45 protein-coding genes, 1 rRNA gene and 1 riboswitch (1 of these 47 running past the window's edge) are annotated in these 57,671 nt (G+C 70.1%); of the genes, 37 read left to right on the forward strand and 9 right to left on the reverse strand.

All coding sequences use genetic code 11. The features are described 5' to 3' along the window. The 11 genes from rrf to ACFYRX_RS25155 all read left to right on the forward strand — a co-directional run. A 5S ribosomal RNA gene (gene rrf / locus ACFYRX_RS25105) occupies window positions 1-95 on the forward strand; the annotation flags it as partial. A 109-nt stretch (window positions 96-204) separates the two neighbouring features. After that, a complete protein-coding gene (locus tag ACFYRX_RS25110; protein WP_389103718.1) occupies window positions 205-813 on the forward strand; it encodes a CDP-alcohol phosphatidyltransferase family protein in 609 nt (202 codons plus the stop codon). 115 nt (window positions 814-928) lie between these two features. Next, entirely contained in the window at window positions 929-3,424 is a 2,496-nt protein-coding gene (locus ACFYRX_RS25115) for a sugar phosphate nucleotidyltransferase (RefSeq protein ID WP_389103719.1), read from the forward strand. Window positions 3,425-3,584: 160 nt separating this feature from the next. Beyond that, the gene (locus ACFYRX_RS25120) at window positions 3,585-4,421 is read left to right on the forward strand and encodes a DUF881 domain-containing protein (RefSeq protein ID WP_389103722.1); all 837 of its coding nucleotides are present in this window, start codon (window positions 3,585-3,587) and stop codon (window positions 4,419-4,421) included. Continuing rightward, window positions 4,418-4,750, forward strand: a complete 333-nt coding sequence (locus tag ACFYRX_RS25125) for a small basic family protein (RefSeq protein ID WP_003988855.1) — start codon at window positions 4,418-4,420, stop codon at window positions 4,748-4,750. Before ACFYRX_RS25120 ends, ACFYRX_RS25125 begins: the two co-directional genes overlap by 4 nt. A 5-nt stretch (window positions 4,751-4,755) precedes the next feature. Then, window positions 4,756-5,586, forward strand: coding sequence for a DUF881 domain-containing protein (locus ACFYRX_RS25130; RefSeq protein WP_389103724.1), 831 nt, complete (start codon window positions 4,756-4,758; stop codon window positions 5,584-5,586). Window positions 5,587-5,647: 61 nt separating this feature from the next. Next, window positions 5,648-6,553 carry an FHA domain-containing protein gene (locus tag ACFYRX_RS25135; protein WP_389103726.1) on the forward strand — a complete coding sequence of 302 codons (906 nt, stop codon included), beginning with the start codon at window positions 5,648-5,650 and terminating at the stop codon, window positions 6,551-6,553. Window positions 6,554-6,571: 18 nt separating this feature from the next. Beyond that, on the forward strand, window positions 6,572-7,309 hold the full coding sequence (locus ACFYRX_RS25140; RefSeq protein ID WP_389103729.1) for a MerR family transcriptional regulator: 738 nt from the start codon (window positions 6,572-6,574) through the stop codon (window positions 7,307-7,309). Between the two features lie 77 nt (window positions 7,310-7,386). Further along, window positions 7,387-7,860, forward strand: coding sequence for a bifunctional nuclease family protein (locus ACFYRX_RS25145; protein WP_004002801.1), 474 nt, complete (start codon window positions 7,387-7,389; stop codon window positions 7,858-7,860). A gap of 263 nt (window positions 7,861-8,123) precedes the next feature. Continuing rightward, window positions 8,124-8,807: a MerR family transcriptional regulator gene (locus tag ACFYRX_RS25150; protein ID WP_389103732.1), complete on the forward strand. Its 684-nt coding sequence runs from the start codon at window positions 8,124-8,126 to the stop codon at window positions 8,805-8,807. A gap of 57 nt (window positions 8,808-8,864) precedes the next feature. Then, window positions 8,865-10,223, forward strand: a complete 1,359-nt coding sequence (locus tag ACFYRX_RS25155) for a DNA polymerase IV (RefSeq protein WP_389103735.1) — start codon at window positions 8,865-8,867, stop codon at window positions 10,221-10,223. Between the two features lie 37 nt (window positions 10,224-10,260). Here the strand turns inward: ACFYRX_RS25155 and ACFYRX_RS25160 are convergent, their stop codons facing one another. After that, window positions 10,261-10,638 carry a PRC-barrel domain-containing protein gene (locus tag ACFYRX_RS25160; protein WP_389103738.1) on the reverse strand — a complete coding sequence of 126 codons (378 nt, stop codon included), beginning with the start codon at window positions 10,636-10,638 and terminating at the stop codon, window positions 10,261-10,263. 123 nt (window positions 10,639-10,761) lie between these two features. Further along, window positions 10,762-10,857: riboswitch (glycine riboswitch) on the forward strand. Window positions 10,858-11,032: 175 nt separating this feature from the next. Between ACFYRX_RS25160 and gcvP the strand changes: the two genes are divergently transcribed. After that, window positions 11,033-13,918 carry an aminomethyl-transferring glycine dehydrogenase gene (gene gcvP, locus ACFYRX_RS25165; protein ID WP_389103741.1) on the forward strand — a complete coding sequence of 962 codons (2,886 nt, stop codon included), beginning with the start codon at window positions 11,033-11,035 and terminating at the stop codon, window positions 13,916-13,918. Window positions 13,919-13,975: 57 nt separating this feature from the next. On the opposite strand, the gene ACFYRX_RS25170 is transcribed toward gcvP, so the two are convergent. Then, on the reverse strand, window positions 13,976-14,395 hold the full coding sequence (locus ACFYRX_RS25170) for a molybdopterin-binding protein (RefSeq protein ID WP_389103743.1): 420 nt from the start codon (window positions 14,393-14,395) through the stop codon (window positions 13,976-13,978). A 697-nt stretch (window positions 14,396-15,092) separates the two neighbouring features. Here ACFYRX_RS25170 and ACFYRX_RS25175 point away from each other — a divergent pair. The 20 genes from ACFYRX_RS25175 (at window position 15,093) to ACFYRX_RS25270 (ending at window position 43,533) form a co-directional block, all read left to right on the forward strand. Then, the gene (locus ACFYRX_RS25175) at window positions 15,093-15,980 is read left to right on the forward strand and encodes a LysR family transcriptional regulator (protein ID WP_389103746.1); all 888 of its coding nucleotides are present in this window, start codon (window positions 15,093-15,095) and stop codon (window positions 15,978-15,980) included. Window positions 15,981-16,466: 486 nt separating this feature from the next. Further along, entirely contained in the window at window positions 16,467-17,396 is a 930-nt protein-coding gene (locus ACFYRX_RS25180) for a zinc-binding dehydrogenase (protein WP_389103748.1), read from the forward strand. Then, window positions 17,393-18,352 (forward strand): AfsA-related hotdog domain-containing protein, encoded by a 960-nt coding sequence (locus tag ACFYRX_RS25185; protein WP_389103751.1) that lies wholly within the window; start codon window positions 17,393-17,395, stop codon window positions 18,350-18,352. The genes ACFYRX_RS25180 and ACFYRX_RS25185 overlap by 4 nt, the downstream gene beginning before the upstream one ends. Before the next feature lie 189 nt (window positions 18,353-18,541). After that, window positions 18,542-19,201: an HAD family hydrolase gene (locus ACFYRX_RS25190; RefSeq protein ID WP_389103754.1), complete on the forward strand. Its 660-nt coding sequence runs from the start codon at window positions 18,542-18,544 to the stop codon at window positions 19,199-19,201. A gap of 53 nt (window positions 19,202-19,254) precedes the next feature. Continuing rightward, window positions 19,255-20,295 (forward strand): ketoacyl-ACP synthase III family protein, encoded by a 1,041-nt coding sequence (locus tag ACFYRX_RS25195; protein WP_389103756.1) that lies wholly within the window; start codon window positions 19,255-19,257, stop codon window positions 20,293-20,295. Between the two features lie 73 nt (window positions 20,296-20,368). After that, window positions 20,369-21,979 carry an FAD-dependent monooxygenase gene (locus tag ACFYRX_RS25200; protein WP_389103759.1) on the forward strand — a complete coding sequence of 537 codons (1,611 nt, stop codon included), beginning with the start codon at window positions 20,369-20,371 and terminating at the stop codon, window positions 21,977-21,979. 44 nt (window positions 21,980-22,023) lie between these two features. Then, entirely contained in the window at window positions 22,024-23,577 is a 1,554-nt protein-coding gene (locus ACFYRX_RS25205; RefSeq protein WP_389104627.1) for an MFS transporter, read from the forward strand. A gap of 115 nt (window positions 23,578-23,692) precedes the next feature. Then, window positions 23,693-24,463 carry a thioesterase II family protein gene (locus tag ACFYRX_RS25210; protein WP_389103762.1) on the forward strand — a complete coding sequence of 257 codons (771 nt, stop codon included), beginning with the start codon at window positions 23,693-23,695 and terminating at the stop codon, window positions 24,461-24,463. Between the two features lie 53 nt (window positions 24,464-24,516). Further along, window positions 24,517-25,455 (forward strand): LLM class flavin-dependent oxidoreductase, encoded by a 939-nt coding sequence (locus ACFYRX_RS25215; protein ID WP_389103765.1) that lies wholly within the window; start codon window positions 24,517-24,519, stop codon window positions 25,453-25,455. Window positions 25,456-25,556: 101 nt separating this feature from the next. Next, a complete protein-coding gene (locus ACFYRX_RS25220; RefSeq protein WP_389103767.1) occupies window positions 25,557-28,769 on the forward strand; it encodes a type I polyketide synthase in 3,213 nt (1,070 codons plus the stop codon). A gap of 11 nt (window positions 28,770-28,780) precedes the next feature. Beyond that, complete coding sequence (locus ACFYRX_RS25225; protein WP_389103770.1) at window positions 28,781-31,945, forward strand: type I polyketide synthase; 3,165 nt, start codon at window positions 28,781-28,783, stop codon at window positions 31,943-31,945. Beyond that, window positions 31,942-32,982 (forward strand): 3-oxoacyl-ACP synthase III family protein, encoded by a 1,041-nt coding sequence (locus ACFYRX_RS25230; protein WP_389103773.1) that lies wholly within the window; start codon window positions 31,942-31,944, stop codon window positions 32,980-32,982. The genes ACFYRX_RS25225 and ACFYRX_RS25230 overlap by 4 nt, the downstream gene beginning before the upstream one ends. A 16-nt stretch (window positions 32,983-32,998) precedes the next feature. Then, the gene (gene ccrA, locus ACFYRX_RS25235) at window positions 32,999-34,378 is read left to right on the forward strand and encodes a crotonyl-CoA carboxylase/reductase (RefSeq protein ID WP_389103776.1); all 1,380 of its coding nucleotides are present in this window, start codon (window positions 32,999-33,001) and stop codon (window positions 34,376-34,378) included. A gap of 17 nt (window positions 34,379-34,395) precedes the next feature. Next, on the forward strand, window positions 34,396-36,459 hold the full coding sequence (locus ACFYRX_RS25240; protein WP_389104630.1) for a protein meaA: 2,064 nt from the start codon (window positions 34,396-34,398) through the stop codon (window positions 36,457-36,459). Window positions 36,460-36,474: 15 nt separating this feature from the next. Continuing rightward, complete coding sequence (locus tag ACFYRX_RS25245) at window positions 36,475-38,229, forward strand: 3-hydroxyacyl-CoA dehydrogenase family protein (protein ID WP_389103779.1); 1,755 nt, start codon at window positions 36,475-36,477, stop codon at window positions 38,227-38,229. Then, a complete protein-coding gene (locus ACFYRX_RS25250) occupies window positions 38,216-38,878 on the forward strand; it encodes an HAD-IA family hydrolase (protein ID WP_389103782.1) in 663 nt (220 codons plus the stop codon). The genes ACFYRX_RS25245 and ACFYRX_RS25250 overlap by 14 nt, the downstream gene beginning before the upstream one ends. Before the next feature lie 430 nt (window positions 38,879-39,308). Beyond that, complete coding sequence (locus ACFYRX_RS25255) at window positions 39,309-40,604, forward strand: extracellular solute-binding protein (protein WP_389103785.1); 1,296 nt, start codon at window positions 39,309-39,311, stop codon at window positions 40,602-40,604. A gap of 6 nt (window positions 40,605-40,610) precedes the next feature. Next, window positions 40,611-41,609, forward strand: coding sequence for a carbohydrate ABC transporter permease (locus ACFYRX_RS25260; RefSeq protein ID WP_389103788.1), 999 nt, complete (start codon window positions 40,611-40,613; stop codon window positions 41,607-41,609). A 68-nt stretch (window positions 41,610-41,677) separates the two neighbouring features. Further along, on the forward strand, window positions 41,678-42,442 hold the full coding sequence (locus ACFYRX_RS25265) for a carbohydrate ABC transporter permease (protein WP_389104632.1): 765 nt from the start codon (window positions 41,678-41,680) through the stop codon (window positions 42,440-42,442). 53 nt (window positions 42,443-42,495) lie between these two features. Further along, window positions 42,496-43,533, forward strand: a complete 1,038-nt coding sequence (locus ACFYRX_RS25270; RefSeq protein WP_389103790.1) for an endo-1,4-beta-xylanase — start codon at window positions 42,496-42,498, stop codon at window positions 43,531-43,533. Between the two features lie 6 nt (window positions 43,534-43,539). Here ACFYRX_RS25270 and ACFYRX_RS25275 read toward each other — a convergent pair whose 3' ends face one another. The 3 genes from ACFYRX_RS25275 to ACFYRX_RS25285 form a co-directional block, all read right to left on the reverse strand. Beyond that, window positions 43,540-44,577 (reverse strand): LacI family DNA-binding transcriptional regulator, encoded by a 1,038-nt coding sequence (locus ACFYRX_RS25275; RefSeq protein WP_389103793.1) that lies wholly within the window; start codon window positions 44,575-44,577, stop codon window positions 43,540-43,542. A 180-nt stretch (window positions 44,578-44,757) separates the two neighbouring features. After that, window positions 44,758-44,955 (reverse strand): DUF5999 family protein, encoded by a 198-nt coding sequence (locus ACFYRX_RS25280; RefSeq protein WP_389103796.1) that lies wholly within the window; start codon window positions 44,953-44,955, stop codon window positions 44,758-44,760. Window positions 44,956-45,333: 378 nt separating this feature from the next. Beyond that, entirely contained in the window at window positions 45,334-45,903 is a 570-nt protein-coding gene (locus ACFYRX_RS25285; protein ID WP_389103799.1) for a hypothetical protein, read from the reverse strand. Window positions 45,904-46,427: 524 nt separating this feature from the next. Here ACFYRX_RS25285 and ACFYRX_RS25290 point away from each other — a divergent pair. After that, the gene (locus ACFYRX_RS25290; RefSeq protein ID WP_389103802.1) at window positions 46,428-47,945 is read left to right on the forward strand and encodes a glutamate--cysteine ligase; all 1,518 of its coding nucleotides are present in this window, start codon (window positions 46,428-46,430) and stop codon (window positions 47,943-47,945) included. A gap of 97 nt (window positions 47,946-48,042) precedes the next feature. On the opposite strand, the gene ACFYRX_RS25295 is transcribed toward ACFYRX_RS25290, so the two are convergent. Then, window positions 48,043-49,821 (reverse strand): substrate-binding and VWA domain-containing protein, encoded by a 1,779-nt coding sequence (locus ACFYRX_RS25295; RefSeq protein ID WP_389103804.1) that lies wholly within the window; start codon window positions 49,819-49,821, stop codon window positions 48,043-48,045. 228 nt (window positions 49,822-50,049) lie between these two features. Between ACFYRX_RS25295 and ACFYRX_RS25300 the strand changes: the two genes are divergently transcribed. Next, the gene (locus tag ACFYRX_RS25300; protein WP_389103807.1) at window positions 50,050-50,850 is read left to right on the forward strand and encodes a CPBP family intramembrane glutamic endopeptidase; all 801 of its coding nucleotides are present in this window, start codon (window positions 50,050-50,052) and stop codon (window positions 50,848-50,850) included. Between the two features lie 7 nt (window positions 50,851-50,857). On the opposite strand, the gene ACFYRX_RS25305 is transcribed toward ACFYRX_RS25300, so the two are convergent. Next, complete coding sequence (locus ACFYRX_RS25305; protein WP_389103810.1) at window positions 50,858-51,673, reverse strand: PhzF family phenazine biosynthesis protein; 816 nt, start codon at window positions 51,671-51,673, stop codon at window positions 50,858-50,860. Window positions 51,674-52,419: 746 nt separating this feature from the next. Here ACFYRX_RS25305 and ACFYRX_RS25310 point away from each other — a divergent pair. Then, window positions 52,420-53,313 carry an alpha/beta hydrolase gene (locus ACFYRX_RS25310; RefSeq protein ID WP_389103813.1) on the forward strand — a complete coding sequence of 298 codons (894 nt, stop codon included), beginning with the start codon at window positions 52,420-52,422 and terminating at the stop codon, window positions 53,311-53,313. A 341-nt stretch (window positions 53,314-53,654) separates the two neighbouring features. On the opposite strand, the gene ACFYRX_RS25315 is transcribed toward ACFYRX_RS25310, so the two are convergent. Beyond that, on the reverse strand, window positions 53,655-54,602 hold the full coding sequence (locus ACFYRX_RS25315) for a zinc-binding alcohol dehydrogenase family protein (RefSeq protein WP_389103816.1): 948 nt from the start codon (window positions 54,600-54,602) through the stop codon (window positions 53,655-53,657). A 58-nt stretch (window positions 54,603-54,660) separates the two neighbouring features. Between ACFYRX_RS25315 and ACFYRX_RS25320 the strand changes: the two genes are divergently transcribed. Then, window positions 54,661-54,906: a MarR family winged helix-turn-helix transcriptional regulator gene (locus ACFYRX_RS25320; protein ID WP_389103818.1), complete on the forward strand. Its 246-nt coding sequence runs from the start codon at window positions 54,661-54,663 to the stop codon at window positions 54,904-54,906. Window positions 54,907-55,127: 221 nt separating this feature from the next. Here the strand turns inward: ACFYRX_RS25320 and ACFYRX_RS25325 are convergent, their stop codons facing one another. Continuing rightward, window positions 55,128-56,024: an aminoglycoside phosphotransferase family protein gene (locus ACFYRX_RS25325; protein ID WP_389103821.1), complete on the reverse strand. Its 897-nt coding sequence runs from the start codon at window positions 56,022-56,024 to the stop codon at window positions 55,128-55,130. A 762-nt stretch (window positions 56,025-56,786) separates the two neighbouring features. Between ACFYRX_RS25325 and ACFYRX_RS25330 the strand changes: the two genes are divergently transcribed. Continuing rightward, window positions 56,787-57,671, forward strand: partial view of a LacI family DNA-binding transcriptional regulator gene (locus ACFYRX_RS25330; protein WP_389103824.1) — the 5' portion only. 153 nt of this gene lie beyond the right edge of the window; 885 of the gene's 1,038 nt are visible here — the first part of the coding sequence; it begins with the start codon at window positions 56,787-56,789; its stop codon lies beyond the right edge, outside the window.

Below are 57,671 nucleotides of genomic sequence, written 5' to 3' on the forward strand. Positions count from 1 at the left end.
AAACGCCCGGTTACATTCCGAACCCGGAAGCTAAGCCTTACAGCGCCGATGGTACTGCAGGGGGGACCCTGTGGGAGAGTAGGACACCGCCGAACTCCTTTTAGAGCTCTGGCTCTTGGGCACACAGCCCAAGAGCCAGAGCTTTTTTGCGTTGAGGTAGGGTCAGGGGGAATCGTCGGCACATTCCCCACAGGAGGCTCCCGGGTGGAGGTCCAGGAGACCCGGGTCCAGACGGACCGGGTCCTCACCATCCCCAACATCCTCAGCATGGCGCGGCTCGTTGGCGTTCCGCTCTTCCTGTGGCTGATTCTCAGGCCTGAGTTCGGTGGCCCCAAGAGTGACGAGTGGGCGTTGCTGGTGCTGGCCCTGAGCGGCATCAGTGACTACCTGGACGGCAAGCTCGCCCGGCGCTGGAACCAGATCAGCAGCTTGGGCCGGCTGCTGGACCCGGCGGCCGACCGTCTCTACATTCTCTCGACTTTGGTCGGTCTCACCTGGCGCGAGATTCTGCCGATCTGGTTGACGGCTGCACTGCTTCTGCGTGAGCTGGTTCTCCTGGTGATGGTGGGCATCCTCAGGCGTCACGGTTATCCTCCGCCGCAGGTGAACTTCCTTGGCAAGGCTGCCACGTTCAACCTGATGTACGCCTTCCCGCTGCTCCTGCTCAGTGACGGAACTGGATGGCTCTCGTCACTCGCTGCTATTTTCGGATGGGCGTTCGCAGGATGGGGTACAACGCTCTACTGGTGGGCAGGAGTCCTCTACGTGGTACAAGTCCGCCGCCTGATCCGTGCGGACGCCATGGCTGATTGAACTCGTCCATTGGCACGGCCTTTACGGCTCGATGGCCCCCGACGGAAAAGTGCGGGAGAATCTGGACGGGTGAAGTCGGCCAGACCGTCATCTCTTGGAGGAGGACGCTTCCGACATGAAGGCCGTCGTGATGGCCGGAGGCGAAGGCACACGCCTTCGTCCAATGACCTCAAGCATGCCCAAGCCGCTCCTGCCGGTGGTGAACCGGCCGATCATGGAGCACGTTCTTCGGCTGCTCAAAAGGCATGGGCTCAACGAGACCGTCGTCACCGTCCAGTTCCTGGCCTCGCTGGTCAAGAACTACTTCGGTGACGGTGAAGAGCTCGGGATGGAGCTCTCCTATGCCAATGAGGAGAAGCCACTCGGTACCGCCGGAAGCGTCAAGAACGCCGAAGAGGCGTTGAAGGACGATGCTTTCGTCGTCATTTCCGGTGATGCCCTGACCGACTTCGATCTCACCGAGCTCATCAACTTCCACAAGGAAAAGGGCGCACTGGTCACGGTCTGTCTGACGCGTGTACCCAATCCGCTCGAGTTCGGTATCACCATCGTCGACGAAGAGGGGAAGGTCGAGCGCTTCCTGGAGAAGCCGACCTGGGGGCAGGTTTTCTCGGACACCGTGAACACGGGTATCTATGTGATGGAGCCCGAGGTCTTCGACTATGTCGAGCCCGATGTTCCCGTGGACTGGTCCGGAGATGTCTTCCCGCAGTTGATGAAGGAAGGCAAGCCGATCTATGGCTATATCGCCGAAGGGTACTGGGAGGACGTCGGCACCCACGAGAGCTACGTGAAGGCCCAGGCCGACGTTCTCGAAGGCAAGGTCGACGTCGAGATCGACGGCTTTGAGCTCTCTCCCGGCGTATGGGTGGCCGAGGGTGCCGAGGTGCATCCCGATGCCGTTCTCCGAGGCCCGCTGTATATCGGGGACTACGCGAAGGTCGAGGCCGGCGCCGAAATCCGTGAGCACACCGTCGTCGGTTCCAACGTCGTAGTGAAGAGCGGGGCCTTTCTGCACAAGGCTGTCGTGCACGACAACGTGTACGTCGGACAGCAGAGCAATCTTCGAGGCTGTGTCGTCGGGAAGAACACCGACATCATGCGCGCGGCTCGTATCGAGGACGGCGCGGTCATCGGCGACGAGTGCCTTGTCGGCGAGGAATCGATCATCCAGGGGAATGTACGGGTCTACCCGTTCAAGACCATCGAGGCCGGTGCCTTCGTCAACACCTCGGTCATCTGGGAGTCCAGGGGCCAGGCGCATCTCTTCGGTGCCCGCGGGGTGTCCGGCATCCTGAACGTCGAGATCACGCCCGAACTCGCGGTCCGGCTGGCCGGCGCCTACGCGACGACCCTCAAGAAGGGCTCGACCGTCACCACTGCCCGCGACCACTCCCGAGGCGCACGGGCACTGAAGCGGGCGGTGATCTCCGCTCTGCAGGCCAGCGCCATCGACGTACGCGACCTGGAGAACGTACCGCTGCCCGTCGCGCGGCAGCAGACCGCGCGCGGCAGTGCCGGCGGGATCATGATCCGGACCACGCCGGGGGTGCCGGACTCCGTGGACATCATGTTCTTCGACGGGCGGGGCGCGGATCTGTCCCAGGGCAGCCAGCGGAAGCTGGACCGGGTCTTCGCGCGGCAGGAGTACCGGCGGGCGTTCCCCGGGGAGATCGGTGACCTGCACTTCCCGGCGAGTGTCTTCGACTCGTACACCGGATCACTGCTGCGGAACGTCGACATCACCGGGATTTCGGAGTCCGGACTCAAGGTAGTCGTGGACGCTTCCAACGGCAGCGCGGGGCTGGTGCTGCCGAGCCTGCTCGGGAAGCTCGGTGTGGACTCGCTCACCATCAACCCGGGGCTCGACGAGTCCAGGCCCACCGAGACGGCGGACGCCCGTCGGTCGGGGCTGGTGCGGCTCGGGGAGATCGTGGCGTCCGCGCGGGCCGCGTTCGGTGTGCGGTTCGACCCTGTGGGTGAGCGGCTGTCCCTGGTCGACGAGAAGGGGCGGATCATCGAGGACGACCGGGCGCTGCTCGTCATGCTCGACCTGGTCGCTGCGGAGCGGCGCAGCGGTCGTGTGGCGTTGCCGGTGACCACCACACGGATCGCCGAGCAGGTGGCGGCATACCACGGCACACAGGTGGAGTGGACGACCACCTCGCCCGACGACCTCACCCGCGTCGGCCGTGACGACTCGACGATCTTCGGTGGTGACGGCAAGGGCGCCTTCATCATTCCGGAGTTCAGCAGTGTCTTCGACGGAGCGGCGGCCTTCGTACGGCTGATCGGCCTGGTGGCGCGGACGCAGCTCACGCTCAGTCAGATTGACGCTCGGATTCCGCGAGCGCATGTCATCAAGCGTGATCTGGCGACCCCGTGGGCCGTCAAGGGGCTGGTGATGCGGCGGGTCGTGGAGGCGGCGGGCGATCGCTTTGTCGACACGACCGACGGTGTCCGGGTCGTGGAGACCGACGGGCGGTGGGTGATGGTTCTGCCGGACCCGGCCGAGGCGGTCACGCATCTGTGGGCCGAAGGGCCCGACGACGCGTCCGCGCAGGCTCTGCTCGACGAGTGGTCGGCGGTCGTGGACAGCGCCGGCCGCTGACCCACGCGTGCGTGCCGGGCATGTGCCCCCAAGGGGGCCTGTCCGGCGCGCCGATGGGGCCATTCGGAGGTAGGGGCCGCGACGTGCGACGATGTTCGGCATGCCGCAGCAGCCCCCCGTTCGGAGCACCCCTACGCGACCCTCGCGCCCGGATGCCTCCATGTCGCTGCTCACCAACGTCATGGACCACAGTCTCGACGACGGATACGCCGAGGCGGCGGACCGGAAAAAGGCCGCCGGTGACGGTGGGCTGCCCAGGACGTTGCGGGCCAAGCTCGGTCTTGGTGTGGGTCTGGTGCTCGCGGCTCTGGTGGTCACCGTGGGGGCGGCGCAGGCGCGGGTGGCGGCTCCGGTCGTGGCCAAGGAGCGCGAGGAGCTCATCGACCGGATCGACCGTGAGACCGAGACGGCGGACGGACTCGAGGAGAGCGTCGACAAGCTGCGCGACGACGTGAGCACGCGACAGCGCGAGGCGCTCAAGAAGAGCGGCGACAGCGGCGGGGCCGACCTCGTGGACATCCTGTCGGGTGCTGCGGAAGTGCATGGCCCCGGCGTCAAACTGGTCGTGAACGACGCCAAGGAAGCCAGCACCGGCGGCGACGGGAACCCGCGCGAGACCTCGGGGTTCTCCGATACCGGGCGGGTGCGCGACCGGGACATGCAGCGGGTCGTCAACGGCCTGTGGGCATCGGGGGCCGAGGCCGTCTCCGTCAACGGACAGCGGCTGACCGCCCTGTCGGCGATCAGAGCCGCGGGTGACGCGATACTGGTCGACAACAAGCCGCTGGTTCCTCCGTATACGGTGCTCGCGGTGGGCGACGGGCAGCGGCTGAGCACCAGGTTCCAGAACAGTGCCGATGGGCTGTATCTGCACGCCCTTCAGGAGAGCTACGGCATCCGGACCGCCATTTCCGTGGAGGACGATCTCCGGCTGCCGGCCGCACCGAGTGTGACCGTACGTACAGCAGAGCCGAGAACTGAGAAGGGCACATCGTGATCGCCGTACTGGGCCTCGTCGTGGGAGTCGTGGCCGGACTGTTGGTCCGGCCTGAGGTTCCGGCCGTCGTCGAGCCTTATCTGCCGATCGCCGTGGTGGCGGCGCTCGACGCCGTCTTCGGGGGTCTGCGGGCCATGCTCGACGGCATCTTCGACGACAAGGTCTTCGTCGTGTCGTTCCTGTCCAACGTGGTCGTGGCCGCGCTGATCGTGTTCCTCGGCGACAAGTTGGGCGTGGGCGCGCAGTTGTCGACCGGTGTCGTGGTCGTGCTCGGGATCCGCATCTTCTCCAACGCCGCGGCGATCCGCCGGCACGTCTTCCGGGCGTGAGGCCGATGAGCGAGCAGGAAGAGACCCCCGGCAACAGGCTGCGCAAGGAACTGCCCGAGGAACGTCCGGTGACGCCGTCCGAGGTGACGGACGTCCCGGCGGTGGAGCCGCAGCTCACCGGGCGCCGGCGGCTGGTGCAGGGGCTGTGGCCGCCGCGTGTGACGCGGGCCCAACTCATCGTCGCCGTCCTGCTGTTCGGCCTCGGGTTCGGCCTCGCCGTCCAGGTGGCGTCGAACAGTGACAGCGACAGCGCGCTGCGCGGGGCGAGGCAGGAGGATCTCGTACGCATCCTCGATGAACTGGACGACCGTACTCAGCGTCTTGAAGACGAGAAGCAGGGTCTGGAGAAGCAGCGGGACGAGCTGGAGAACAGCTCCGACCAGGCCGAGGAGGCCCGCAAGCAGACGGTCGAGAAGGAGCGGCAACTCGGCATCCTCGCGGGCACGGTGGCCGCGCAGGGGCCGGGCATCACGATGACGATCGAGGACACCAAGGGGACGGTCGAGGCGGACATGCTGCTCGACGCGATCCAGGAGTTGCGGGCGGCCGGTGCGGAGGCGATCCAGGTGAACGGCGTACGGGTGGTCGCGGGCACCTATCTGTCGGACTCGGACAAGAGTGTGAACGTCGACGGGAACAAGATCGCCACGCCGTTTCGTTTCAAGGTCATCGGCAACCCGCAGGACCTCGAACCGGCTCTCAACATTCCCGGAGGCGTGGTGCAGACTCTCGAGAAGGAGCAGGCCACCGTGACCGTCGAGCGGGCGCAGAAGATCGTCGTGGACGCCTTGCGAGCGGCGAAGCGGCCTGACTACGCTCGGTCGTCCTCCCAGTGAACCGGTGGTGCATGCGCGGCGTCGGGTCAGGGCACGAGGTTGCGGGGGGTCGGCGCACCGAATGGGTGGTGCGTGGTGGAAACTGTCTGGTGGAAACGGACGTTGTGAGGGTGTCCGGGTCGACCGGTGTGTTCAATCAGGGTTCGTCCTGCCCCACGGGCGGGTCTGTTTCGGTCAAGGGGAATCGCCCGTGAAGTTGTTTGCGAAGTTGTTCGGCAAGAGCGCGCGAGAGGGTAGCGACAACGCGACCGCTCGTCATCGCGCACAGCCCGACTCGGAGGGGCAGCGTCCGCTGTTCCGGGACCAGGTCGATGGTCCGGGCGGTGACGTTCCCGGAGGTCAGGGCGTGCCGTCTGTTGACCCTGCTCAGTCCGGCGACATAGGTTTCGGGCAGCCGTCAACCTCAAGTACGGGTGGAGGGTTTTCCCCTATGTCGGCCCAGGTGTGTACGAGGTGCGGTAACCGCAACGCGGAGAACAGCCGCTTCTGCTCCAACTGCGGCGCCCCGCTGCGGGCCGGGGCGGTGCCCGAGCGTCCGTCGGAGACGACCTCCACCATCTCCATCTCCGGACTCGAGGCGTACGACGCCGAGGTCACGGGGCAGACGCAGATGCCGGCCCTGTCCCCGGAGGCACAGGCGGCCGTCGACGCACTGCCGCTGGGCTCGGCGCTCCTGGTGGTGCGCCGTGGGCCGAACTCGGGCAGCCGCTTCCTGCTGGACGGCGAGCTGACCACGGCCGGCCGGCACCCGCAGAGCGACATCTTCCTCGACGACGTCACCGTCTCGCGCCGGCACGTGGAGTTCCGCCGCGGTCAGGACGGTTCGTTCACGGTGTCCGACGTGGGCAGTCTCAACGGCACGTACGTCAACCGTGAGCGGATCGACTCGGTCGCTCTGAACAACGGCGACGAGGTGCAGATCGGCAAGTACCGGCTGGTGTTCTACGCGAGCCAGCGGGGCTACTGACCCTCCCAGGGAAGGTCCATGCTTCAAACACCGAGCGGCGGTGCGGGACACGGCACCGCCGCCACGGACAGTGGGCTGATGAGTATCGGCACGGTGCTGAACGCGCTGCGCGACGAGTTCCCCGAAGTCACGATCTCCAAGATCCGTTTCCTGGAGTCCGAGGGGCTCATCGAGCCGCGGCGGACCCCCTCCGGGTACCGCAAGTTCAGCGACCGGGATCTCGAGCGGCTCGGTCATGTCCTGAGGATGCAGCGGGACCACTATCTGCCGCTCAAGGTGATCCGTGAGCACCTGGACGCCATGGAGCGGGGCGAGGCCGTGGCGTTGCCCACGGTGGGCCGTCAGCGCGACGGAGAATCGGTTCTGGAAGTGTCCGAAGGCCCCGCCGCGGCGCGGATCGGCCGGGCCGAGCTGCTCGCCGCCGCGGAGATCGGCGAGTCGGAGCTGACGGAGTGGGAGTCGTACGGGCTGATCACCCCGCTGTCGGACGGGGCGTACGACGCCGAGGTGGTCACGGTTGCCGCGCTCGTCGTCGAGCTCGGGCGGTTCGGGATCGAGCCGCGGCATCTGCGCGCGATGAAGGCCGCCGCCGAACGCGAGGCCGGGCTCGTGGACCAGGTGGTGGCCCCGCTGAAGCGCCACCGCAACCCGCAGACCCGCGCGCACGCGGAAGCCCGTACGAAGGAACTGGCCGGTCTCACCGTGAAGCTGCACGCGGCACTCGTGCAGACCGCGCTCGGTGTACGACTGCCCTGAGGGCGGCTGGTGCAGGAACTGTCACCCGTTTCCTGCCCGACTACCCAAACGTCCCGGGCACGGCCTAGGGTTGCTGTGTGAACGAGCTCGATGTCGTAGGTGTCCGGGTCGAAATGCCCTCCAACCAACCGATCGTGCTCCTGCGTGAAGTGGGAGGCGACCGCTACCTCCCCATCTGGATCGGGCCCGGGGAGGCGACTGCGATCGCCTTCGCACAGCAGGGCATGGCCCCCGCACGACCGCTGACCCACGACCTGTTCAAGGACGTGCTGGAGGCGGTCGGCCAGGAGCTCACGGAAGTGCGCATCACGGACCTGCGTGAGGGCGTCTTCTACGCGGAGCTGGTCTTCGCCAGCGGGGTCGAGGTGAGCGCACGCCCGTCCGACGCCATAGCGCTGGCCCTGCGTACCGGGACGCCCATCTACGGCAGTGACGGGGTGCTCGACGACGCCGGCATCGCGATTCCGGACGAGCAGGAGGACGAAGTGGAGAAGTTCCGCGAGTTCCTCGACCAGATCTCCCCCGAGGACTTCGGTACCAGCAGTCAGTGAGGTGGACGCGGCCGATCCGGCGGATCAGTGGTCCGTGAGAGGTCGGTCGTGTCCGGTCGTCACCAAAATGCTGGCATTTGCCACCGGCGAGTGAGAGCGTCCTGCGGCCCGCTCGGAGCACATTCGGCTAGCCTTTCCCCGCGGTTGGGTGCGGTAAACCACTCCTAGGGTGATTATCACTCGGCGTGCCGAGTGTGGCGATCGTTGACGCACCCCTGGTGACTGCCTACCGTCGAGAAGGCAGGTCAAGGACGGAGGTCGGCGTGAGAAGCAGCGGCGACGGTACGGCTGGGGGTGCCCCCGGACGGAGTCTCGGGGCAAGCGGTCCGTACCCTCCCCCAAGCTCTCAACTGCGGTCGAGTTGGGGGGATCCCCATCACGGCAGCACGGCCGATCCTGCTCCGCAGCGGCCGGCGGCCGCGCCGAGCAGCGGAGGGGCGACGTCCATGGCGTCCGAGCAGATCGGCTATCGCGGCCCTACCGCGTGTGCGGCGGCGGGTATCACCTACCGGCAACTGGACTACTGGGCGCGCACCGGGCTCGTCGAGCCGAGCGTGCGGCCCGCCCACGGGTCGGGGACGCAGCGGCTCTACAGCTTCCGTGACGTCGTCGTCCTGAAGATCGTCAAGCGGTTCCTCGACACCGGTGTGTCGCTGCAGAACATCCGCACCACGGTCCAGCACCTGCGTGAGCGCGGCTTCCAGGACCTGGAGCGCATGACGCTCATGAGCGACGGCGCCACGGTCTACGAGTGCACCTCGCCGGACGAGGTCCACGCGCTGCTCCAGGGCGGCCAGGGGATCTTCGGGATCGCCGTGGGTGTGGTGTGGCGGGACGTCGAGAGCGCCCTGTCACAGCTGCACGGGGAGCGCATCGACACCGGGGAGACCCTTGTCGGGCACAACCCCGCGGACGAGCTGGCGCGGCGGCGCAACCGGGCGGTCTGAGGCGGCCCCGCACTCTCGGGCGGGGCATTGTCAGTGGCGTAGGGCAGCATCGGACATGTGAGAAAAGCGCCCACGATCCTGCATCTCGACATGGATGCCTTCTACGCCTCGGCGGAGCAGGCGTCCAAGCCGAGTCTGCGTGGGAAGGCCGTCGTCGTGGGCGGTCTGGGGCCGCGGGGTGTGGTGGCGACCGCGTCGTACGAGGCCCGGGTGTTCGGCGTGAACTCGGCGATGCCGATGGCCCAGGCCAGGCGCCTCGCGCCGAACGCCGCGTATCTTGTGCCGCGCTTCGACTTCTACCGGTCGATCAGCGAGCAGGTGATGGGGCTGCTGCGCGAGTTGTCGCCGCTGGTGGAGCCCCTGAGCCTCGACGAGGCGTTCGTGGACCTGGAGGCCGGGGGAACGGCCTGGGACGAGCGGTCGGCGCGGTTGGCCGGGGCGAAGCTGCGAGCCGACATACGGGCCGGCACGGGGCTGACGGGATCCGTGGGGCTCGCCGCGTCCAAGATGCTCGCGAAGATCGCCTCGGAGCAGGCCAAGCCGGACGGCCTGGTGGTGATCGAGCCGGGTACCGAGCGGGCGCTGCTGGGGCCGATGTCGGTCCGGACGCTCCCGGGGGTGGGGCCGGCGACGGGGGACCACCTGCGGCGGGCCGGGATCCAGACGGTCGACGAGATCGTGGAGGCGGGCGAGGACGAGCTCGTACGGCTGCTGGGGAAGGCGCACGGGCACGGGCTGTACGCGATGGCGCTGACCCGGGACGAGCGGGCCGTGGTCGCGGAGCGGGAGACGAAGTCGGTGTCGGTGGAGGACACGTACGACGTGGACATCCATGACCGGGTCCGGGTGGGGCTGGAAGTGCAGCGACTGGCCGACCGGTGTGTGCGGCGGCTGCGGGGGGCCGGGCTGTCGGGGCGGACCATCGTGTTGAAGGTACGGCGCTACGACTTCTCGACGTTGACGCGGTCCGAGACCCTGCGGGGGCCCACCGACGATCCCGCGGTGGTGCGTGAGGCCGCTCTGCGGCTGCTGGAGGGGGTGGACTCGACCGGAGGGGTGCGGTTGCTGGGGGTGGGGGTGAGTGGGCTGGCCGACTTCACGCAGGAGGATCTGTTCGCTCAGGCCATGGAGGAGCGAATGGATCACACCGTCGAGGAGACGGCTGAGGACACCGCTGTGCAGGAGCCGAAGGAGGTTGCCGAGCGGCGGTGGGTCGCCGGTCACGATGTGCGGCATGCCGAGTACGGGCACGGGTGGGTGCAGGGCAGTGGATTGGGGAGGGTGACCGTGCGGTTCGAGACGCCGCGTTCCGAGCCGGGGCGGGTGCGGACGTTCCGGGTCGAGGATCCCGCGCTGGAGGTGGCTGAGCCGTTGCCGTTGGTGGAGGTCCCGGGTCTCCGGCCGCGTCAGGCGTGACGGGATCGTCCTCGGGTCGGTCAGCCGGGAGCTTCTCTCAGGCGTCGGCCTCCTCGGTGCCTGCCAGCTTGCCGAAGTCCCGGTCCGGGAACGGGGGCGGTGGGGCGAGGTCGAGGCCGTAGTGGTGATAGAGCTGGAGTTCCTGGTCGGGGGAGAGGTGACGGCCCACGCCGAAGTCGGGGGCTTCCTTGATGAGGGTGCGGTCGAAGGGGACGTGGAGTGTGCCCTCGATCACTTCGCTGGGGCCCAGGGGAACGAAGGCGTCCCGGGAGAAGAGGCCGGTGCGTATGGCCGCCCATTCAGGCACGCCGGTCGCGTCGTCGAGGTAGACCTCGTCGATACTGCCGATCTTGGCACCGTTGCGGTCGAACGCCTTGCGGCCGATCAGGTTGCGCGGATCGATGTCGGTCTGCACGGGCCCTCCACTTGGTCGCAACTCATCCGAAGCGGTCCTAAGCACTACGAAAGAGCACATCGGGGTGTGCGGCCACTCGAAAGCTCGGGCGTTGACCTCGCTGGTAGTGTTGCAGGCGGCTGTCGACCCCGTGCGGGAGAGTCCTCCGGACACCATCGGAGGCGCCGAAGGAGCAAATCCTCCCCGGAATCTCTCAGGCTCACGTACCGCACGGACGAGGTCACTCTGGAAAGCAGGGCGGGGGCCGACGGCTTCCGCTCTCACCGACGGTGAAAGCCGGCTGCCCTCGGGCGGCTGGTGAAGCTCTCAGGTTGAGATGACAGAGGGGGAGGCCGTCGGGGTACCCGTGCCGGGGCGCCCCTCGTAGGTCGCGTCTGACCAGGAGGCCTCCGCAATGACCGCCCATCGCATTCCGCTCTCCGCGCTCGAGCAGGGAATCCCCTTCGAGCAGCGTCACATCGGCCCCGATCACGGGGCTCAGGCCAAGATGCTCGCCCAGGTCGGTTACGGCTCGCTGGACGAACTCACCGCTGCCGCGGTACCGGATGTGATCAAGAACGCCGATGCCCTGGAGCTGCCCGGAGCGCGCACCGAGGCCGAGGTACTGGCCGAGCTGCGGTCGCTGGCCGACCGGAACCAGGTGCTCGACTCCATGATCGGGCTCGGGTACTACGGCACCTTCACGCCGCCCGTCATCCTGCGCAACGTGATGGAGAACCCGGCCTGGTACACGGCCTACACGCCCTACCAGCCGGAGATCTCGCAGGGACGCCTCGAGGCCCTGCTCAACTTCCAGACCATGGTCGCCGACCTCACCGGGCTGCCGACCTCCGGTGCCTCGCTGCTCGACGAGGGGACCGCCGCGGCCGAGGCCCTGGCGCTGTCCCGCCGGATGGGGAAGAACAAGAAGGGGATCTTCCTCGTCGACGCCGACGTGCTGCCGCAGACCATCGCCGTGATCCAGACGCGCGCCGAGCCGACCGGAGTCGAGGTCGTCGTCGCCGACCTCAGTGACGGGATCCCGGCCGCGCTCGCCGAGCGGGAGATCAACGGGGTGCTCCTCCAGTACCCCGGAGCCTCCGGGGCCGTACGCGACATCAAGGCGGTCGTCGACCAGGCTCACGAGCTCGGCGCGCTCGTGACCGTCGCCGCCGATCTGCTCGCGCTGACGCTGCTCAGGTCGCCCGGCGAGCTCGGGGCGGACATCGCGGTCGGGACCACGCAGCGCTTCGGTGTGCCGATGGGGTTCGGCGGGCCGCACGCCGGATACATGGCCGTGCGGGAGAAGTTCGCGCGGAGCCTGCCCGGGCGGCTCGTGGGCGTGTCCGTGGACGCCGACGGGAACAAGGCCTACCGGCTCGCGCTGCAGACGCGTGAGCAGCACATCCGTAGGGAGAAGGCGACCAGCAACATCTGCACGGCCCAGGTGCTGCTCGCGGTGATGGCCGGGATGTACGCCGTCTACCACGGGCCCGAGGGGCTCAGGGGCATCGCACGGCGGACGCACCGGTACGCGAACATCCTCGCCGCGGGCCTCACGGCCGGCGGGGTCGAGGTCGTGCACGGTTCCTATTTCGACACGCTCACCGTGCGCGTGCCCGCGAAGGCCGCCGAGATCGTCTCCGAGGCGCGGCAGAACGGCGTCAACCTCCATCTTGTCGACGCCGACCATGTGTCCATCGCCTGCGACGAGACCACATTGCGGGCGCAACTCGCCGCGGTGTGGGGCGCGTTCGGGGTCGAGGCCGACATCGAGGCACTGGACGCGGCCACCGAGGAGGCACTGCCGGACGCGCTGCTGCGCTCCGACGACTTCCTTGCCCATCCCGTCTTCCACCAGTACCGCTCCGAGACCGCGATGCTGCGCTACCTGCGCAGGCTGGCCGACCGCGACTACGCGCTCGACCGGGGCATGATCCCGCTGGGCTCCTGCACCATGAAGCTCAACGCGACCACGGAGATGGAGCCGGTCACCTGGCCCGAGTTCGGGCAGCTGCACCCCTTCGCCCCCGCCGAGCAGGCCCAGGGCTATCTGACGCTGATCCGGGAGCTGGAGGAGCGGCTCGCCGAGGTCACCGGGTACGACAACGTGTCGCTGCAGCCGAACGCCGGGTCGCAGGGCGAGCTGGCCGGGCTGCTCGCCGTACGCGGGTATCACCGTGCGAACGGTGACGAGCAGCGGACCGTGTGTCTGATCCCGTCGTCCGCGCATGGGACCAATGCGGCGAGCGCCGTGATGGCGGGCATGAAGGTCGTCGTGGTGAAGACCGCCGGGGACGGCGAGATCGACGTCGAGGACCTGCGGGCGAAGATCGAGCAGCACCGCGACGAGCTGGCCGTGCTGATGATCACGTACCCGTCGACGCACGGTGTGTTCGAGGAGCACGTCGCCGAGATCTGCGCGCAGGTGCACGAGGCGGGCGGGCAGGTGTACGTGGACGGCGCCAACCTCAACGCGCTGGTGGGGCTGGCCAAGCCGGGGCACTTCGGCGGTGACGTCTCGCACCTGAACCTGCACAAGACCTTCTGCATCCCGCACGGCGGCGGCGGCCCGGGCGTCGGCCCTGTCGGTGTGCGGGCGCACCTGGCGCCGTATCTGCCGAACCACCCGCTGCAGCCCGCGGCGGGTCCGGAGACCGGCGTCGGGCCGATCTCGGCCGCGCCCTGGGGTTCCGCGGGGATACTGCCGATCTCGTGGGCGTACGTCCGGCTCATGGGCGGTGAGGGGCTCAAGCGGGCCACGCAGGTGGCGGTGCTCTCCGCCAACTACATCGCCAAGCGGCTCGAGCCGCACTACCCCGTGCTGTACACCGGCCCCGGCGGGCTGGTGGCGCACGAGTGCATCATCGACCTGCGGCCGCTGACCAAGGCGACCGGGGTGAGCGTCGACGATGTGGCCAAGCGGCTCATCGACTACGGCTTCCACGCGCCGACCATGTCGTTCCCGGTGGCCGGAACGCTGATGATCGAGCCGACCGAGTCCGAGGACCTGATCGAACTTGACCGGTTCTGCGAGGCGATGATCGCCATTCGTGGGGAGATCGAGAAGGTCGGGGCCGGGGAGTGGGCCGCCGACGACAACCCGCTGCGGAACGCTCCGCACACCGCCGGTGCGCTGGGCGGCGAGTGGGAGCACGCCTACACGCGTGAGGAGGCCGTGTTCCCGGCCGGGGTGTCGGTCGCGGACAAGTACTGGCCGCCGGTGCGGCGGATCGACCAGGCCTTCGGTGACCGGAACCTGGTGTGTTCCTGCCCGCCGCTGGACGCGTACGAGGACTGACCTCAGGTGATGAGGGCCCCGTTTCGGCGGGGCCCTTTTCGTCGTGCCGGGCCGGGCCTACTCCTTCGCCAGGGACACCTCGGTCGATTTGATGAGGGCGATGACGGGGGTGCCGGCGGCCAGGGCGAGTTCGGTCACGGCGTCCGCGGTGATCGCTGAGGTGAGTACGCCTCCTTCGACGGCGACCTTGACGGTGGCCATGGCGGCGCCGGTGGTCACGGCGGTGACCTTGCCGGGGAGCTGGTTGCGGATGGACACGCCCCGCACGGGCGCGGTCGCGAGGGAGACCTCCGTCGACTTCACCAGGGCGCGTACGGGCGAGCCCTGGGTGAGGCCGAGCTCCCCGACGGACTCGAGGGTGATCGCGGCGGTGAGGTCCTGGCCGCCGGTGAGGCGGACCTTGACCGTTGCCATGGCCTCGCCCGGAGTGATCGTGGTGACGGTGCCGGGGAGCTGATTGCGGATGCTCAGGGTCATGGGCATCAACTTAGGGCCGTATGCGGCCCATGTCTGGTATGTGCCAGTGTCAGTCAGCCGGCCGAGCACCCTCCCTCCAGTCGCCTGCGCTCCACCCTCTCGGCGGCCGACGCATCCACCCACGGCGCTCCTGTGGTGCGGCTCAGCTGGGTTCGGGCCGCCCGGCTGAGGCGGGATCAGCGTAAGCGGAGAGTGATGCTCGGGCCTGTGGGTGGAGGGTGGAGGCGTCAAACTTCCGTCAAGACTCGGACTGGGCACGTCGGCGGAGGGGGACGAGGCAGCTTGGGGGCCGTGCGAACCCGATCGAGGCGTCCGGGGCCGTACAGCGACGTGGACACGTAGCGTCATGTCGCGGCCGGGGTGCGGCCGGGGCGGGGCGGCCATGGGCCCGCCCAGGAGGCGTGGATGCGCTGCGGGAGGCAGGGAGCTCGGAGCCGCGGGAGGGACATCTCCGGGCCTGCGTCGCGCAGTCGGCGAAGGGGGGCATACCGGGAAGCGCGATGATTGCACAGGTAGCCGTCTACCGGAACCTTTCAGCACCATCCTGTTAAGGGCTCATAGAGCGGGCTTGACTCTTTCCTTGGAATGGACTCCCTAGGGTTGGCCGTGGATATGAAACATCGGCCCCGAGGGGGCGCATTCTGAACGACTTCGGTCGTCGGAGTAGGCAGCGGCGGGTGTGATCCGGGGGTAAGCGGTGGAACTGCGTCAGATCGAGTATTTCGTCGCTGTGGCGGAAGAGGGCCATTTCGGCCGTGCCGCGCAACGCCTCTTCATCGGGCAGCCGGCGATCAGTCAGCAGATCCGGCGGTTGGAGCGTGAGCTGAGCTGCCCGTTATTCGACCGTCAGCCACGACAGGTCCAGCTCACCGAGGCCGGGGACCGTTTTCTGCCGGAGGCCCGGTCGGTGCTGGCCGCGGTCGACCGGGCCCGTCGGGCCATCGAGGAGGACGAGAGCGAAGGCAAGGTCACCATTCGTCTCGGCACCTGCTCGGGGCTCGGGGACCATCTGTACCGGATGCTCAACAACTTGGCGGCGATCATGCCGAACGCGGTCGTGGATCTGGTCTCGACGCCGTCCGAGTCCCGTGTCTCCGCCGTCATGACGGGCCGGCTGGAAGCCGCGTTCACGCACGCCCCGCCGCCCACGGACGCCGAGGTCGACTGCCTGGACATGTGGCTCGACCCACTGGTGGTCGCCCTGCCCAGCTGGCATCCGCTGGCCGCGCAGCACGAGGTGTCCATCGCCGATCTGGCGGATGTTCCGCTGCGGCTGCTTCCCCGGCGGGGCAATCCCGTCCTGGTGGACTGTGTGTTCCAGGCCTGCGCGGAGGCTGGTTTCACACCGCGCTCGGAACCCCCGGGCACCACGTTGGACGAGACGCTCGCAGCCATCGGCACGCCCTCGACGGCAAGTTGGACCGTCCTGTATGCCTCGCATGCCCGGTTGCTGACCAACCGATACCTGGCCTTCCGGCCTTTCCGGGAGTCGAGCCTGGTGATCAACACCATGCTTCTCGTGCCCCGCGACACAGGGACACCTGGGCTGCGGGCTCTGGTGGAGGCTGGGCGGCAGTCCGGCTGAGGCGCGGGTCGGGTCCCTGACCTGTACAGAGTGTCTGCGCGAACGGGCTCTGTCGCAGCGTCGGTTCGGGGATTCGGAGGCGCCGGACTCGAGGATGCGGACTGCCGTCGCCCGGCAATCGGGAGGCGTGCCCCAGAGCGCGTGAACCGGGATGTCCCGGCGTGTGCACCGGCATGCGGTGGGTTCCGGGATGAGTGACGGCGATGCATCAAGGTGCGGCGCGGCTCACTGGCTCCCTCGGTCCGGATGGGCGGACGCGGAGCCTGCCCCCGTAGTCCGGTTCCGTTCTGTCCCGTCCCTTCAGGAAAAGTGCATCGGTCGTTCGGTGATCGGGCTTGGGTAACGCCATCACGATCCCTGATCGGCACCATCGCCGAATGCGCCTTGTAGGTACCGCGGGGCCCGGCGACGATCGAAGGGCAACGAGCGCTGGAGCAGCGGTCGTTCGCCGCTGGAGCAGTCATCGATGTGAGGGGAGTCCAGAGCATGCTTGCTCTCGTGCCGACCGCGGATCCGGACGAGCCGGTTGCCTTGGAGACCGTCGCCGAGCCGGCGCCCGCCGCCGACGAGGCGGTCGTGGCCGTCGAGGCGTTCAGCGTCAACCGCGGTGAGCTGATGCGGCTGTACCGTCCCAAGCCCGGCTGGCGCCCGGGGCGGGACGTGGCCGGCCGGGTGGTGCGGGCCGCTGTTGACGGCTCGGGGCCGCAGCCCGGAAGCCGTGTGGTCGCCTTCGCGGCCAACGCCGGCTGGGCCGAGCAGGTGGCGGTGCCGACCACCGGCCTTGCCGAGCTGCCGGACGCCGTCTCCGCCCCGCAGGCGGCCGCACTCCCGCTGGCCGGACTGAGCGCGCTTCGCCTGACACGCGCCGTCGGCGCCGTCGCCGGAAAGCGGGTCCTGCTCACCGGCGCGTCCGGCGGCGTGGGCCACTTCCTGGTGGAACTCCTCGCCGGGGCCGGGGCGGAGGTCACCGCGGTGACCGCGACCCCTGAGCGCGGCGCGCGGCTGCTGGAACTGGGGGCCGTGGCCGTCGTACACGATCCGCAGGACGCCGAAGGGAGCTTCGAACTCGCCCTGGAGTCCGTGGGCGGCCCGTCCACCCGGGCCGCACTCGGCAAGCTGGGACGACGAGGGCGGCTGATCTGGTTCGGTGGCGCGTCGCGCGAGCCGCTGACGCTGAACTTCTTCGACTTCTTCGCCGGGCCCGAGTCGGGCACGATCCAGCACTTCTCCAACGCCGACTCCGACACCTCCGACGGCGCCGACCTCACGACCCTCGTCCGCCTGGTCGCCGCGGGCCGGCTGCACCCCGAGATCGGGTACGTCGCCGACTGGAAGCGCACCGCGGAGGCCCTGGTCTCCCTCCGCGAGCGGAGGGTGCGGGGCAAGGCCGTACTCACCCTCGGGGACGTTCTGTGAACACCGTCCCCGCCCTGGCGGGCCGCGCAGTGAGCTACTCGCGCACCGTGCCCCGCGAGATCGCCCACCGTCGGGCGGTCAGCGAGGTCTTCGTGACCGACTCGGTGGCCTGCGGAACGGACGCGGCGGTGCTGGGCTTCCAGATACCGCGCGCGCACAGTCTCTGGGCCGATCGCCCGGCCGGGCCGCACGACGCCTTCGCGGTGGGAGAGGCGGCCCGCCAGGCGGCGTTCGTCTTCTTTCACGAGCACCTCGACCTGGCCGTGGGGCTGCCGTTCAGCATGCAGCGCTGGGAACTCGAGGTGCTGGAGCCCGAGTCGCTGCGGGACGACGAACGCGCCCCGCTGGAGGGCGAGATCCACTACCGGGTGACCGACCGGCAGGTCTCCGCAGTTCGCGGCAGCATGACCATCGAGGGCACCGTGCGGATCGACGGCCGGCCGGCGGTGCGGGTCGCCAGCGAGGTCGCCTGGGCCTCCCGCCGTGACTACCAGGCGCTGCGCGACTACCAGCGTGGCCGCAAGCCGCTGGAGACGACACCGCACGAAGCTCCGGTCCGGTTCGCACCGGAACTGGTCGGCCGCCGCGACCCGCGCAACGTCGTCATCGGTCCGCTCGGCGACGCCGACGGCCCAGGACACCACCGGCTGGTCGTCGACCTGTCCCACCCGGCCTTCTTCGACCACTCCTACGACCACGTGCCCGGTCCGCTGATGCTCGAGGGCCTGCGGCAGACGGCGCTGCTGACCGCCTGCCGCAGCGGGGCGCTCACCACGCCCAGGGTCCAACTCCAGGGTCTCGCCGTCGGGTTCACCGATTTCGCCGAGTTCGAGGGCTCGGTGGACTTCCGAGCCGAGGCGCCCGTTCCCGCCCCTGACGGCAGCGTCGCCGTCACCGTGGCCGTCGTTCAGTTCGACGCGGTCGTCGCCCAGGGTGAGATCACCTTGCGGCCCTGACACCGCGCCGGCCGCCCGCGCCCCACCGCGAAAACCGGCCCCTTTGACCTCCGGCCTCTCTTCGATTCCCTTCCGAACTCTCCGAGCCTTCAAGGCCTTCGTGGTCCAAGCAGTGCTCCCGCCTGCCTGCAGCACGGTGCCGCGGGCCCGGCATGCCGACACCCCCGTTCGTCCGAGAGGAGTACCCCCATGTCCCGGTACGCCGCTGTCGAGGTGGTCGCCTGCGACTTCGCAGGTGTCCTCACCGAGCCGCTGGAGGCGACGTTCGAGCGCTTCTGCGCCCGTCTCGACATCACGGTCGCGCAGTTCACCACGGCCATGCACGAAGTCAGTGAGGTCGCCGGGATGCCCGGGCACGACGTGATCAGTCTGGCTGTGTGGACGGAGGACCACTGGGCCGCCGAACTCGCCTCGGCTCTCCGACGCTGTACCGGAAGGGAGTTCGACCTGAGAGCCTTCGGCGCCCGGTGGTGGTTCCCGGGGCGCGGCCGCAACGAGGAGTTCCTCGGGTATCTGGCCGGCCTGCGGGCGGAGGGCGTCCGACTCGCCATGATCACGAACAACGTCCGTGAGTGGGAGGCGAGTTGGCGGGCCATGCTGCCCGAGTCCGAGCAGCTCTTCGAGACGGTGGTGAACAGCTGCGAGGTGGGCGTCGTCAAGCCGGACCGGCGCATCTTCGACCTGACGGCCGAGCGGCTCGGCGTCGAACCCGGCCGGTGCGTCATGGTCGACGACCTGTCCGACAACAGCGTCGGCGCGGCCGCGGCGGGTTGGCACGCCGTGCAGTTCACCGACAACGCACGCGTCATGAAGGAGCTCGACCGTCTGCTCGGACGCGGCGCCGACTGACCGGGCCCCTGGCACCCCCCACCCCATCCCGCCGACGGTGTGAAGGACCGGACATGAGGATTACCAGCGAGCTGTCACTGTGCGGCACGACCCTGTGGGCCCCGGAGACGGTCGAGACCCCGGCCGAGGCGGTGGCCGCCGGCCGTCTGTCGGCGGAGGAGGCCGACGAACTGGCCCTCGACCACGTGCCGGTGGCACCGGACGAGCTGTCCCCGCCCGACATGGCGGTGCATGCCGCCCGGCAGGCCCTCGACGCGGCCGGAACCGACGCGGCGGACCTGGGACTCCTGGTGCACTGCTGCATCTGGCACCAGGGTCACGAGATGTGGAGCGCCCCGCACTACGTCGCCCGTCGGCTCGGGGCGGAACACGCGCTCCCTCTCACCCTGTCCCAGGGCTGCAACGCGGTCATGCCCGCACTGGAACTGGCCGCAGGCCGAATGCTCGCGGACGACGAGGTCACCGCCGCACTGGTGACCGCGGCTGACCGGTTCGTCCTGCCCAACTTCGACCGCTGGAACGGGAGTTACGCCTGCGCGCACGGTGACGCCGCCACCGCCACGGTGCTGCGGCGCAGCTCCCACCCGGGACGCGGAGTGCTGCTCCGCGCGGTCAACAGCGTCGCGGTCCCCGAGCTGGAGGAGATGAACCGGGCCGGCCTGGAGCTGACCCCCGGTCCGCTGGCACACGGCGAGAAGCTGGACCTGCGCCGGACCAAAAAGGCGTATCTCCAGCAGTACGGCTTCGAGTCCTTCGAGAAGCTCGCCCGGGGCGCGATCGTCGCCGTACTGCGGCGGACCCTGGAGGAGGCCGGCGTCGAGCCGGACGACCCCCGGATCACCTGCGTCACGATGCCGCGGATGAGCCGCAAGATCGTGCAGGGCACCTACTTCCCGGTCATCGCGGAGGTCACCCCGGCCCCGCCACTGGCCCTGGCCGCCCGTACCGGTCACCTCTCCTGCAGCGACATCCTGGCCAACCTCGCCGACATGACGGCGCTGGCACTGCGCAAGCCCGGTGACATCGGCCTCGTGCTGAACGCCGGCGGCGGCTACACCTGGTCCGCGATCGCCGTCGAGGTGCCCGGCCGCTGAGCCGGGCGCAACGTCCCCGAGACCCCCCCACCTCGTCTCTCTCGCCCCCCCACCCCATCCACAGGAGGTACAGGTGGCCAGCCCCCCTCCCATCCTGATCGTCGGCGCAGGCCCGGTCGGGATGGTCGTCGCCGCCGAGCTGTTGCAGCGGGACGTGCCGGTCCGGATCATCGACGCGGACCGGAGCCATTCCAACCACTCGCGCGCCACCAGCATCTGGCCGCGCATCCTCGAACTCCTCGACCGCATCGACGTCACCGACGAACTGATGTGCCTGGGGCACCGCATCGATCAGGTCCGCTACTACTCGGCGGGGCGTCACCTCGGAGCCGCCCGGCTCGACCGGATCCGCGACACGGCTTACCCCTTCGGCATCGCCCTGCCACAGAGCATCACCGAAGACGTCCTCGAACGCCGGGTGACCGACCTGGGCGGCAAGGTCGAACGGGGAGTCCGGCTCACCGGACTGGCACAGGACGCCGACCGGGTTCACGCCCTGGTCGAGACCGCGGACGGTGGCGGAGCCGAGCTCGAGGCGTCCTGGCTGGTCGGCGCGGACGGCGCGCACAGCACGGCACGACGGCTGCTGGACGTGGGCTTCACGGGGCCCGAACTGAGCCTGGACTTCGCCATCGGCGACGCCCGGATCGACGGTGGGCTGCCCGAGCACATGGCCGGGTACTGCTGGAGCCCGGCGGGCGCGATGGCCCTGGCCGCCCTGGGTGACCAGGTGTTCCGGATCGCGGTCCGGGTGGCTGAGCAGCAGAGGCAGAGCGACTACTGCGCACGGTACTTCGAGGAGGTGCTGCGCGCCCGTGGCCCGCGCGGTCGTTTCCGCGTCGACGGGGTGCGTTTCAGCACCACCTTCAACGCCACCATCCGCACCGCCCAGCGGTACCGGGTGGGACGGGCCTTCCTCGTCGGGGACGCGGCCCATGTGATGAGCCCGGCCGGGGGCCAGGGCATGAACACCGGCATCCAGGACGCGGTCAACCTGGCCTGGAAGCTGGCCGGCGCGGTCGACGGCAGCCTGCCCGAGGCCCTGCTGGACAGCTACCACGACGAGCGCAGCCGCTCGGTGCAGGTGGTCGCCGCGGGTACCGCCCGGCAGGCCGCGCTGGGCGGGCTGACCCGGCGGCGCGACGTCATCCGCCGTGATCTGGGCGTCCGCCTGGGCGCGTGGAGCCGTCGGCTGGCCCACGAGGTGGCCCCGACCCTCGGCCAGCTCTCCGTGAGCTATGCCCCGGCGGACCACCGCACCGGCGGGAACGCCGCCCCCGAGCCACGGCGGAACGCCGTCCGGCTGGGGCCGGGCGACCGGCTTCCCGCGGTCATCGGACGGCACCGGGTCGGCTGGCCGACGCTGACCGCCGACCGGTTCACCGTGCTGCTCTGGCAACCCGAGCAGATGGCCGCGGAGCACCGGGCCGCGATCGAGGCGGCCCGCCCCGCGGGAACGGAGCTGCTCGCCGTGGACTCCGCGTCGGCTCCGGCCCTGACCGTCGCGCTCGGCTCCCGGGCCGTAGTGCTGCTGGTACGGCCGGACGGCCATCTCTCGGCCCTGCTCGAGCCGACCCGCGCGGCCCTGGACCTTCCCGCGGCCCACGCGCGCGCCATCCACGGCCCGTCGGCCCCGGCATCTTCCCTCCACCGGACAGACCAGCAGGAAAGGCAAGGCGAATGACGCCGGAACAGGTACACAGCCGCAGGTGGCTGATTCTCGTGGTGATGGGGTTGTGTGTCGTCATCGGGACGATGGACAACACCATCCTGACGGTCGCGCTGGCCGAGATCCAGCGGCAACTGGGGGCGACCAACTCGCAGTTGCAGTGGGCCATGGACGCCTACACCGTTGTCTTCGGCGCGCTGCTGTTCACCGCGGGCCTGCTCGGTGACCGTTACGGCCGCAAGCGGATCCTCATGATCGGTATGACGATCTTCGGCGTCAGCTCCCTGCTCGCGGCCTTCGCGTCCAGCCCCGCCGAACTCATCCTCGGGCGCGCGGTCATGGGTATCGGCGTCGCGGTGGTGCCCGGCGGCACCCTGGCCATCATCCTGAACGTTTTCCCCGCCGAGGAGCGGGCCAAGGCGATCGGCCGCTGGTCGGTGGCCGGAGGCCTTGCCCTCGCCCTCGGCCCGCTGCTGGCGGGAGCGCTGCTGCACTGGTTCTGGTGGGGTTCGGTCCTGCTGATCAACGTGCCGATCTGCCTGGTGGTCGTACCGCTGATCGCGTTCCTCGTCCCCGAGAACCGCAGCCCCGACCGCAAGGCCCTGGACTGGGTCGGGCTGACGCTGTCCACGCTCGGCATGGGACTGCTGATCTACGGCATCATCCAGGGCGGTGAGACCGGCGACTGGGGCAGCCCGCAGGTGCTCGGGTCCGTGCTGGGCGGTGTGGCGGTGCTGGTGGCGCTGCTGTTCGCCGAGAAGCGGGTGGCCAATCCGGGCCTGGACCCGGCGCTGCTGCGCAACTCCCTCTTCCTGACCGGGTCGATCGCCCTGGCGGTCGCCATGCTCGCCGTGATGGGCGGGAGTTACCTGCTCACCTTCTACAACCAGCAGGTACGCGGCTTCTCCGCCTTCCAGGCCGGCCTTCTGATGGTCCCGGTCGCGATCGGCACGATGACCGCCGCAAACAGCAGCGCCAAGCTCGCGGCGCGCCTGGGACCGGCCCGGGTCATCGCCTCGGGGCTCGGGCTCATCACGCTGTCCCTGCTGTACTTCTCGACCCTCGACGAGTCCTCGCCGCTGGTGCCGTTCGTCCTGGCGCAGGCGGTCTTCGGCTTCGGAATGGGTCTGGTGATGGCCGCGGCCCCGGCCATGTGCATGTCGGTGGTGCCGCCGGAGAAGGCGGGCGCCGGATCGGCGGTGCCCAACATGATGCGGCAGGTCGGCGGGGCCGTAGGGGTGGCTCTCCTCGGTGCGGTTCTGGCAGCCGGATACCGCTCCCACATCTCCTCCTCGCTGGACGGACTCTCCGCCCCGCTGCGCGACGAGGCGGTCACCTCCATCGGAGCCACCACGGAGGTGCTGCACGAAGCGCGGGCCGCGGGTGGCGGCGACGCGGGGGCGGCCCGCCGCCTGACCGACCCCGGTACGGCCTCGGGGCTGAGCCACACCGTCACCGGAGCCTTCGTCTCGGCTCAGCGCACGGCCATGTGGACGGCGGCCGGCATCGGCGCGCTGGGCACGGTGGCCGCGCTGGTGTGGCTGCCGGGACCGGTACGGCGGCCGGCGGCGGAAGCGCCGAAGCCGAAGAAGAACGTGTCGCAGAGCGCCTGACCTCGTTTCATCCCTCCGGGTCACCTGGGACCCGGAGGGATGTCCAGGGCCCCCACCCTCGTCCCCCCCCAAGCCCCCCTTGTGCCACGGCCACCAGAACGCCGGAGGTCCCCCCATGCCCCGACCGTCCCTCACCGCGACCTCGGACCGAGTCCTGAGCTGTCCTCAGCCGCGCCCCGGCGCCACCGTGCGGCTCGTCTGCTTCCCGCACTCCGGTGGAGGCCCGGCGACCTTCCGTGACTGGCACCGCGGTGCCGGTGCGGGAACCGAGGTCCGGACCGTGGTCCTTCCCGGCCGGGCGGCCCGCTCGGACGAGCCCTTCGCCGACGACTGGCGTTCCGTGGTCACCGAAACCACCGACGCCGTCCGCCGGTTGAACGAGACCTCCGACAGTCCCGCCGACATCGTTCTGTTCGGCCAGAGCCTGGGCGCCCTGCTCGCCTTCGAGACCGCCCGCGAGCTGGAGCGCACGGGCATCGGACCCCGGCGCCTCGTGGTCAGCGCCCGATCGGCACCCGACATTTCCACCTCGCTGGACGTCCCGAGTGGCGACGCCGCTCTGCTGGAGCTCGTCGACCGCCGCTACGGCGGCATCCCCACGGCACTGCGGGCAGTACCCGAACTGCTCGCCCACCAGCTTCCGCCGCTCCGCGCCGACCTGCGCCTGGCGGGCTCCTACCGCTTCGCCCCCGGTGTCCCGCTCACCACCCCCGTCATCGCCTTCGCCGGTATCGAGGACAGCACCGTGCCGCCCGGCGAACTGCTGGGCTGGGCGCGGCACACCACCGGCGCGTTCACCCCGCACCCGGTGCCCGGCGGGCACCTCTGTTCCGTGGAGCACCCGGCCCTGCTGCTGCGCGTCGCACTGGGCCACCGCGACCGCTGAAGCACGCGGCTTCCCACCACGGCCCGGCGCCGACCGATCCAGAAAGGAACCCGATGGAGATCTGTGTCCACACCGAACCGACGCAGCGGGGCGCGTCCTACCGCACCCTGCTCCGGGCGGCCACCGCCGCGGCCGAGTTCGGCTTCCACGGCTTCTTCCGCTCCGACCACTACCTCCAGTTCGGCACGCCGGTACGTCCCGCGGGCGCGTCCGACGCCTGGCTCTCACTCGCCGCGCTGGCCCGCGACACCACCGGCATCAGGCTGGGCACCCTGGTGACCCCGGTGACCCTGCGCTCGCCCGTCCACCTGGCCGTCGAGGTGGCCCAGGTGGACCAGATGTCCGACGGCCGGGCGGAACTCGGTGTCGGCGGCGGCTGGTACGCCGCCGAGTACGAGGCCACGGCCGTGCCCTTCCCGTCCGATCGCACCGCTCGCCTCGCCGAGGCGCTGGACATCGTGACCGGCGTGTGGCGGACCCGTCCGGGCGAGACCTTCGACTTCGCCGGCGACCGCTACCGGGTGACGGGCGCCCAGGCCCCGGTGACGCCGGTCCAGCAGCCCGGACCGCCGGTGATCGTCGGCGGGAGCGGCGGCCCCCGTTCCCTCGATCTGGCGGTGCGTCACGCTCGGGAGTACAACGTGCCGTTCGTGCCGCCCGAGGAGGCGGCGCGTATCGCGGGTCTGCTGCGGCTGAAGGCCGAGAAGGCCGGGCGGGTCGAGGCCCCGAGGGTCTCCGTGCTGCAGACGGTGTGCTGCGGCAAGGACGAGTCCCAGGCCGCCGCCCGAGCCGCGGAGCTGGGTGAGCAGCTTCGTCCGGAGAGCTTCGCGGGCACGCCCGACCGGATCGTCGATCTGATCGGACGGTACGCCGAGGCCGGCGTCGCCCGTGTCTATCTGCGGGTGCTGGACATGGAGGACCCGGACCACCTGGAACTGCTGGGCTCCGAGGTGCTGCCCCAACTGCCCGACCGGCGGCGCCCGGCCGCCTGACACCACGTCAACCATCTTCCTGTGGGGGAGAGATGTCCAAGTCTTCGATCGGGAACCGCCCTGCCGATGCGAGTTCCGCCGGCAGACAAAGCGATGTCGCCGTGATCGGTGTCGCCTGCCGCTTTCCGGGGGCGGGCAACCCGGAGGCGTTCTGGGAGCTGCTGCGCGCGGGAGGTTCCGGTATCGGCCCGGAGCCGCCGGGACGGGAGGCGACCGCGGGGCCCTCGGGTGTCGGCGGCTACCTGTCCGCGGTGGACGGGTTCGACGCGGAGTTCTTCGGTCTGGCGCCGCGCGAGGCCGCCGCCATGGACCCGCAGCAACGGCTGATGCTCGAACTGGCCTGGGAGGCACTGGAACAGGCCGGAACGGTCCCGGGCACACTGCGCGGCGACGCCGTAGGTGTGTTCGTGGGAGCCATCGCCGACGACTACGCGACGCTGGCCCGCCGCGGCACGGCCGCCCAGCCGCACACCTTCACCGGGCAGGAACGCGGTGTCATCGCCAACCGGGTCTCCTACACACTGGGGCTGACCGGCCCCAGCATGGTGGTCGACACCGCCCAGTCCTCCGCGCTGGTGGCCGTCCACCTGGCCTGCGAGAGCGTCCGGCGCCGGGAGTCGTCCCTCGCGCTGGCGGGTGGGGTCAACCTGATCCTGGCCCCCGAAGGCGCCGCCGCGCTCACCGAGTTCGGCGCCCTGTCGCCGGACGGGCGCTGCTTCACCTTCGACGAGCGTGCCAACGGCTATGTCCGCGGCGAGGGCGGTGGTCTGGTACTGCTCAAGCGTCTCGACGAGGCACTCTCCGACGGGGACCGCGTCCTGTGCGTCATCCGGGGCGGGGCGGTCAACAACGACGGTGCCACGGCCACTTTGCCGACGCCCGGTGCCGACGGCCAGGAACGGGTGCTGCGCGCCGCCTGCCGTCAGGCCGCGACCGAGCCGGCCGAGATCCAGTACGTCGAACTGCACGGCAGCGCGACCAGGGCGGGCGACCAAGTGGAGGCCGCGGCGCTGGGCGCGGTCTTCACCGACTCGACGCCTGCGGGAGTGCCGCTCGCGGTGGGCTCGGTGAAGACCAACATCGGCCATCTGGAGGGCGCCGCCGGTATCGCCGGTCTGATCAAGACGGTGCTCTGTCTGACACATCGCACACTGGTGCCGAGCCTCCACCACGACACGCCCGATCCCGCCCTGGAGCTGGACCGGCTGGGCCTGCAGGTGCAGCGGGAGACCGCGCCCTGGCCGGGCGGTGAGCAGGGACTGGTGGCAGGTGTCAGCTCCTTCGGTGTCGGCGGCACCAACTGCCACCTGGTGCTGTCCGACCTGACCGGCGTGCGGGGCGGCCATCGCCCGGACGCCCGGGCCGACAGCTCTGCGGAATCGTTTGTGCAGCTCGGCCCCGGTGATCCCCTGCCCTTCCCCGTGTCCGCCCGCAGCGAGGCCGCCCTGCGGCAACAGGCGGCACGACTGGGCGACTGGCTGAACCGGCGGCCCGACATCCCGCCGACGGCTGTCGGGCACACGTTGGCCCACCGGCGTACCTTCTTCGAGCACCGGGCCTTGGCCCTGGCCGCCGACCCGGCCGGGCTCACCACCGAACTCGGACTCATCGCCGCCGCCCGGCCGTCCGCCGTCACCGCCGCCGACCGTGCGGGCACCCCCGCCGCCCCCGTCTTCGTCTTCCCCGGCCAGGGCTCGCAGTGGCCCGGCATGGCGGTACGGCTGCTGGACAGCTCACCGGTCTTCGCCCGGAGTTTCGGCGAATGCGCCGCGGCGCTGCGGGAGTTCGTCGACTGGGACCCGCACGACGTGGTGCGCGACGCCCCGGGCGCCCCGCCGCTGGACCGGGTCGACGTCGTCCAGCCGGTCCTCTGGTCGGTCATGGTGTCCCTCGCCGAACTGTGGCGCGCCGCGGGGGTCGAACCCGCCGCGGTCGTCGGACACTCCCAGGGAGAGGTGGCTGCGGCGACCGTGGCCGGCACCCTGTCCCTGGCGGACGCGGCCCGGATCGTCGTACGGCGCAGCGCCGCCCTGCTGCGCATCACCGGCCAGGGGGCCATGGGCTCTGTGCTGCTCCCCTCTGAGCAGGTACGGCGGGACCTCGCCCCCTGGAACGGCACGCTCGGCGTGCTTGCCGTCAACGGCCCCGGCCAGACCATCGTCGGAGGTGACCCCGAGGCACTTGCCCGGCTCACCGAGCAGTACACCGAAGCCGGCGTCGATCTGCGGGCGATCCGGACGGACGTCGTGTCCCACTGCGCGCAGGTCGAGGTGTTCCGCGACGAGTTACTTGCCGCATTCGCCCCCGTGCGGCCCCGGAAGCCGTCCGTGCCGTTCTGGTCCACGGTCACGGGCGGTCTCCTGGACCCCGCCGTCTTCGACGCCGACTACTGGTACCGCAATCTGCGCCAGGAGGTCCGTTTCGGGGAGACGGTGCAGCAGTTGCTGCACGCCGGACACAGCACGTTCGTCGAGATCAGCCCCCATCCGGTGCTCGCCACGGGACTGACCCAGAACGCGGACGCCCTGAACGTGCCCGCCGTCGTCCTCGGCAGCCTGCGCCGGGACCGCGACGACGTCCACAGCATCCTCACCTCCCTCGGGGAGGCATGGACCCACGGTGTGCCGGTGCGCTGGGACCGGGTCGTCCAGGCCGGCTCGGGCAACTGGGCCGATGTGCCGACGTACGCCTTCCACCGCCGTGGCCACTGGCTCGACGGAGTGCCCGCCGCCCCCGAGCACACCTCGCGGACCCCCGCCGCCGCCCCCGAAGCGGAACCCGCGGGGGAGACCGGCCCGGTCGCCCGACTGGCCGGACAACCGCGGGCGGCCGCCTCGCGGACCGTGCTGGCCCTGGTGCGCGACCAGGTCGCCGCGGTCATGGGACACGAGGACGGCCGGGCGGTCCGGCCCCGGAGCACCTTCAAGGACCTGGGCTTCGACTCGAGCATGATCGTCGCGCTACGGAACCGGCTGGCCTCCGCCACCGGACTCGCCGTCCCCGTGGACAGCCTCTACGGCCACCCGACCCCGACCGCATTGGCCGACCACCTCCTGGAGCGGCTGCACCCCGCCGACGCGGCGGAGCACACCGGTCTGCGCGAGCGCATAGACGAACTCGCGGAACTGGTCGCCGACGCCGGACCGGAACCGCCCGACGGCCCCGCCCTCGCCCAGCGGCTCGACGAACTCGCCGCTCGGCTGCGGAGCCCCGCCCGACCCACCGACGACCGCGGCGAGCAGGATCTCGCCGCCTCCGTGGCCACCGCCTCCGTCGATGAGCTGCTGGCCCTCATAGACAACTCGCTGCAGTGACAACAGGGGATATGACCGTGACGAACGATCAGAGACTTGTCGAATACCTGAAGAAGCTCACCGTCGAGCTGCACGAGTCCCGCAACCGCGTCCGCGAGCTGGAACAGGCCGGAACCGATCCGGTTGTGGTGGTGGGGATGGGGTGCCGGTTGCCGGGTGGTGTGGTGTCGCCGGAGGGGCTGTGGGAGTTGGTGTCGGCCGGTGGGGATGCGATTGCGGGGTTTCCGTCGGATCGGGGGTGGGATCTGGAGGGGTTGTTCGATCCGGATCCGGAGCGCAGTGGGACGAGTTATGTGCGGGAGGGCGGGTTTTTGCGGGGGGCGGGTGATTTCGATGCGCGTTTCTTCGGGATCTCGCCGCGTGAGGCGTTGGCGATGGATCCGCAGCAGCGGTTGTTGCTGGAGGTGTCGTGGGAGGCGTTGGAGCGGGCGGGGATCGCTCCGGACTCGTTGCAAGGCAGCGACACGGGTGTGTTCACCGGCCTCATGTATCACGACTACGGCTCCTCGGGACGCATCCCGGCGGAGGTCGAAGGACACTTCCTGACCGGTACCACGGGAAGCGTGGCGTCGGGGCGGATCTCGTATCTGCTGGGGATGCAGGGTCCGGCGCTGACGGTCGACACGGCCTGTTCGTCGTCGTTGGTGGCGATGCACCTGGCGGTGCAGTCGCTGCGCCGTGGTGAGTGCTCCCTGGCCCTGGCCGGTGCCGCGGCCGTGATGGCCTCGCCCAACACCTTCGTGGAGTTCTCGCGGCAGCGGGGGTTGGCGCCGGATGGGCGGTGCAAGCCGTTTGCTGCGGGTGCGGATGGTACGGCGTGGTCGGAGGGGGTGGGGGTGCTGGTTCTGGAGCGGTTGTCGGATGCGCGGCGGGCGGGGCATTCGGTGCTGGCGGTGGTGGCCGGTACGGCTGTCAATCAGGACGGTGCCAGTAACGGGTTGACGGCTCCGCATGGTCCTTCGCAGGAGCGGGTGATCCGGTCGGCGTTGGCGGATGCGGGCTGGGACGCGGGTTCGGTGGATGTGGTGGAGGCGCACGGGACGGGGACGCGGCTGGGGGATCCGATCGAGGCGCAGGCGTTGTTGCGTACCTACGGCCGGGACCGTGATGGTGGGCGGCCGTTGTGGTTGGGGTCGTTGAAGTCGAACATCGGGCATGCGCAGGCGGCTGCCGGGGTTGCGGGTGTGATCAAGACGGTGATGGCGATGCGGCACGGTGTGCTGGCGCCGACGGTGCATGTGGATGCGCCGACGCCGCACGTGGACTGGTCGCAGGGTCAGGTGCGGTTGCTGACCGAAGCCCGTGAATGGCCCACCACCCCTGACTGCCCCCGCCGCGCCGGTGTCTCCTCCTTCGGGATCAGCGGCACCAACGCCCACGTCCTGCTCGAAGAACCGCCCCAGGAACCTCGGACGGAGGACGAGGTGCCCTCCGCGCGGCTGCTCGCCTTGTCCGCCAAGACGCCCACCGCCCTCGGCGCCCTGCTCGCGGGCAGCCTGAGCGCCCTGGAAGGGCTCGACGACGAGGCGCTCGCCCGGTTCTGCCGCACCGCCAACTCCGGCCGCGCCGCGCTCTCCCACCGGGCCGCGCTCGTCGCGTCCGGCCCTGAGGAGATGCGGGACCGGCTGGCCGAACTCGTGGCCGGCGAGGGCGACAGCCAAGGTGCCCGGACCGGGCAGGTCCGGCCCGGCGGGACTCCTGGCGTGGCCTTCCTCTTCACGGGCCAGGGCGCCCAGTACCCCGGCATGGCCCGGGGCCTCTACCAGGAGCAGCCGGTGTTCCGGGCCGCGCTGGACCGGTGCGACACCGTGCTGCGTCCGCTGCTGGGCCGGCCGCTCACCGAGGTCCTGGAGTACACCGATCCCGGCGCCGCGTACGCCGGTGCACTGCACGAGACCCGGCTGACCCAACCCGCCCTGTTCGCCGTGGAGTTCGGCCTGGCCGAGCTCTGGCGGTCCTGGGGTGTGGAACCGGCTGCCGTCCTCGGCCACAGCATCGGCGAATTCGTTGCCGCATGCGTGGCAGGCGTCCTGAGCCTGGAGGACGGCCTGCGACTGGCCGTCGAACGCGGCCGACTGATGCAGGAGTTGTGCCCCGCCGGTGCCATGGCCGCGGTACAGGCCCCGCTCGCGGTCGTCCAGGACGCTCTGACCCGGTACGTGGACCGGCTGTCGGTCGCGGCCGTGAACGGACCCGAGAGCATCACCGTCTCCGGTGCCGAGGACGCTCTCGTCGAACTGATGGAGGAGTTCACGGAACGCGACATCCGCTGCCGGCGGCTTCAGGTGACACGGGGTTTCCACTCCGTACTGATGGACCCGATGCTCGACGCCTTCGAGCGGGAGGCCGCACGACTGACCTTCCGGACCCCGGCCGTCCCGCTGGTCTCGAACGTCACCGGTCGTCTCTTCACCGGCGACGAGACGTTCTCGGCCGCCTACCTACGGGCCCATGTGCGGGAACCCGTGGCCTTCCACCAGGGCATGACGGCCCTCCTGGAAGCCGGCCACCGGCTGTTCCTGGAGGTGGGGCCGATGACCACGCTCACCGGCATGGCCCGCCGGTTCGCCACCGCACCGGAAGGCGCACGGCCCGTGCGCTTCCACCCCTCGCTGCAGCAGGGACGGGATGACGTGAAGGCCCTGCTGGACAGCGCGGGCGCCCTGTGGACGCAGGGCGTGCCGGTGGACCTCGGCACGGTGTCCGGGCCGAGGAGGGCCGCCGACTGGGCGCCGGTGCCGACCTACCCGTTCGAGCACAGGAGGTACTGGCTCCTGCCCGCCGCACCAGCTGTCACCGTCCCCCCGCCGGTGACCGCGGAACCTGAACCCGCCGAGGTGGCGGCACCCGGCCCGGTCCCGCGCGCGGAGATAGACGCGGAATCCGCCGAGGACCGGCCCGCCCTGGTGGCGGACCGGGTGGCCCGGATCGCGGCCCGCTGCCTGGGTCTCGAACCCGCCGGTCTCGAACGGGAGGTGCCGCTGCAGAACCTCGGCCTGGACTCCATGCTCGCCCTCGAGGTGCGCACCCGGATCACCGAGGCTCTCGGCGTCGAGGTGCCCCTGGCCACCCTTCTGGACGGTGGCTCGGTGGACACGCTCGCCGCCGCGGTGCTGGAGGACTGGGACACCGCCGCCGAAGCCCGTGGACTCGACCTGGAGGGAACCCCGGCATGACCGCCTACGGCATCATCGGCACCGGCTCCTACCTGCCCCCGGTGGTGGTCTCCAATGAGGAGGTCGCCGCCCGGGCCGGGGTCACCGCCGAATGGATCGAGCGCAAGACCCGTATCACCGAGCGGCGACACGCACTGCCGCACGAGGCCGCCTCCGACCTCGCCGCCGCGGCGGCCGGTGCCGCCCTCCGCGACGCCGGCGTGGACCCGACGCAGATCGGCTGCGTCGTCGTCGCGACCTCGACACCGGACCACCCCCAGCCCGCGACCGCCAACCTGGTCCAACACCGGCTCGGCGCACACGGCGCGGCCGCCTTCGACCTCAACGCCGTGTGCAGCGGCTTCGTCTACGCCGCCGAGGTCGCCCGGAGCCTGCTGCTCGGGGGCCGGGGATCGCCGTACGCCCTGGTCGTCGGTGTGGACGTGTACTCCAGGATCCTCGACCACGCGGACCGCCGTACGGCGATCCTGTTCGGGGACGGAGCAGGCGCCGTGGTCCTCGGGCCGGTCCCCGCGGGGGCCGGCCTGGAGCCCGCGCTGCTGCGCAGCCTCGGCGCCGGCCACGACCTCATCCGGGTGACCGCGGGCGGCAGCCGGCTGCCCGCCTCGCAGCGCACCGTCGCCGAGGGCGAGCACCACTTCCGGATGGACGGGCGGGGCGTGCGGGCCTTCGTCCACGAGCAACTGCCCCGGCTGGTCGCGGACGTCCTGAGCGACGGCGGTCTCGGACCGGATCAGGTCGACCATTTCATCCCGCATCAGGCCAACGGCGCCATGCTGGCGGACGTCGCGCCCGCCCTGGGCCTGTCCGAGCAAGCCACCCGGCTCACCGTCGGCCGCTACGGCAACACCGGTGCGGCCTCCGTCCCGATCACCCTGGACGCCGTCAACCAGGAGGGCCGGCTGCATCCGGGCGACCGCGTCCTGCTGGCAGCCTTCGGCGGTGGCATGAACCTCGCGGCGAGTCTGTGCACCTGGAGCCGCGCCCCCCGTCCCGTCGTACCCCTCACCCGCTCTGTGGCCCTGGCAGGGCACTGACCAACGGAGACCGACGATGCGTCACCCACTGCGTGAACTTGCCAATTCGGAGGCGACGGAGACCGAGGTCGCCGGGCTCCCGGTGCCGGACAGTTTCCGGGCCGCCGTACTCCTCAAGGAAGAGGTTGGCATGTTCGACGGGATGGCACCCGCCGACCGCGACCCGGCCAAGGCCCTGCACATCCGCGAGGTGCCCACCCCCGAGCTCGACCACGGAGAGGTGCTGGTCGCCGTGATGGCCAGCGCGATCAACTACAACACCGTGTGGAGTGCGCTGGGATACCCGGTGCCGACCTTCGCCTTCCTGGAGCGCTACGCCCGCCGCGGCGGTTCGGCGGCCCGTCACGACCAGCCGTTCCATGTGATCGGCTCCGACCTGTCCGGGGTGGTCCTGCGCACCGCTCCCGGCGAGCGGCGCTGGAAGCCGGGCGACCGGGTGGTGGCCCACTGCCTCAGCGTCGAGCTGGAGAGCGCCGACGGGCACAACGACACCATGCTCGACCCGGAGCAGCGGATCTGGGGGTACGAGACCAACTACGGCGGCCTGGCCGACATCGCGCTGGTCAAGGCCAACCAGCTCATGCCGAAGCCACGGCACCTGACCTGGGAGGAGGCCGCCTCTCCGGGCCTGGTCAACTCCACCGCCTACCGGCAGCTCGTCTCCCGCAACGGCGCCGGGATGAAGCAGGGCGACAACGTGCTCATCTGGGGCGCCTCCGGCGGTCTGGGCTCGTACGCGACGCAGTACGCGCTGGCCGGCGGCGCCACCCCGGTGTGCGTGGTGTCCTCACCCGAACGGGCGCGGATCTGCGAGGCCATGGGCGCCGAGGCGATCATCGACCGCTCCGCGGAGGACTACCGGTTCTGGAAGGACGAGCACCAGCAGGACCCGCGCGAGTGGAAGCGGTTCGGGGCCAGGATCCGGGAGCTGACCGGAGGCGAGGACGTGGACATCGTCTTCGAGCATCCCGGCCGCGAGACGTTCGGCGCCAGCGTCTACGTGACCCGCAAGGGCGGCACGGTGGTGACCTGTGCGTCCACCTCCGGGTACCTGCACCAGTACGACAACCGCTACCTGTGGATGTCACTCAAGCGGATCGTCGGCTCGCACTTCGCCAACTACCGCGAGGCATGGGAGGCCAACCGCCTGATCGCCAAGGGGAGGATCCACCCCACCCTGTCCCGGGCCTACCCCCTGGCCCGCGCCGGGCAGGCGGTTCTGGACGTGCACCACAACCGGCACCAGGGCAAGGTCGGAGTGCTGTGCCTGTCCCCGCAGGAGGGGCTGGGCGTCACCGACCCCGAGTTGCGCGCCCGGCACCTGCCGGCGATCGACCTGTTCCGGGAGCACGGCGAGCGGCTCGTCGGGCCCGGTGGGGGGAGTGACCCGCGGTGACCGACCGTCCCTGGCTGATGCGGACCTACGCGGGGCACTCGTCCGCGGCCGCGTCCAACGCCCTCTTCCGCAAGAACCTGGCCAAGGGCCAGACCGGTCTGTCGGTGGCCTTCGACCTGCCCACACAGACGGGCTACGACCCAGACCACCCCCTCGCCCGCGGCGAGGTCGGCCGCGTCGGCGTGCCCGTCGGCCACCTCGGCGACCTGCGCACCCTGTTCGACGGCATCCCGCTGGAGCGCACCAACACCTCGATGACCGTCAACGCCACCGCGATGTGGCTCCTGGCCCTGTACCAGGTGGTCGCCGAGGAACAGGGCGCGGACCCCGCGGGCCTCACCGGCACCACCCAGAACGACATCATCAAGGAGTACCTGTCACGCGGGACGTACGTCTTCCCGCCCGGCCCCTCGCTCCGGCTGACCACGGATCTGATCGCCTACACGGTGGCGCACCTTCCCAGGTGGAACCCCATCAACATCTGCAGCTACCACCTCCAGGAGGCCGGAGCCACGCCGGTACAGGAGCTGGCGTACGCGATGTGCACCGCCATCGCCGTACTCGACGCGGTGCGCGACAGCGGTCAGGTGCCGCCGGACCGGATGGGCGAAGTGGTCGGGCGGGTCTCCTTCTTCGTCAACGCCGGAGTGCGCTTCGTCGAGGAGATGTGCAAGCTGCGTGCCTTCGCCCGGCTGTGGGACACTCTCACGCTCGAGCGCTACGGCATCGCCGACCCCGCACGTCGGCGGTTCCGCTACGGCGTGCAGGTCAACTCGTTGGGGTTGACCGAGGCGCAGCCGGAGAACAACGTCCAGCGGATCGTGCTGGAGATGCTGGCCGTCACCCTGTCCCGGGACGTCAGGGCGCGAGCCGTTCAACTCCCTTGCTGGAACGAGGCGTTGGGCCTGCCACGGGCGTGGGATCAGCAGTGGTCGCTGCGCATCCAGCAGGTTCTGGCCTTCGAGTCGGATCTGCTGGAGTACGAGGACCTGTTCACCGGCAGCGTGGTCGTGGAGTCGAAGGTCCGCGAGCTCGTCGAGGGTGCGCGGGCCGAGATCGCCAAGGTGCAGGACATGGGCGGGGCCGTCCCGGCGGTCGAGAGCGGCTATCTGAAGTCCGCCCTGGTCGCCTCGCACAGCGAGCGCCGGGCCCGGATCGAGTCAGGCCGGGACAAGGTCGTCGGCGTCAACTGCTTCCGGGCCACCGAGCCGTCCCCGCTCACCGCCGACCTGGACACCTCGGTGCTGAGGGTGGACCCGGCCGCCGAACAGGCCGTCCGCGACGCCCACGCCGCGTGGGTCGCCACGCGTGACCCGGGCGCCGTGGCCGACGCGCTGGCACGGCTGCGGCGGCAGGCGACCGGCGACGCCAACCTCGTGCCCGCCACCCTCGCCTGCGTCCGCGCCGGGGTCACCACGGGGGAGTGGGCCGAGACCTTGCGGGACACCTTCGGCGAATACCGCCCGCTCACCGGTGTGACCTCGGCACCGACGGGGTCCGCCACCGACGACACGGAACTGCGGGCTGTGCGTGCCCTCGTGGCCGCCACCGCCGCCGACCTCGGCGTCGGACGACTGCGCATCCTGATCGGCAAACCCGGCCTCGACGGCCACTCCAACGGGGCAGAACAGATCGCCGTCCGGGCCCGCGACGCCGGCTTCGAGGTCGTCTACCCGGGCATCCGGCTCACCACCGAACAGATCGCCGCCACGGCGGTCGCCGAGGACGTCCACGTGGTCGGCCTGTCCATCCTCTCCGGAGCTCACGGCGAACTCGTCCCCGACGTCCTGGCCCGGCTGCGCCACGCCGGCATGACCGACGTCCCCGTTGTCGTCGGCGGGATCATCCCCTCGGCCGACGCACAGCGTCTCCTGCTCCAGGGCGTCGGCGCCGTCTTCACCCCCAAGGACTTCGGCCTCACCGTGATCATCGGCCGGGTCGTCGAGGAGATCCGACGCGCCCACGGCCTCGCCCGGCACCGGACGGACCTTGGCCCGCCCAGCAGCCCCGGCCGCGCCGAGCCCCGCTTCCCCTACCCCGCCGGCGCCCCCGGCCACCCGTCACCGTCCGCCGAATCCTAGGAAGGCCCCCGCCCCATGACCACACCACCCGCACGAGTCCTGGGCATCATCGGCCACGGCACCGTCGGCGCCGAACTCGCCGCCCAGGCGGTCCGCGCAGGCGTCCCCCTGCGTCTCCTCGTCCCCGACCCGGCCACGGCCGCGCGGCTGACCCGCGACTACCAGGGGGCGGACCTCGCGGCCGACGCCGTCCAGGTCTCGTCCGACGTCTCCGTGCTCACCGACGCGGACATCGTGATCGAGGCGGTCCCGGAGCGGCTGGACGACAAGGTCGCCGCACTGCGTGAGGCCGACCGCGTCTGCCGGCCCGACACGGTCTTCGCCACCACCACGACCTCCCTCTCGGTGCGCCGCACAGCGGAGGCCAGTGGCCGCGCCGACCGGGTGGCGGGATTCCACCCGGTGCCGTTCCCGGGCCCCGGCCGGCTGGTGGAACTCGTGCCCAGCGCTCTGACCGGACCGACCGTCCTGTGCGAACTGGAGCGCCTGGCGTGGCTGTTGGGCCGCACCGCAGTACGCACCGGCGACCGGCCGGGACGGATCTCGGCCCAGCTCCTGTTCGGCTTTCTCAACGGCGCGGCCGCGATGTACGGCCAGGGCCACGCCTCGGCGGAGGTGATCGACACGGCGATGAGGCTGGGCTGCGGCATGAAGAGCGGACCGCTGGAGACGATCGACCGTATCGGCGTGGACACCCTCCGTGCAGCACTGGAGGAACTCGCCTCTGCCACGGGCAACCCCTGGCTGCGGCCCGCACCCGTGCTGGAGCGGTTGGCCGCGGAGGGACGACTGGGCAGGAAGTCCGGCCAGGGCTTCCACACCTACCGGTCCGCCGCGGCCGACGAACCCGACACCGCACTGCAGCCCGCCGAGCCGGTCGCCGCGCACCGGATCGCTGTCGTCGGCTCCGGCACCATGGCGGTCGGCATCGCCGAGGTCTGCGCCCGCAGCGGATTCCGGACCACCCTGATCACCCGCTCCGCCGACAAGGCCGAACGCGCCCGATCCACGGCGGCCGCGTCCCTGATGCGCGCCTCCGTCCGGGGCCGGATCCCCGCGGGAGTGGGCCGGGCCGCCATCGCGCTGCTGGACACCGCGGTCGGGCTCGCCGCCGCGGCCGAGGCCGATGTGGTCATCGAGGCCGTCGCCGAGGACCTCGACGTCAAGCGCGAGGTGTTCCGCGAGCTCGGCCGGGTCTGCCGGCCCGGCGCCCTGTTGGCCACGTCCACCTCCAGCCTGTCCGTCGCGGAACTGGCGGCGGCCTCCGGGCGCCCCGCCGACGTGGTCGGCGTCCACTTCTTCAACCCCGCTCCAGTGATGCGTCTCGTGGAGATCGTCACCACGCCCGAGGCCGGAGCCACGGCTCTGGACACCGCGCAGACGTTGGTGACCGCGCTGGGCAAGGAGGGGGTGCGCTGCGCTGACCGGCCCGGGTTCGTGGTCAACGCCCTCCTGTTTCCCTATCTCAACCAGGCGGTGGAGATGCTGAGTTCGCACTACGCCGACATCGACACCATCGACACCGTGCTGCGCGACGGCTGCGGCTTTCCGATGGGCCCCTTCCAACTCCTCGACGTGGTGGGACTGGACGTCTCCGTGCAGATCCAGCAGGTGCTGCACCAGGCCGCGCCGGACACCTGTGCCGAGCCGGCGGCGCTGCTGACCCACCTGGTCAGGACCGGACTCACCGGACGGAAGGCCGGCGCCGGTTTCCGGCTGCACGACTCCGCCGCGCCCAAGAGCGAGGTGAAGACGCATGCCCATGCCTGATCCGGGAGAACCCGGCCCCCGGCACCAGGGGCTGGTCCTCGACTTCGGCGGTGTGCTGACCACGTCGATGCGCACCAATGCCGAACTGTTCGAACAGGCCGAGGGCATCCCGAGGGGTGCCTACCGACGTGCACTCCGCCACCCCGACGGTGTGCGGGTCTACCGGGACCTGGAGGAGGGACGGGCCACCCAGCAGGAGTGGAACGACGTCATCGGAGGACTGCTGGGACTGCCTGCGGACGACCTGATGCGCCGGGTGCTCCACAGATTGCGGCCGGAACCTGCCGTGCTGGCGGCGGTACGGCGGGCCCGTGCCCGGGGTGTGTGGACCGCGATGCTGTCCAACTCCTTCGGTCTGGAGCCCTACAACGTCTACCGGGACCTCGATGTGCTCGGCCTCTTCGACGTCGTGGTGCTGTCGGAGCTGGAGGGGCTGCGCAAACCCGAGTCCGAGATCTACCGACGTACCTGTCGGCGGCTCGGCCTCGCCGCCGAGCACCTGCTCTTCGTGGACGACCACGAGGTGAACCTGGCTCCTGCCGAGAAGCTGGGGATGGCAACGCTGCTGCACACGGACGCGGATGTCACCGCCGGTCACCTCGACGCGCTGTTCGGCCCGCGAAAAGAGCTGATCTCGCGGACAGGGTAGCGGTGCGGGCCCTGACTCCCGGGCCGAAGTGAGGCGGTCCGTGCGGAATCTCCGCGCGGACCGCTTCGTAATGTTCGCCAAAGGTGCCGAATGTTTCGTCAGTCCGTGTCGTGACTCGGCCAGTGGAGGTTACCCCCGACCTCGTGTGCCGCGGGCGCATCTGGCCGCCCGATCAACTGCCCGGCGCGTGACCGGCACCTGTCTCCCACGCTTCGATGCCCCGTCGCCGGGGAGAGGTGTAGTGGGACGCCGGGCCCTGTCAGGGGAGTCGGCGGTGCAATCCGCGAACATTCCCCGTGCACAGGGGGTTGTCACCGTTTGGTAGCTGTCTCTAGGGTGCGGCAGCAGCGAAGGTTTCTGGATCTACTTCGAAACTTTCGGACCGCAGGACGGACAAGGACGGCTCCGTCCCGTACTCAAGGAGCGCATCATGGGCGACCCGGCACTGTCCCGCCGTGGCTTTCTGGCGGCGTCCGCCGCGGCCGGTCTTGGCATGGCGGCACTGAGCGGCTGCGGCGGCGACTCGGGCGGAGGGTCGTCCGACGGCACGACCACGGTGGAGTGGTGGAACATCTCCACCACCGAGCCGGCGAAGGGGGTCTGGGCGGCCCTCGCCAAGAAGTTCGAGGCCGCGAACCCCAAGGTGAAGCTGAAGATCGTCCAGTTGGAGAACGACGCCTACAAGTCGAAGATGACGGCGCTCACCGCCTCCGGGAAGCTTCCCGACATCTTCCACACCTGGGGCGGCGGCGTCCTCAAGCAGCAGGTCGACGCCGGGCTCGTCGAGGACCTCACCGACAGGACCAAGCCGTGGGCCGACGGTCTGCTGAAGGTCACCAAGGAGCCGTATCTCCTCGATGACAAGCTCTACGGCATCCCGTTCGACATGGGCATGATCGGCTTCTGGTACAACAAGAAGCTCTTCGCGCAGGCCGGCGTCAGTGAACCCCCCACCACCTGGGGCGGCTTCCTGGAGGCCGTGAGCAAGCTGAAGTCGAAGAACATCACGCCCATCGCCCTCGCGGGCAAGGAGAAGTGGCCCGGCATGTACTACTGGGCCTACCTCGCGATGCGCACCGCCGGCATCGACGCCCTCCAGAAGGCCAGCGAGGACAAGGACTTCACCGGCGCCGGGTTCGTCGAGGCCGGCCGGCACCTCAAGCAGCTCGTGGACCTCCAGCCCTTCCAGAAGGGCTTCCTGAACGCCGCCTACTCCACGCCCACCGGCCAGGCGGCCGCCGTCGGCAACGGCAAGGCTGCCATGGAACTCATGGGTCAGTGGGCCCCGGCCGTGGAGGCCGACGCCGGCAAGGGGCTCGGAGCCGACCTGGGCTTCTTCCCGTTCCCCGCGGTCGAGGGCGGCAAGGGCGCCATCACCGAGGTGTTCGGCGGAGGCGGCGGACACGCCCTGCGCCGCGGCGCTCCGCAGGCGGCGGTCGACTTCCTGAAGTTCTTCGCCTCCGAGGCCACCGAACTGGAACTGGTCAAGAAGACCAGCGTCCTTCCCGTGCTGCCGAACGCGGAGAAGGCCATGACCGACCCCAACCTCAAGCTCGTACAGGCCCAGTTGAAGGCCGCCACCGGCTTCCAGCTCTACCTCGACCAGGCGTACGCCCCCGCCGTCGGCCAGGAGGTCAACGACAGCGTGGCCGCGCTCATCGCCGGCTCCAAGTCCCCCGAACAGGTCGCCCAGTCGATCACGCAGACGGCGAAGGAAGAGCAGTAGCCCGCGATGACCTCCACGTTCCTCGCAGACAAGCGGAGCGGTCCGGGCACCGATCTCCCGCCCCCGGAATCAGTCAGGGCCCGGGGGCGGGGCCGTCGGCGCGTACTGCACTGGCTCACCGCCGTCGCCTTCCAGCTGCCCGCCCTGGTGCTGTTCATCGGCATGGTCCTGCTGCCGATGCTGTTCGCGCTTTACGCCGCCTTCTTCCGCTGGGGCGGCTTCGGCATGCCCTCCGACTACGTCGGCGTCGACAACTTCACGTCGCTCTTCGACAACCCGGTCTTCCTCGGCGACCTGTGGCGCTGTCTCGTCCTGGTGGTGCTCTCCCTCGCGTTCCAGCTGCCCTTCGCGCTCGCCATGGCCGTCCTGCTCAACCAGCGGCTGCGCGGCCGGGCCGTCTACCGGATGCTGTTCTTCGCGCCCTACGTCCTGTCCGAGGCGATCACCGGCGTGCTGTTCAGCATGGTCTTCGCCCCGGACTCCGGACTGGCCGACCACATCCTCGGCGCGGTCGGTCTCGACGGCGTCGGCGGGCTGTGGTTCGCCGACCCCTCCTACGTGATGGCGACGCTCTTCCTGGTCATGACGTGGAAGTACTTCGGCTTCCACATGATGCTCTACCTGGCCGGACTCCAGTCGATCCCACGGGAGTTGACCGAGGCGGCGCTCATCGACGGCGCCTCCGCCTGGCAGCGGTTCCGCAACGTCACCCTGCCGCTGCTCGCACCCACCCTGCGCATCAGCGTCTTTCTCTCCGTCATCGGCTCGATCCAGCTCTTCGACCTCGTGTGGGTGGTCACCCAGGGCGGCCCCGACCACCATTCCGAGACCATGGCCGTGACCATGTTCCAGTACGGCTTCAAGCGCTACCAGGTCGGCTACGCCAGCGCGATCAGCGTGGTCATGTTCGGCATCTGCCTCGTCTTCGCCCTCGCCTACCAGCGGTTCGTGCTCCGCCGCGACCTCGAAGGGGCCACCACGACGATGAGGGGGGACGGCAAGTGACCGCCCGCAGGACCACCACCGCACGGACCCTGCCCCTGCACGCGATCCTCGTCGCCGCCGGCGCGGTGATGGTCGTACCTCTGGTGTACGCCGTCCTGTCCGGGTTCAAGTCCACCGACGAGCTCTCCAGCAACCCCTTCGGACTGCCCCGGCACTGGCTGATCAGCAATTACACCGACATCCTCGGCACGGGCGACTTCTGGCGGCTGCTCGGCAGCAGCACGCTGATCGCGGTGGGTACGACGGTGCTCGTCGTCGCGGCGTCCGCGCTGGCCGCGTTCTCCTTCGCACGTTTCGCGTTCCGCGGTCGCGAAGCGCTGTTCACGCTCTTCACGATGGGGCTGATGTTCCCCTTCGCGGTGGCGGTGCTCCCGCTGTTCCTGCTGCTGCGCTCGCTCGGGCTGCTGGACAACCCGCTGGGCGTGATCCTGCCGCAGGCCGCCTTCGGACTGCCGATGACGATCATCATCCTGCGCGCCTTCTTCCGGGAGATCCCCGGGGAGCTGGAGGAGGCGGCCACCCTCGACGGGTGCAGCCCCTTCGGCTTCTTCTGGCGCATCCTGCTGCCGATGGCACGGCCCGCGCTCGGCACCGTCTCGGTGCTCGCCGTCGTCACCAGCTGGAACAACTTCATGCTGCCGCTGCTGGTGTTCACCGACAACACGTGGTGGACGCTGCCCGTCGGCGTACAGCAGTTCCAGGGCCAGTACTCCGCGGAGTACGCCCGTGTCTTCGCCTATCTCGTCCTGGCGATGGTGCCTGCCCTGGCCTTCTACTCGGTCGCCGAGCGGCAGCTCGTCGGCGGACTGACCGCCGGGGCCACGAAGGGCTGACGGCGCTTTCAAAAGTACGGCTCACCCACCCCCTGTACGTGAGGAGTCGCCCCATGCGCAAGAACCGTCTGAGACTCGTCGGAGTCCTGGCCGCTGCCCTGGTGGTCACCGGGCTCGGCGCACCTGCCCAGGCCCACGGCAAAACGCCCACCCTCGCCGACCTCGCCCAGCGGCACGGCCGCTACTTCGGCAGTGCCACCGACAACCCCGAACTCGTCGACGGGCCGTACAAGAAGATCCTCGGCAGCGAGTTCGACCAGATCACGCCGGGCAACGGCATGAAGTGGTACGCCACCGAGCCCCAGCAGGGCGTCTTCGACTGGACCAACGGCGACGAGATCGTGAACCTCGCCCGCGCGAACCACCAGAAGGTGCGCGGCCACACCCTGGTGTGGCACAGCCAGCTGCCCGGCTGGATCACCGCCAAGGAGTGGACGGCGGACGAGCTGAAGGCCGTACTGAAGAAGCACATCCAGACCGAGGTGCGGCACTACCGGGGCAAGGTCTTCGCCTGGGACGTCGTCAACGAGGCCTTCAACGAGGACGGGACCTACCGCGAGACCGTCTTCTACAAGACGCTCGGCCCCGGCTACATCGCCGACGCCCTGCGCTGGGCCCGCCAGGCCGACCCCAAGGTCAAGCTGTACCTCAACGACTACAACATCGAGGGAGTCGGCCCGAAGAGCGACGCCTACTACGCCCTGGCCAAGGAGCTGAAGGCGCAGCATGTCCCGCTCGACGGCATCGGCCTCCAGGCCCACCTGGCACTTCAGTACGGCTATCCGGCCACCCTGGAGGACAATCTGCGGCGCTTCTCCGAGCTGGGTCTCGACACCGCGCTCACCGAGGTCGACATCCGGATGATCCTGCCCGCGACCGAGGAGAAACTGGCCCAACAGGCGCAGTGGTACGCCGACCTGACGAACGCGTGCCTCGCGGTGCGCCGGTGTGTCGGGATCACCATCTGGGACTACACCGACAAGTACAGCTGGATCCCCGCCTTCTTCGAGGGCCAGGGCGCGGCCCTGCCGTGGGACGAGCAGCTCAAGCCGAAGCCGGCGTACGCCGCGATCCGGGCGGCACTGAAGTAGCCGGGCTCATCGGGGGGTTGGTGGTGCGGTGCTCGACCGCACCACCAGTTCCGTGCCCAGCTCCACCCGCGGCGAGTCGGGGCGCTCGCCGCGGGCCAGTTCGAGGACCGTGCGGACGGCGAGCTTGCCCATGTCGGCGAGCGGCTGGCGCACGGTGGTCAGCGGGGGCGCCGACCAGCGGACTTCCGGAAGGTCGTCGAAACCCACCAGGCTCAGGTCCTCCGGCACGCGCAGACCTCGCCGCCTCAGCGCCTCGATCGCGCCGAGCGCCATCTGGTCGCTCGCCGCGAACACGGCGGTCGGCGGCTCGGGAAGGTCGAGGAGCTTCTCGCAGCCGGCGAATCCGGACTCCGGGTGGAAGTCGCCGGGTACGACCAGCGACTCGTCGAGGGTCAGTCCGGCGCCTTCCAAGGCGGCCCGGTAGCCGTCGAAGCGGGCACGTGAGCACAGCAGTCGGGGCGGTCCGGCGATCAGGCCGATCCTGCGGTGGCCCAGCGACAGCAGGTGCTCGGTGGCCGCGAGCCCTCCCGACCAGTTGGCCGCGCCGATGGTGGGGGCGTCCAGTGCGGGGGAGCCGGCCGGGTCGACGACCACCAACGGGACGCCGAGAACGCGCAGTTCGTCGTGGAGGACCGGTTCCAACGCCGAGGTGACGAGGATGACGCCGTCGGAGGCGCGGGCGCGCAGGTTGCGCATCCACTCGCGGGCGTCGCCGGAGCGGCCGTGGATCGCGGAGACCACGGTGCCGACGCCTTCCGCGTGGGCGACCTCCTCGACCCCCCGGATGATCTCCACGGCCCAGGGGCTGTCGAGGTCGTTGAAGACCAGGTCGAGCAGGGCGGCGCGGGTGCCGCGGGCCGCGGGGCGCTTGCGGTAGCCGTACTGCTGGAGCAGTTCCTCGACTCGGGCACGGGTGCGCGGGGAGACGTCCGAGCGGCCGTTGACCACCCGGGACACCGTCGGCACCGAGACCCCGGCCTGGCGGGCGATCTCCGTGATGGTGACCCTGCCCCGGGTCTCGGCGTCGGCCTCGCCTGCAGTCACTTGCCCACCTCCGCGTCTCCGCCTCGAAACTTCCAGGAGTCTTCCGGAAAGGTGGGCCCATACACAAGGCGTCACAGTGAGTGATCGCCCTCGGACATGCGTCGGGGCCGGTGCGCAGACAGGCGCTGCGAGCCGGCCCCTCATGGTCTCCGGGCGGTTCGGCGGCCGCCTGGAACGTGCTCAGGCGGCCGTGGCCCCCGCGAGCGGGCGGTGCGGGGCGATGACCCGGCCGTCGGGCAGGAGCTCACCGGTGTCCTCGAAGAGCAGAACGCCGTTGCACAGCAGACTCCAGCCCTGCTCCGGGTGGTGCGCCACGAGGCGGGCGGAATCCCGGTCGGCGGAGTCGGCTGTGGGACACGGTGACTGGTGCTGGCACATTGGTGGGATCTTTCGCTGTGTTGTGGTCATGACGTCCCCCGTCGTGATTACTCAGTCTGAACCCAGTGTTGCCCTACGGACGTCAATCCGCAGGTATTTCGCATCACCACTTCTTCACAGGTTGATGACGCATCACCCGGCTGGACGGTTCATCCCAACTGCACTGTCCCTTCGGGTGGTTCGCAGTGGCCTGTTGGGGCTAGTCCACCTGGCCCCAGACCTTGTTCGGCTCGTCCGAGCAATTATCCGCTCGTACGAGCAAATGGTTTTCCCAGGGACCCCTGAGTGATTCCGTACGACCATAATGGCGCCGAAAACAGAGTCGTACCCCGCTACCCGGAATTCGGGGCGGGGTACGAGGGCCTCGGAGCCTGGATCTCAGGCCGGTGAGCCGAGCAGTGGGGCCGGAGTCACCCGATGGGTCAGCACCGGGAGCAGTTCGGCGGCCCGGTGCGGGCGGTGGGCGGCGATCCCGGGCGGGGCCGGCGCCAGCGGGACGAGCAGATCGGTGGCGGCCAGACGGCCCGTGGCGGCGTCCGCCGCGCAGTCGCCGTGCAGCCAGAGCGCGAGCATGTACAGGCCGGGAATCGACAGCAGGCGCGGCTGGTACGACTGCTGCATCACCTCCGCCTGACGCAGCGCACGCTCGGTGGACGCGATGTAGGGGCCCTCGAAGAAGTGCGAGAAGGCCCAGCCGTCCGGGGTCAGCATGGTCTCGGCCGCGGCCACCGAGCGCTCTCCGGAGCGGATCAGGAAACGCCACCCGGTCAGCCGGGTGGCGCCGCCGCCGTCCAGGACGTGTACGGGAAGTGGAAGTTCGGGCGTGACGGGTCCCTGGGCGCGCAACAGGGAAGGGGTCCGGGCCTCACGGACCGCGGTGGGCGAACCGAGTGCGGTGAGGACGGAGCGAAGTGCTGGTGCGGGAGCCGGGGGGACATGCAGCGGCATGGTGGGTCGCCTCTCATTCGACAGGCATGGTGGCGCGAGGGCGGGGGCGGACGGCGCTGTCAGCTCACGGGGTCAGAGAGGCGGGGGCCGGGGTCCGGTGAGGTGGGTACGCAGGAGAATTGCCGTACGTCACCTGACGGCAGGATCAGACCGCGGGTGCCAACCCTCTGCCTTGTTCGCGGAGTTTATACGACATGTGTTCACACGGTGTTTCGTCTAGCCGCTTTCGGTGCGCGGGGCAAGGGGTCCTTCGGTCGGCTTTACGCGGGAATCATCCTGGTCCCATGCGGACCTGACGGCGGTGACCTCGGTAAATGTCGGGGAAGCGGTCGGCCCGTTCTCGTCGGCGTTTTTCACGAGTTCTTCGGGGCACTCGGAACTGTTGAGCGCTTCATGCCGAGTGAATGTGCCACCGGTCACATCCGTCAGCTTAGCGGGCTCGGGGCCGCCGTGGGACGTTACCGATCGTTCCGGCTGGGCATCATCCCACCTGAATCAATGACGCATCGAGGAGGGACCCTTCGATGGGGGAAAAGGTCGTGGCAGGCGGGTTCGACCTGTCCGATCGCCAGCGCTACCGCGACAAGCTCCGTAGGTGCCTGACGGGGCTGGAGCGGCTCCTGGCGGAGCAGCGGTTCGATCGCCCCAAGAACCTCATGGGGATGGAGATCGAATTGAATCTCGTCGGCGCCGACGGTATGCCGAGAATGTTGAATGGGGAGGTCCTCGAGCGCATCGCAAGCCGAGATTTCCAAACAGAACTCGCCATGTTCAATCTGGAAGTCAACATAGCCCCACACCGGTTGGGGGGCAGGGTATTCGACCGGCTCGCGGAGGAACTCCGTACCTCGCTGGCATATGCCGACCGTAAAGCGGGCGAGCTCGACGCGGGAATCGTGATGATCGGCATTCTGCCGACGCTCGACCGGGACGACCTGGTCTCCTCCAACCTTTCCGACATCGACCGCTACACCCTGCTCAACGATCAGATCGTGGCCGCGCGCGGTGAGGACTTCGTCCTCGACATCGACGGGGTGGAACGCCTCACCTGCACCTCGAAGTCCATCGCCCCGGAGGCCGCCTGCACCTCCGTGCAGCTGCACCTCCAGGTCACCCCGGGCCGCTTCGCCGACGTGTGGAACGCCGCACAGGCGGTGGCCGGCGTGCAGATCGCCGTCGGCGCCAACTCGCCCTTCCTGTTCGGCCGCGAGCTGTGGTGCGAGTCCCGGCCGCCGCTCTTCCAGCAGTCCACGGATACGCGTCCGCCCGAGCTCCAGGCCCAGGGCGTACGGCCGCGCACCTGGTTCGGGGAGCGCTGGATCTCCTCGGCGTACGACCTGTTCGAGGAGAACCTGCGCTACTACCCGGCGCTCCTGCCGATCTGCGACGAGGAGGACCCGCTGAAGGTCCTCGACGAGGGCGGCGTGCCCTCGCTCGCCGAACTCGTCCTGCACAACGGCACGGTGTACCGCTGGAACCGGCCGGTCTACGGCATCGCCGACGGCGTCCCGCACCTGCGTGTCGAGAACCGGGTACTGCCCGCCGGGCCCACCATCACGGACGTCATCGCCAACGCGGCCTTCTACTACGGCCTGGTCCGCGCCCTCGCCGAGGAGCCGCGGCCGGTGTGGACCAGGCTGCCGTTCGAGGCGGCCGCGGCCAACTTCGACGCCGCGTGCCGCTACGGCATCGACGCCCGCCTCACCTGGCCCCGGCGCGGCCGGTACGGCGGCACTGTCGAGGTCGACGCGGTGAGCCTCGTACGCGACGAACTGCTGCCGCTGGCCGAGGCGGGCCTCGCGGCGTGGGGCGTCGAGCCCGCCGACCGGGACCTCTACCTCGGGGTCATCGAGGAGCGGTGCCGGCGACGGGCCAACGGGGCGTCCTGGCAGGCGGCGACGTTCCACCGGGCACTGGAGGCGGGGCTCTCCCGGGACGCGGCACTGGCGGCCACGACGCGGCGGTACGGCGAGCTGATGCACCAGGGAGAGCCGGTGCACACGTGGCCGGTGGGGTTGCCGGAGCCGGCGCCGCTGGGGTGAGACCCCCGGGGACGACAGGCGAGGGCGCCGCGCTGCGCCGTCGTGGCGGATGACCAGGGCCGGCGGAAGAGCGGCGACGGTGCGCGGCCCCCGGGTGTCAGCTGGTGCTGCCGCCCTGGGCGCCCGCCGCGACGATCGCCTTCAGGATCACCGTGTGGATCTGGGCGGGGTTGTTGACCTGCTGACCGGAGCCGCCGGTCACCTCGGCGAGCTGTTCCGCCTCCGCGCGGTCGGCGTCGGGGCCCACCGCGATCACGATCAGGGGGACCGGTCGCCGGGGATCGGAGAGTTCCTCCAACTCGGAGATCAACGACCCGCGCGAGATGCTCCCGGGGTCCTGGTTCACGCCGTCGGTCAACACGACCAGCGCGTTGAACTTGCCCTTGGCGTACGAGGAGACCGCCGACCGGTACGCGGCGAGCGTGGTGTCGTACAGCCCCGTCGCGCCGCCGGGCACCGGCTCCAGGTCGCCGAACGCCGCCGACAGCCGCTCGCGCTGGGTGCCGCCCCCGTCCGCGGTGCCGCCCAGGCGTTCCGTCGGCACCAGGACCTTGTAGTCCTTGTCGCCGTCGAGCTTGGTGGAGAACTCCCACAGCCCGATCTCGTCCTCCTGGGTGAAGGTGGCGAGGGCCTGGAGGAGGGACGCCCTGGTGACATCCATCCGGGAGCGGCCGGTGCCCGGCACGGGCTCCGACATGGAGGAGGACGCGTCCACGACCGTGGTGATCCGCGCGCTCTGCACGGTGATCGTCCAGGTCCCGAGGGCCTCCTGGAGGGCCGTCGCCGAGGCGGGCTCACCGGCCGCCTCCGTGTACGGCTGCGGCACCTTGCCCCCGGCCTTCGCGACCAGCGTGGCCGACACCTGGTCGTCGGACGTCCGGAATCCCTGGTCCGTCAGCAGCTGTTCCTGCTCGGGCTTGCGCAGATACGTCATGAACCGGATCGCCGCCCGGCTCTCGTCCGTGGACAGCCGTTTCTCGTCGACGAGTGCGTAGGGGTAGTCGAGCCGGGGTGAACCGTCGGTGGGATAGAAGAAGTCCAGACCGCTGCCCGAGTCGGCCGAGGAGTTGTACGCGAAGGACGCCTGCTCGGACAGGACCAGCCCCTGGTTGCGCTTCGGATTGCCCTGCTCGGTGCCCGTGGAGTCCCGTGGCAGCGTCTCCACGAGCTGTCCGTCGCTGTCGGAGATGCGCTGTGAGAGCGTCTTCATCATCGCCGCGGCCTGCGTCTGACCCGCTTCCCCCTGACCGGCCGCACCGCTCAGCCGGGTGAGGGCGAGCAGTCCGGTCGCGCTGCGCGCGGGGTCGGCGGCGCCCAGCCTGAGGGAGTCGCCCTGCAGAGCGGCGCCCGCCAGCTCCAACCAGCCGTACGTCTTCTTCGGCCAGCCCAGCGACTTCGCGGCGGCCGGCACCATCGCCATCCCGACCGGGCTGGAGGCCACGTTGCCGACGCGGGCCACCTCCGTCGCGCCGCCGTCCGCGGAGATCTGCTCCACCCACACGTCCGAGTCCGGCACCCACACCTGTACGCCGGGATCCTTGCCGGCCACGAGGGTGTCCCTGACCTTGTACGACTCGCGCGCGGTCACCGTGATGTCGACGCAGCGCCCGTCGGAGGTGAGGTTCTCGTCACGGGCCCGCTCCGCCGCGGTGCGCAACGCCGGGGCCAGATCGGGGGAGGCGGCGACCTCGATCCGTACCGCTTCGTCCTGGCAGGAGGAGCCGAAGGAGAACAGGCCGCCCCGGACCGCGGCCGCCGTACCGCCGGCGACGGTCAGAACGAGTGCCGTCGCGATGGCCACGGAGCGGCGTCGCGTGCGTGGGCGGGGGTCGCTGCCGCCCGCCCCATACTGATCGGGCAAGCTGTGACGTCCCATGACGGTGGTGCCCCTCCCTGTCGACTCCCCGTGCCTGGACAGCCGTATCCGGCAGGAAGGAGGGAGGTACGCCCCCGTACGGCGTCCGTCCCCCCGACGGCCTGTCGCGCACGATGTTCGTAAGTCCTCACGATGTTCGTAAGTCCCCACGATCTTCGTAAGTGCTTTCGAAGGACCTTAGCGGGGCGGCGATGGGGATGAGGCGGGATTACTCAACTGGAGGCAGGTGTGCAGGCGGAGGCAGGGGCTGTGGCCGATTCTTTTCCGCAGAGGGCGCTCTCACGGAAGTTCTTCCGTGACGAGACACTGCTCGTTCTGGGGCTTTCGCTCGGTGCGAGCGGTGTGTCCGCGCTGATCAGTTTTGTCGGATCGGTCACCAAACCAGGGGGCCTCAAGGACCAGGCGGCGACCCTCAATGCCTCGGCCGCACCCGGCCGCCCCTGGCTGGATCTCGCCTGGCAGCTCTTCGGGATCACCTCGTCCCTGGTGCCCGTACTGCTGGTCGCGCACTTCCTGCTGCGCGAGGGCGGGAGCCTGCGGACCCTCGGCTTCGACCGCACCCGGCCCGGGCCCGACCTCGCCCGCGGGGCCGGGATCGCGGCCGTGATCGGCAGCACCGGAATCGCCTTCTACCTGGCCGCGCGCGGTCTCGGCTTCAACCTCACCGTGGTGCCCGAGGCGCTGCCCGACGTGTGGTGGAAGTACCCCGTGCTGATCCTCTCGGCGATGCAGAACGCGATCCTCGAAGAGGTGATCGTCGTCGGATATCTGCTGCGTCGGCTCCATCAGTTGGGCTGGACCCCGGGCACCGCGCTGGTGGCCAGTTCCGTACTGCGCGGTAGTTACCACCTCTACCAGGGCGTCGGCGGGTTCATCGGCAACATGGTCATGGGCGTGGTGTTCGTCTACCTGTACCGGCGCTGGGGCCGGGTGGGGCCCCTGGTGGTGGCGCATTCCCTGCTCGACATCGGTGCGTTCGTGGGGTACGCGCTGCTCGCGGGGAAGGTCGGCTGGCTGCCGACGGCGTGAGGGCGACTCACCACGCCAGCAGCTCGCCCTCGATGACGGTGACCGCGCGCCCCGTCAACAGGGTGCGCTCGCCGCGCAGTTCGGTCCGGACCCGGCCGGAGCGGGGCGATGCCTGCAGTCCGGTGAGTCGTGTCCGGCCGAGGCGCTCGGACCAGTAGGGAGCCAGGGCGGTGTGGGCGCTGCCGGTGACCGGGTCCTCGTCGATGCCGACGTTCGGGAAGAAGCAGCGGGAGACGAAGTCGTAGCCGAGCGCCGGGTTCTCGGCTCGGGCGGTGGCGATGACGCCGCGCGCGGAGTAGGCGGCCAGGGCCTTATGGTCGGGGCGCAGGGCGTGCACGGCCTTCTCGTCGGGGAGTTCGAGCAGCAGGTCCCCGATGTTCGGGCCGGTGTCGAACGCGCTGACCGGCTCGGCGCCCAGCGCCTCGGCGACCCCGTCGGGAAGGCCGACCGGGGTCAGCGGGGCCGTCGGGAAGTCCAGGGTGATCGAGCCGTCCTCGCCCGGAGTCGCCGTGAGGACGCCACTGCGGGTGGCGAACCGCACCGGGCCCTCGTGGGCGCCGGTGCTGTGCAGGACGTGGGCCGTGGCGAGCGTCGCGTGACCGCACATGTTCACCTCGGTGGCGGGCGTGAACCAGCGCAACGCCCAGTCGGCCTCGCCGCCCCCGGGAAGCCGGTGGGCGAAGGCCGTCTCGGCGTGGTTGACCTCCAGGGCGATGTTCTGGAGCCGGTCGTCGTCCGGGAAGGAGTCGTCCAGGAGCAGGACCCCGGCGGGGTTGCCGGCGAAGGGGCGGTCGGTGAAGGCGTCGACGATTCGGATGCGCATGGCGCGACGGTACGGCGTGCTCTCGTCGCCGGGACAAGGCCAATTACGGGGTGCTGGACTCATTTTCGGTCCATGAGGTGATCCGGGTCGCGACCCGTCCCTGATCCCGGCCGATCGGCGCCTCACGGACCGGGCCCCGGCGACAGAGGACGCACCGTGGCGGAGCACACTCATGTCCTCGCGATCGGCCTTGCTGACGGCGATCGGCGCTGCTCACCGCGATCGGTCCTGCTCTGCGATCGGCTTTGCTGATCGCACCGGTCATGGCCGCGGACGTGCAGGTGCGCGAGAGCGTGTCCAAGGTGCCTGCTGCGTGAGATTCTCGACGGCGGCCACGACGGGATGGCCTGACGGCCGCCGTCCGCAAGAGCCTGCACGCGGCGTCAGGTCGCGCAGTGCGCAGGAGGACGGCGAGGGCTGTTCGGTGTCCTCGCACCTGATGTCGTCCGTGTCGGTCGGCGGCGCCGTCGAGCAGGCTTCACCGCGGCAGGGTCGTCACCGCCGGGTCGCCGGGCAAGCCGCCCGCGAAGTCCTGGCTGCATCGCCAGGTCCGTGTCGACGTCGAACGCTTCACGGACATGTACGGCGTCCACGACCCGGGGTCCCGAGCTGCACAGTGTCGGGAGTCCCAAGACCCTGTGGCCGGGTCGGCGACGGAGCGGCATCCTGCCCATTGCGCGATGACCGGCGAGCGTTCATTATCAGGAATCCTGTTACTTTAACCTTGTACTGGTAGGTGCCTCGCCATGCTGTTCAGCCCCCGAATCAAGGCCAGAGGGATCCAGCTCCTGCTCGGCCGGGTGATGTCCCGCGTGCACGAGGACCTGCAGTTCACCGACATCCCGGCCGTCACGGAGACCCTTCGGGTGGAGACCGGCGCCGGACCGGTGACGTGCACCGTCTACCGCCCGTCGGACACCGCCGGCGACCCCGCCCCCGTGTACGTCAACTTCCACGGGGGCGGGTTCGTGATCGCCCGGCCCGAGCAGGACGACCACATCTGCCGCTACATCGCCGCCACGGCCGGCTGTGTCGTGATCAACGTCGATTACGCCGTCGCCCCGCAACGGCAGTTCCCCGTCCCTGTCGACCAGGCCTACGACGTCACCGCGTGGGTCGCCGAGAACGGTGCCGCCGGCGGCTGGGACGGCTCCCGCCTCGCCGTGGGCGGACACAGCGCCGGGGCCAACCTGACCGCCGCGGTCTGCCGCCTGGCCAGGGAGCGCGGCACCTTCTCGCCCCGGCTCCAGATCCTCGACTCGGGGCCCTTCGACCAGGTCGCCGACCCGGCCACGAAGCGGTCCCTCATCGCCAAGCCGCTGCTGACCCCCCAACTCATGCGGATCTTCACCGCCGCCTACGTCCCCGACCCCGCCGACCGTGCCCAGCCCCTCGTCTCGCCGAGCTTCGCCGACGACCTCGCCGGACTCCCGCCCGCCCTGGTCGTCACCGCGGAGAACGACCGTCTGCGCGACGAGGGAGACGCGTACGCCAAGGCCCTGGAGGCCGCCGGGGTCCCGGTCATCCACCGCACCTTCGAGGGCGTCGACCACTACTTCACCCACACCGGCCCGGTACCCGCCGGTAAGGAGGCCATCGACCTGATGGCCACCACCTTGCGCACCGCTCTGAACGACTGACATCGGCCGGGCGCATCAAGGGAGTTGCGTTCCCGCGCCACCCCGGGTGAGCAGCCCGTCGGTGCCGCTCCGAGTGGTGGTGCGGCGGCGACGGCCGAGGTCGTCACAGCGCCACACTGCCCAGGCGCACGGCCCCACTCCTCGAGTGGTGGCCGCCGTAGGTCCCGGGATGCGCTGGTCGTTGGGCGCCGCGTCCGGTGCGGCGCATGACGCGGTGTCTCCTCGTGGCCGCGGCGCGCGACGCAGGGACGCTGGTGCTCGCGGCCGCGCGGGAAGTCGCCGCTCCCCCTGCCGGGGTTCATCGCGGGGGACCTCCCGTTGCCGGAGCCCTCCGCGTCCTGTCAGGCGACGCGGAGGATGCTCTTGCCGAGGGTCGTGCCTTCGGCGAGGCGCCGCACAGCGGTGGCCAGGTCCCCGAGGGCGTACTCGGCGGTGATGTCCGTGCGGACCTTGCCGTCGGCGACGAGGTCGAGTGCGCGGCGGGCACTGTCGGCGAGCCGCTCCGGGTCGGTCCGGCCGAGCAGGTTGCTGTTGTAGGTCAGGAGCGACTTGCCGTGCATGAGGAGGTCGTTGGTGTCGGCGAGGACGGGTTCGTACGTGGCCAGGTTGCCGTAGGCCACCAGTCGGCCGTGTGCGGCGAGTCGCTGGAGACCGAGGGTGCGGGTCGAGCCGCCGACCGGGTCGAGGATGACGTCGGGCTTCTCGTCGCCGAGCTTGGCCGGGAACTCCTCACGGAGCAGGACACGGTCGTACCCGAACTGTGCGGCGTAGTCGGCCCTGTCCGCGGTGCCGACCACGCCGGTGATCCAGTCTGCTCCGGCGAGTCGGGCGAACTGGGCGGCGAGCGTGCCCACCGAGCCGGCGGCGGCGTGGATCAGCACGCTTTCGCCGGGTCGCACGTGCGCGGCCGTGTTGATGAGGTCGTAGGCGGTCGGTGCGCCCCAGCCGAGGCCTGCGGCTGTCCTCAGCGGCACGCTGCCGATCTCCAGCGTGAGCGCGGCGGGCGCCAGGACCACCTCGGCACAGGCGCCTGAGCCGGTCAGCGTGGTGACGGCGGCACCGACACGGCCTGCGTCGACACCCTCGCCGACGGCGATGATGTGCCCGGACGCCTCGAACCCCGGGACGAAGGGGCGCGGCACGGCGAAGTGGCCGTCCCGGACCATGGTGTCGCCCCACTGGATCCCGGCGTAGGCCACACGGATCGCCACCTCGCCGGGGCCGGGGGTGGGCTCGTCGAGTTCGGCGATCCGGTAGTGGTCGTCGGTATCGAGAACAACAGCCTTCATGGTTACAGCCCCCTGCGTTGACTCAGTATCCTTACAGTCAGGCAGTGTCCTGACCAACATGGAGGCCAAGGAACTCATCCGCCGTGAGGCGTCCCCGGTGCATGCCAAGGTGCAGATCGCCACCCTGACTGACGAAGGGCGGTCCCTGCTGGACCGCGCCTACCAGGAGGTGACCGTCCTCGAGCGCGCGCTCACCGACGCGTTCACGCCCCCCGAACATGCCGCACTGTGCGACCTTCTGGAACGCGCCACCGCAGTCCTGATCCGGCAGACGCGCCACGCGCCGGCCCCGCCCGTCACCTGAGACCGCGGCCGCCACGCCCTGGCGTCGGCGTTCCGGACGGACCGCGAGACTCGTGTCGGCCGTCTGGAGTGTCGAGGTGTTCTCTCTCGGCCCGGTCGGATCCGTGTCTCGGATGATCTGGGCCGATTCGCCCCGCTCGTCTCAGGTGGTCTCTTGGCGTTGGTGCTGTTGTCGGTGCGGGCGGCAGGTGATCGTCCTCGTCACGGCCCGGACCGGCGGCATCACCGCACCGACTCCAGAATGCGGCCGAGTGTCCGGCGCCCCATGCTGCTCATCGTCGGATTGCTCCCGGCGTAGTACCAGACCAGACCCATGGCCTGTTCGAAAGCCCACGCCTTGCCGCGCTCCCACTCCAGGTCGTCGCAGCCCAGTGCCTTCCGGAGCACTTCCCGCGGGCCCGGCTGCAGAAGATGCCAGGCGCTGATCAGATCCAGCGCGGGATCGGCCGGACCGAAGCCGCCGGTGTCCAGGACGCCGCTGAGCCGGCCCTGCGCGACCAGTACGTTGCCGGGGATCAAGTCGCGATGGCTCATCACGTCGGCATCCGTGCGCGGCAACTCCCTGAGACGGCCCCACAGCTTGCGCAGCGGGACCACGTCGAGCAGCCCCTCACTCCTCTCGAAACACTCGGTCATCCAGTCGTCGTGGTGCGTGAGAACGCCGCCACGGCCCTCCCCGTTGAAGACCCGCCCCCGCGTGGCGGCCTCCCGCAGATCTGCGATGAAGGCCGCAAGGTCCTCGGCGAAAGCGTCCGACCCGCTCGGGTCGGTTTCCGTGGCCACCGTTCCCGGCAGCCATGTCTGGACCGACCACGGCATGGGATAGCCCGCTCCAGGCTCTCCCAGGGCGACAGGCTCAGGGGCAGGGAGTCGCGAGACCTGCGCCAGCTCCGCGCTTGCCCGGGCTTCCTGTTGCAGACACGTCAGCGCCTCGGCGGCATCGGCCGGACGCAGTGGGAAACGCGCCGAGAGGTCGTTCCCGATGCGGAAGATGGCGTTGACCGTCCCGGTCGACGGCAGGAGTCGTACCGTCTTGCCGCTCCACTTAGGGAACTGTGTCCGGATCAAAGCCGCAACGGTCTCGGTGGTCACGTCCACCTGGTCGTCGTGCATGGTCATCTCTCGCGCGCTCTTCCGCTAGTCGGACCTGAAACGTCGGAAGCAGACCAGATCAACTTTCACGGCCTCCGGAAGTAAATGGGGGGTGCTCCTCACCTTTGTCTCGGCGAGGCGGTAGGGCCGGGCGTCAGGCGACGGCCGGGAAACGGCGAGCTGGTGGACGGGGAGCCGGTGCGTACTCGTACGCGGGCGTGGACGGACGCCGATGTGGCTGACCGAGGAGTTTCCTGATCACGCCGAGGCCGACGCCTGGTCCCGCATCACGAGCGGCGGTCGGGGTGGAGTGTTTCACTCAGCTCCGACCACTCCCACTGGGAGCAGGGCAGCCCCGGGGGCGTGCCGGGGACCGGCTGAGCGAAGGTCCGCCGCCGCTCGGTTCCTGCCGCCGAACTCTCAGCCGGTGCCACCAGGGCCGCGGATCATCCGGCTCCACAGGCGCGTCCGGCAGCGCCGAAAAGGCGCCGGCCTTTGCGTGCCAGCCGCGGAACACGCCATGGAACACCGGGTGGGGCTCGCGCGGTGAGGGGCCCTTCAGGGAAGCCATTGTGCCCTCCTTCGCTTGGTCCGTTACCGTTAACGTGACCGTTAACGAGATTCTTGCCCAGGGGAGCGGATTCCGTCAACGCCGCCGCCGCACGGCTCACGATCCGCGGCGGCGCTCTGGCGCGGCGCCGCTCTCGTGGCGGTGCGGGGCCGGTGATGGCCCGGCAGGCCGGTGAACCTGGTTGACTTGGACGCAGGGCGGCACAGGAACAGAAGTGAGTGGGCAGCGTGGCCGGACAGCGGGATACGGAAGATCAGCGGGCGCGGGGTGTGAGAACCGTCAAGCGCGTCACGCTCCGCGACGTTGCCCAGGCGGCAGGCGTGTCCCACCAGACCGTCTCCCGGGCGATCAACGGCAAGGGTGAGATCGACCCGAGGACTCAGCAACGAGTGCTCGATGTCGCAAAGCAACTGCGGTACCGGCCCAGCCGGTTCGGCCGGGGGCTGGTCCGCCCGGACGTCGTGTCCGTCGGGCTCATCGTCCCCGACGTGGTCAACCCCTTCTTCCCGGAGTTCGTGGCGGGCGTGATCGCGGCCGCGGACGAACGCGACTGGCAGGTGCTTGTGGCCAGCACCGAGAACGATCGATCCCGGGAGCTGGCCCTGGTCCGCTCACTCGGCCAGCAGGTGGACGCTCTTGTCGGCTACATCAGCCATCCCGATGCCCAGCTCGAGCCGTATGTGGGCACCGTGCCGCTGGTTCTGGTCGACCGAGGGCTGGACTCGTCGAACCACGCGGTGGTCCACATCGACACCGCGGCCGGAATCCGGGCCGGGATGCAGCACCTCATCGACCGGGGCCACCGCCGGATCGGCATGATCGACTGCGAGTGCGTGAGCGCCCCGATGGTCCGCCGCGGCACCTTCCTCGACGTCGTCGGCGAAAATGCGCTGCCCGTCGACGAGGGCTGGATTGTCATGGGTGAGCAGTCCCCGGCCGGGGGCGCCGCCGCGTTCGAGGCGCTGCACGCCGCGCGCCCGGACCTCACCGCCGTGGTCGCCTTCAACGACCTGGTGGCGATCGGCGCGCTCCGGGCCGCCCGCCGGCTTGGCGTCCAAGTGCCGGACGACTGCGCACTGGTCGGCTACGACGGCCTCAGCGTC

The sequence above is a fragment of the Streptomyces sp. NPDC005374 genome (assembly GCF_042872225.1).
Lineage (GTDB): Bacteria > Actinomycetota > Actinomycetes > Streptomycetales > Streptomycetaceae > Streptomyces.

Excerpts from the sequence above, each read along its gene's own strand:
- ACFYRX_RS25115 (WP_389103719.1), top strand. The coding sequence starts at position 929 with ATGAAGGCCGTCGTGATGGCCGGAGGCGAAGGCACACGCCTTCGTCCA.
- ACFYRX_RS25120 (WP_389103722.1), top strand. The coding sequence starts at position 3,585 with ATGTCGCTGCTCACCAACGTCATGGACCACAGTCTCGACGACGGATAC.
- ACFYRX_RS25130 (WP_389103724.1), top strand. The coding sequence starts at position 4,756 with ATGAGCGAGCAGGAAGAGACCCCCGGCAACAGGCTGCGCAAGGAACTG.
- ACFYRX_RS25135 (WP_389103726.1), top strand. The coding sequence starts at position 5,648 with ATGGGTGGTGCGTGGTGGAAACTGTCTGGTGGAAACGGACGTTGTGAG.
- ACFYRX_RS25140 (WP_389103729.1), top strand. The coding sequence starts at position 6,572 with ATGCTTCAAACACCGAGCGGCGGTGCGGGACACGGCACCGCCGCCACG.
- gcvP (WP_389103741.1), top strand. The coding sequence starts at position 11,033 with ATGACCGCCCATCGCATTCCGCTCTCCGCGCTCGAGCAGGGAATCCCC.
- ACFYRX_RS25170 (WP_389103743.1), bottom strand. The coding sequence starts at position 14,395 with ATGACCCTGAGCATCCGCAATCAGCTCCCCGGCACCGTCACCACGATC.
- ACFYRX_RS25180 (WP_389103748.1), top strand. The coding sequence starts at position 16,467 with ATGCTTGCTCTCGTGCCGACCGCGGATCCGGACGAGCCGGTTGCCTTG.
- ACFYRX_RS25190 (WP_389103754.1), top strand. The coding sequence starts at position 18,542 with ATGTCCCGGTACGCCGCTGTCGAGGTGGTCGCCTGCGACTTCGCAGGT.
- ACFYRX_RS25195 (WP_389103756.1), top strand. The coding sequence starts at position 19,255 with ATGAGGATTACCAGCGAGCTGTCACTGTGCGGCACGACCCTGTGGGCC.
- ACFYRX_RS25205 (WP_389104627.1), top strand. The coding sequence starts at position 22,024 with ATGGGGTTGTGTGTCGTCATCGGGACGATGGACAACACCATCCTGACG.
- ACFYRX_RS25210 (WP_389103762.1), top strand. The coding sequence starts at position 23,693 with ATGCCCCGACCGTCCCTCACCGCGACCTCGGACCGAGTCCTGAGCTGT.
- ACFYRX_RS25215 (WP_389103765.1), top strand. The coding sequence starts at position 24,517 with ATGGAGATCTGTGTCCACACCGAACCGACGCAGCGGGGCGCGTCCTAC.
- ACFYRX_RS25225 (WP_389103770.1), top strand. The coding sequence starts at position 28,781 with ATGACCGTGACGAACGATCAGAGACTTGTCGAATACCTGAAGAAGCTC.
- ACFYRX_RS25230 (WP_389103773.1), top strand. The coding sequence starts at position 31,942 with ATGACCGCCTACGGCATCATCGGCACCGGCTCCTACCTGCCCCCGGTG.
- ccrA (WP_389103776.1), top strand. The coding sequence starts at position 32,999 with ATGCGTCACCCACTGCGTGAACTTGCCAATTCGGAGGCGACGGAGACC.
- ACFYRX_RS25240 (WP_389104630.1), top strand. The coding sequence starts at position 34,396 with ATGCGGACCTACGCGGGGCACTCGTCCGCGGCCGCGTCCAACGCCCTC.
- ACFYRX_RS25245 (WP_389103779.1), top strand. The coding sequence starts at position 36,475 with ATGACCACACCACCCGCACGAGTCCTGGGCATCATCGGCCACGGCACC.
- ACFYRX_RS25250 (WP_389103782.1), top strand. The coding sequence starts at position 38,216 with ATGCCCATGCCTGATCCGGGAGAACCCGGCCCCCGGCACCAGGGGCTG.
- ACFYRX_RS25255 (WP_389103785.1), top strand. The coding sequence starts at position 39,309 with ATGGGCGACCCGGCACTGTCCCGCCGTGGCTTTCTGGCGGCGTCCGCC.
- ACFYRX_RS25260 (WP_389103788.1), top strand. The coding sequence starts at position 40,611 with ATGACCTCCACGTTCCTCGCAGACAAGCGGAGCGGTCCGGGCACCGAT.
- ACFYRX_RS25265 (WP_389104632.1), top strand. The coding sequence starts at position 41,678 with ATGGTCGTACCTCTGGTGTACGCCGTCCTGTCCGGGTTCAAGTCCACC.
- ACFYRX_RS25270 (WP_389103790.1), top strand. The coding sequence starts at position 42,496 with ATGCGCAAGAACCGTCTGAGACTCGTCGGAGTCCTGGCCGCTGCCCTG.
- ACFYRX_RS25280 (WP_389103796.1), bottom strand. The coding sequence starts at position 44,955 with ATGTGCCAGCACCAGTCACCGTGTCCCACAGCCGACTCCGCCGACCGG.
- ACFYRX_RS25285 (WP_389103799.1), bottom strand. The coding sequence starts at position 45,903 with ATGCCGCTGCATGTCCCCCCGGCTCCCGCACCAGCACTTCGCTCCGTC.
- ACFYRX_RS25290 (WP_389103802.1), top strand. The coding sequence starts at position 46,428 with ATGGGGGAAAAGGTCGTGGCAGGCGGGTTCGACCTGTCCGATCGCCAG.
- ACFYRX_RS25295 (WP_389103804.1), bottom strand. The coding sequence starts at position 49,821 with ATGGGACGTCACAGCTTGCCCGATCAGTATGGGGCGGGCGGCAGCGAC.
- ACFYRX_RS25305 (WP_389103810.1), bottom strand. The coding sequence starts at position 51,673 with ATGCGCATCCGAATCGTCGACGCCTTCACCGACCGCCCCTTCGCCGGC.
- ACFYRX_RS25310 (WP_389103813.1), top strand. The coding sequence starts at position 52,420 with ATGCTGTTCAGCCCCCGAATCAAGGCCAGAGGGATCCAGCTCCTGCTC.
- ACFYRX_RS25315 (WP_389103816.1), bottom strand. The coding sequence starts at position 54,602 with ATGAAGGCTGTTGTTCTCGATACCGACGACCACTACCGGATCGCCGAA.
- ACFYRX_RS25320 (WP_389103818.1), top strand. The coding sequence starts at position 54,661 with ATGGAGGCCAAGGAACTCATCCGCCGTGAGGCGTCCCCGGTGCATGCC.
- ACFYRX_RS25325 (WP_389103821.1), bottom strand. The coding sequence starts at position 56,024 with ATGACCATGCACGACGACCAGGTGGACGTGACCACCGAGACCGTTGCG.